This is a genomic window from Pantoea pleuroti (assembly GCF_014156615.1).
Classification (GTDB): Bacteria; Pseudomonadota; Gammaproteobacteria; order Enterobacterales; family Enterobacteriaceae; genus Pantoea; species Pantoea agglomerans.
Genome location: NZ_SBFD01000003.1, coordinates 253,302 through 308,860, shown reverse-complemented (window position 1 = coordinate 308,860; position 55,559 = coordinate 253,302). Strand labels below are relative to the sequence as shown.

Here is a 55,559-nt window from a genome sequence, read left to right as displayed (position 1 = left end):
CAGGCAGCAGCACCATTTCGGTCAGTGTGACCAGCGCCGCAGGCACGGCGGCTGCCGCCAGCCTGGGTATCCAGGTGCAGGCACCTGACACCACCCCTGGCGTGCCAGCCCTGACGATCGCCCCGTTTACCGGCGACGACGTACTGAGCAACGCAGAGAAAACCAGCGATCAGATTCTTAGCGGCAGCACCACCAACGTTGAAGCAGGGCAGATCGTCACGGTTACACTGGGCGGCCAGAGCTACAGCGGCAGCGTGGCTGGCGATGGTAGCTGGAGCATTACCGTGCCTGCTGATGCGCTGACCGCACTGGCATCCGGCACTACCACGGTGACTGCCACCGTTGCTAACCAGGCAGGAACCGCCGCCAGCGGTAGCCTGACCGTAAACGTAGAGCCACCACTGACTCAGCCGGGTACGCCCGTTATCACCATCGATCAGTTTGCCGGTGATGACATTCTCAGCAATGCCGAAAAAAGCAGCGATCAGGTTCTTAGCGGCACCACCACCAATGTGGAAGCGGGCCAGATTGTCACCATCACGCTGGGCGATCAGACCTACAGCGCAGTAGTGGATGCGCAGGGCAACTGGAGCGTCACGCTCTCGCCTGCGGCACTGAATGCGCTGGCAGCCGGTTCGGTGGCGATTTCCGCGGTCGTCACCAGCCAGGCTGGCATTGAAGTCAGTGAAAACCGCGCGATCAGCATCGATACGCCGGTCGTTCCGGGTCCGCCATCCGTCACGCTGGATGACTTCGCCGGGGACAATGTGCTGAGTAACGTGGAGAAAACCACCGATCAGACACTCACCGGCAGCACCAGCAATGTTGAACCCGGTCAGCTGGTAACCGTCACCCTGGGCGGCCAGACTTACAGCGGCAGCGTTGATGCGCAGGGCAACTGGAGCGTTACTTTGCCATCGGCGGCCCTGAGCGCCCTGGCGGCAGGTGAAACGACGCTGACGGTTTCAGTCAGCAATGTGGCCGGAGATAACGTAACCGGCACGCTGCCCATCACCGTGGAAGCCCCTGTCACACTGCCGGGTGAACCCACAGTCACTATTGGTCAGTTTGCCGGGGATGACATCCTCAGCAACGATGAAAAAGGGACGGCCCAGACGCTCTCCGGCTCCACCACCAACATCGAAGCGGGCCAGACGGTCACCGTCACCTTTGGAGGCCAGACTTACCTTGGCACCGTCGATGGCAGTGGTAACTGGAGTGTAATTGTTCCGGCAGCCGCGCTGGGTAATCTGCCAGCGGGAGCCAATGCCATCAGCGTCACCGTCAGCAATGCCGATGGCGTGAGCACTACCGAAATCCGCGATATCGCAGTTGAGACGCCAGTAACGGAACCGGGCGTGCCGGCTCTGACCCTGAATGATTTCGCCGGCGATAACCTTCTGAGCAACGACGAAAAAGCGGTCGATCAGCTTGTCAGCGGTAGCACCAGTAATATCGAAACCGGGCGGATCGTGACGGTCACCCTGGGCGGTCAGACCTATAGTGCCAGCGTGCAGGGTGATGGCAGCTGGAGTGTCGCCGTGCCGTCAGCTGCGCTGAACGCGCTGGCAGCAGGCATCACCACACTGACCGTCTCGGTCAGTAATGCGGCAGGCGACACAGTCACTTCAACGCAGCCAGTCACTGTCGAAGCCCCGGTAACGCAGCCGGGTGAAGCCACCGTAACCATCGACGCCTTTGCCGGGGATGACATCCTCAGCAACAGCGAGAAAGCCAGCGATCAGTTGCTGAGTGGCACCACCACCAATATCGGTGAAGGCCAGCAGGTCACTGTCACCCTGAACGGAGAGACTTTTACCGCCACGGTCGGCGCGGATGGCAGCTGGAGCGTGACGATTCCTGCCAGTTCGCTGGCGGCGCTGACAGCCGGTAGCGCAGCCCTGAATGTGACGGTGACAGATCAGTCTGGTACACAGATCACTGAAACCCGCGACTTCCTGGTGGAGTCAGCGGGCACTTCACCGAATGCCCCGACGCTAACCCTCAATGCCTTTGCTGACGACAATATCCTGAGCAACGATGAGAAGCTGGAAGCGCAGGCGGTCTCCGGCAGCACCACCAACGTCGAGGCGGGCCAGATTGTCACAGTGACGCTGGGCGGCCAGAGCTACAGCGGAACGGTTGGCGCCGACGGCAGCTGGAACATTGCCATTCCGGCCGATGCACTCGGTGCGCTGGCAGCAGGTTCTGCCTCGCTGGTGGTCACGGTCAGCAACGCGGCAGGTACTACCCTCAGCGACACCCTGCCGATCACGGTTGAGCCGCCGGTTACCGAGCCGGGCCAGCCCACTATCACGCTCGATCAGTTCGCCGTGGATGACGTCCTGAGCAACGATGAGAAAACCAGCGATCAGCTGCTGAGCGGCAGCTCAACCAATGTCGAGGCGGGTCAGGTCGTGACCGTTACGCTGGGCGACCAGACTTACAGCGCCACGGTCGGCGCGGATGGCAGCTGGAGCCTGAGCGTCCCGGCCAGCGCGCTGGCGGCACTGACGGCGGGCAACGCGACTATCGCGGCCACAGTCACCAGTCAGGCGGGCGTAACAGTCAGCGAAGATCGGGTGATTGCGGTGGAAGCGCCAGCGGAACCGGGTACACCGACAGTGACGATCGCCCTGTTTGCCGGTGACGATCTGCTGGATAACAGCGAAAAAGCGCTGGACCAGACGCTGTCCGGCAGCACCAGCAATGTGGAGGCGGGCCAGACGGTCACCATTACCCTGGGCGGCCAAAATTACAATGCGCTGGTCAACGCGGATGGCAGCTGGAGCACGCAGATCCCCTCTGCGGCGCTCAGCGCACTGGCGGCGGGCAGCAGCACCATCGCGGTCAGCGTCACAACGGCGGCAGGCGCCTCAGCCACCGACACCCGCGATATTAACGTCGCCCCGGCGGCAGGCGAACCTGGCGTGGTTTCCATTAGTGAACCTGTCAGCCTTGATGGTTTCCTGAACCAGCAGGAGCTGAGCAGCGATCTGATCATCAGCGGCTCTGCCGTGGGCGTTAACCCGGGCCAGGCGGTGCAGGTTAACTTTAACGGCAGTAATTACAGCGCGGTGGTGAACAGCAATGGCTTCTGGAGCGTCACCGTTCCGGCAGGCGATCTCACCACTATCACCGACGGCGTAAAACTGATTTCGGTCACCACCACCGACGCCACCGGCGCACTGCTGACCGACTCCGCTCAACTGAATGTAGTCGCGGCCACGCTGCCGCAAATCACACTGGAGGAGAGCGCGATTACCGATGGCCTTCTCAATCGGGTGGAAGCGGGCAGCGATCTGCTGATCGGCGGCAGCACCGGCAAAGCCGTGCCGGGCCAGCAGGTTGAACTGGAACTTAACGGTAAAACCTACAGCACCACGGTCAATGCAGACGGCAACTGGAGCCTGGCGCTGCCGGCCGCTGATCTCGCCTTACTGCCGCAGGGCGCTAACAGCCTGATCATTACCGCGATTGATGAAGCAGGCAACCGCGTGGACGAGACGCTCAATTTCAGCGTCGACACGCTGCCACCGAATCTGATTGTGGCAGAGGTCGCAGGCGGCGATGGCATTCTCAACAGCAGTGAAGTGGCTGCCGGTCTGCCGGTCAGCGGTTCAGGTGCGTTGCCGGGCGAAGTGGTGTCTGTCTCGCTGAATAACGAGAGTTACAGCGCCACCGTAGATGGGCAGGGCAACTGGACGGTGGATCTGCCGCCAGCGGCGCTGCAGGCACTGTCAGATGGCAGCAGCTATACGCTGGTAGTTACGCTGACCGATGCCAGCGGTAACACCACCACGCAGACGCAGCCCCTGGCGGTCAGCACGCAGCCTCCGGTTGCGACCGTTACCGCACCGGGCGGTGATGGCGTCCTGACCAACAACGAACTCACTACGCCGCTGCAAATCAGCGGAACCGGCACACCGGGCGACAGCGTGACGGTGGAGTTAAACGGTAAGTCCTACACCGCCATTGTTGACGAAAACAGTAACTGGAGTGCATCCGTCCCGGTGGCCGATCTCGGTACGCTGACCAGTCAGACCTATCCGGTGACCGTCACCGTGACCGATCCGGCCGGTAACATCAGCACTCAGAATACGGAACTGCGGGTGGCTACCGCGGTGCCCGCTCTGACGCTCAACGATCTCAGCGATGATGGCGTGATCAACGTCAGCGACGCGCAGCAGCCGCTGATCGTTAGCGGAACCGGCGACGAAGGCGACATCATCCGCGTCACGCTGAATAACGTGGCCTACAGCGCCGTGGTGGCGCAGGGTGGCAGCTGGAGTGTCACCGTTCCGGCATCCGACCTGGCAAATGTGCCCAACGGTACCCAACCGGTATCGGTAGTGGCGACAGACGCCGATGGCAATACCACACCAGCCAGCAGTTCACTGATTTTCGCCACCACACCGCCGCTGCTGGAAGTCTCCACGCCGGGCAGTGATGGTTATATCAATATCGCTGAACATACTCAGGATCTTACACTCGACGGGCGCGGTGGGGCTCAGGGCGACACCGTCACGGTGAGTTTCAATGGCGAGACCTACACCGCCACCGTGGATACCGATGGTGCGTGGAGTGTTACGGTGCCCGCCGCGATTATCAGCCAGCTGGGTGACGCAATCTATCCGGTGGATGTGGTACTCAGCGATGCTTATGGCAACAGCAGCACCGTACCGGCCAGCGTCACTGTGCTGGCGGCAACGTCGCCGGCGCTGACGATTAATCCCGTGACCGGCGATAATCAGGTCGACAGCGCTGAACAGCTCACCGACATTCTGGTCACCGGTAACGTCACCGGCGTACCGGCAGGTCAGCCGGTATTGCTGACCATCAATGGCCAGTCTTACGATGGCGTAGTACAGGCGAACGGTAGCTGGAGTGTGTCGCTGCCAGCCGGATCGCTGGGCGGCGCAGGCGATAAAACCTTCACCGTGGCGATTACCGATGTGGCCGGTAACCCGGCGCTGCCTGCTGAAGGGCAGTTCAGCGTGGTTACTTCACCCGTACCGTCGCTGTCGATTGCCCCAATCAGTGACGACAATGCGCTGAATGCCCTGGAGGCGCAGAGCGATCTTATCCTCAGCGGCGGCTCAGCGAACCTGCCGGCTAACAGCCCGATCAGCGTAACGCTGGTGACTGGCGGCACCGTCTACACCACCACAACCGATGAAACCGGCGCGTGGACCCTGACCGTGCCGGCTGCCGATCTGGCAACGCTGCCGCAGGGCACGACCACCGTTACCGTCTCTTCGGGTGATGTGCAGAACAGCCTGCCGCTGCTGGTGGCGACCACGCCGCTGGCAGACCCGCAAATCAACACGCCATTCACTGACGGCATACTCAATACCGATGAAGCCAGCGCAGCGCAGACGCTGACCGGCACAGTGCTGCCAGGCCAGGCCGTCAGCGTGACCCTGGGCGGTATCAGCTATCCGGCCACTGTAGACGCGAATGGTGAATGGAGCGTGACGATACCCGCAGACAGGCTGCAGGCACTTGCGCAGGGCAGCAATCCGATTACTGTGACGGTGAGTGATGAAGCGGGTAACAGCACCAGCATCAGCGAGCCGCTGACTGTTGATACCGGCATACCGGTGCTGACCGTTAACCCGATTGCTACCGATGGCACGATTAATGAGGCTGAAACCGCCACCGATCTGACCCTCAGCGGCACCGTTACGCCGGGTAGTAGCGTCAGCCTTGCGCTGAATGGCCAGACCTATGACGCAGTGGTTGCCGCCGATGGCAGCTGGACCGCCACCGTGCCTGCTGCGAATCTGCAACAGTTGCCAGATGGCCGTTACGATCTCAACGTGACCGTCACCACCGTCAGCGGCAACGTCGCCACTACGCCAGTGTCGGTTACCGTGGATACCACGGCACCAGACTTCAGTATCGCTGCGCCCGCGGGTGATGGCGTGCTGAATATTGCTGAGCAGGCGGCAGGGTTCAGTTTCAGCGGCGCAGGCAGTGAAGGCGATCGCGTCAGTGTGACGCTGAATGGCGTGACCTACACCGGCACCGTTGATGGTGACGGAAACTGGGCGCTGGCTGTTCCGCCAGCGGCGCTTGCCGGTCTGACCAATGGCAGCAGCTATCCGGTGGTGGTTACCGTCACCGATGCGGCCGGTAACAGCAGCAGCCAGAATAGTGCCCTGACGGTTGCCACCACGCCGCCTCCGCTGGTCGTCGCCCCGGTCAGCGGTGATAACGCGCTGAACGTCGGGGAAGTGGCAGAGCCGCTGGTGGTGAGTGGCAGTGGTCAGAATGGCGACGTGGTCACGGTCCAGCTCAACGACCAGCTCTACAGCACCACCGTTGGCGTTAACGGCCAGTGGACGCTGCAGATCGCCCCTGAAGCGCTGGCGGCACTGCCTCCTGGCAGTAATCTGGTGACGGTGACGGAAACCAGTGCTAACGGGAATCAGAGCAGCCAGGTGGTTGATCTGAATGTGGCAACCGCGCCGGACGTGCAGCCTGTACTGACCATCGACAGCAGCACCTTCGCCGGTGACGGCATCGTCACGGCAGCGGAGCAGCTGCAGCCGATAACGGTGCGCGGCAGCAGCACGAATGTCGAACCGGGCCAGCAGGTGATCATCTCCCTGAATGGCAACGAATACAGCGGTGTGGTCGAGGCCAGCGGCAACTGGAGCATTATTCTGCCTGCGGGCGCCCTGGCTGAGCTGGGAGAAGGCAACCAGACGCTGAACGTCAGCGTCATCAACGCCGTGGGTAACACCGCCAGCAGCACGCTTGACTTCAGTGTGGACAACAGCCTGCCGTCGATCGCGCTGGCACCCGTCAGTGACGACAACTACCTCAATGCGCAGGAATTGGGTGGCGCCGTTGTAGTCAGCGGCAGCACCAGCGGTCTGCCTGACGGCAGCATTGTCACCGTTCTGGTCAACGGCACAACTGTCAGCACCACCGTGACGGCAGATGGAAGCTGGAGCCTGACCTTACCGGCAGGCACCTTTACCGGAACGGCAGACGGCCCGCAAACCATCACCGCCACCGCCAGCGACGCTAACGGACAGCCGCTGGCGACCAGCGACGCTACCCTGACGGTGATCGCCAGCGCATTGCCGGTGGCGACACCGGGCGTGGCCTTTGATGATGGCATTCTGAACGGTGAGGAAGCCGCCGCCGGTGGCACGATCACCGGTAACACGGGCGTGACCGGCGACGGCCAGACCGTCGTCGTGACGCTGGGCGGCAACAACTACAGCGGCACGGTCGATGCCGCAGGCAACTGGCAGGTCGCCGTTCCGGCCGATGTCTTGTCTGCGCTGCCGCAGGGCAATAGTGGCTACACCGTGGTCGTCAGTGATGTGGCGGGCAACAGCAGCCAGGCTGATGGCAACCTGGTGGTGGATACACTGCCTCCGGTGCTGAACTTCATTACGCCATCCGATGGCATCATTAACGCCGCTGAAAGTCAGCAGCCGCTGACGCTGACCGGCAGCAGCGAAGCTAACGCCCTGATTGTGGCCAGCTTTAACGGCACTACCCTGAGCACCACCGCTGACGTCAACGGCGTCTGGTCGCTGGAACTGCCCGCCACGGTTTATACCGGGCTGGGCAACGGCAGCTATCCGCTGACCGTAACCGCCAGCGATGCGGCCGGAAATGCCACCACCACCAGCCGCGACCTGGCGCTGAAAGTGGAGCCAGGCACACTGCCGACCCTGACGCTGGATACCTTTGCCGGTAACAACGTGGTCGATGGCGCGGAGCGCCTCACCGATCAACGTCTCTCCGGCACCACCACCAACGTCGAAGCGGGTCAGCTGGTTACCGTCACCGTTGACGGTACAGTCTACAGCGCCGCCGTACAGGCGAGCGGGGCATGGAGCCTGATCGTGCCAGCCGGTGCGCTGGCCGCGATTAATGATGGCAGCGCCAGTTTTACCGTGGCGGTCAGCGATGTGGCGGGCAACACCTCCACCAGCAATCTCACCTTTGACGTCAACAGCAACGCCTCTGGCCTGGCGATGGATGCCATCAGCGAAGACAACTACCTGAATGCGCAGGAGCTGGGTCAGGCCCTGGTCGTCACCGGTACGTCGGTGAATGTGACAGAGGGCAGCACGGTCACGTTGCTGTTTAATAACATCAGCTACACCGCGCAGGTCTCGGCCAGCGGCCGCTGGACAGTGATCGTTCCGGCTGAGGCACTGACGGCGCTCGCCGATGGGCCTTACACCCTGACGGTCACCGCAACGGACAGCGGCGGGGCGACCCTCAGCAGCGAGGCAGCGCTCAGCGTGCTGGCGACGCTGCCAGCACTGCAGATCGTCTCGGCCTTTGGCGATGGCCTGCTCAACAGCAGCGAGATCGCCACAGCACAAACCCTGAGCGGCACCACCGGCATAACCGGTGACGGCCAGACGGTGAGCGTGCTGCTGAATGGCGCAACCTACAACGGCACCGTCGACGGCAATGGCAACTGGCAGATCAGCGTGCCGGCTTCCGCGCTGGCTGGCCTGCCGGAAGATCTCCTGAACTATACCGTCACAGTCCAGGATGCAGCGGGTAATACCGGCAGCAGCCAGGGCAGCGTGACGGTGGATCTGACGCCACCGACCCTGACACTGAATACGGTTGCGGGCGATAACAGTATCAATATTGCCGAAAGCACCGCGCCGATTGTTCTCAGCGGCAACAGTAATGCCGAAGCCGGACAGCAGATTACCATTACCCTGAACAATCAGACCTGGACCACCACGGTTGACCAGAACGGTGAGTGGAATCTGACGCTGCCTGCGGGTTCGCTGGCCGGTATTCCGGCCGGGGCGTACATTCTGACCGTGACGGTTAGCGATGCGGCGGGTAACCCGGTAACCGAAACCCGTGAAATCACGGTGGCGACGGCGTCGCTGGCCGTCAGCATAGACACCCCGTTTGGTGATGGTTATCTGAACCTGGCGGAACAGGGGGTCGGTCAGACGCTGACCGGCAGCACCGGTGTAGCGGGCAACGGCCAGACCGTCAGCGTGACGCTGGGCGGGAATGATTATTCCGCCACGGTGGATGCGCAGGGTAACTGGACGCTGACCTTAACAGCGGATCAGGTACAGACGCTGGGTGAGGGGGTCACTACGCTGGTGGTCAATGCCAGCGATGCCGCCGGTAACAGTGGTTCGCTGACCAGCGCCGTCACGGTCGATCTCACGCCGCCTGTGCTGACCGTCAATGCCATCGGCGGCGACAACATCATCAATTCGGTAGAGGTGCTGGAAGCGGTCGCCATCAGCGGCAGTGCGTCGATAGCGGATGCCGGACAGACGGTCACCGTCAGCTTCCAGAACGTCGATTACACCACTCAGGTGCTTTCTGACGGCACCTGGGAGGTGACACTGCCAGCCAGCGTCGTGCAGGGGCTGGCAGACGGCAGTTACACCGTTGCTGTCTCGATGACCGATGCCGCGGGCAACCCGGCCACGGCCACCCAGACCCTGACGCGTGATGCTGACACTCTGAACCTGCCAACCCTGACCATCGGGCCCATCAGTGACGATAACTTCCTTAACCAGGCGGAGTCGCTACAGGATCTGAGCATCGGCGGCACCAGTAACAACCTGGTGGAAGGCCAGCTGGTGACGGTGACGCTGAATAACATTCAGTACAGCGGCACGGTGGCAGCCGATGGCAGCTGGACGGTGACCGTTCCGGCCGCCGATCTGGGTAATCTGCCGGATGGCGATCAGCTGCTGGTCGTGGTCTCAGCGGATACGTCTGGCAATCCGGCCAGCGCCAGCACCAGCCTGGTCGTGCTGGCCAGTGCGCAGGCTCAGCCTACGCTGACCATGAACGTGGTAGCCGGCGACGATGTGATTAACGCCACCGAGGCCACAGCGGATGTTGCGGTCAGCGGCAGCAGCACCCTGCTGGCAGCGGGTACCCTGGTGACGGTGTCGTTTAACGGCACTGACTACAGCACCACGCTCGACGCTGACGGCAACTGGACGGTGAATGTCCCGTCTGCTGCCTTTACCAGCGTGGATCCGGGCAGCACGCAAATATTTACCGTGATCGCCACTGATGTCGCAGGCAATCCGGCGACTGCCACTCAGGAGGTCAGTTTCATTACCACACCGCCTGCGCTGACGAATATCACGGTCGACGCGGGTGATACCCTTAACCTGGCGGAGTCGCTGCAGGATCTCACCATCAGCGGCAACACCACGGGCGCATTGCCGGTGACGGTGACGCTGAATAACGTCAGCTATACCTCCACGGCAGATGCCGACGGTAACTGGTCACTTACCATTCCGACCGCCGACCTGCAGCAGCTGGCGGACGGTCCCAATGCGATTACCGTTTCGGTCACCGACGCGGCGGGCAATATCACCACAGACAGCACCACGTCACTGGACGTAGCATTTAATACCCTGCCAGCCCTGACGCTGAATACGCCGTTTGGCGATGCGCTGATCAGTGCGGCAGATGCGGAAGGGGCGTTAACGCTGAGTGGTGACAGTACCAATCTGCCGGAAGGCAGCGTGGTGAACATCTCTGTAGGCGGGCAGAACTTCAGCACCACCACGGATGCCAGCGGCAACTGGACGCTGAACCTGGCTCCGGGTGCGCTGACAGGCCTGGCCGATGGACTGACACAGGTGGTGGTCAGCGCCGCGGATGGTGCCGGTAATCCGGCGCAGGTTACCGCAGGCGTTGAGATCCTGCAGAGTGATCCTGTTTCAGCCGCCTTCGACACGACACTGTTCGGCGATAACATTATTAATATCAGCGAAGCCGGTTCCGTTCAGCTGGTCACCGGCACCTCCACCGTCGTGCCGGGCCAGACCCTGAGCGTCACGGTAGGCGATGACAATATCCCGCTGTCGGTGACGGTCGATGCCAATGGCAACTGGACTGCCAGCCTGCCCCCAGAGTTCATCGCCAGCCTGGGAACCGGTGAACACACGCTGACCCTGATTACCACCGATCGGGCCGGTAACAGCATTGAAACGACCAAAACGTTCGTCGCCGCGATTACGCCGATTGCTAATCCAACGCTGGATACGCCATTTATTGATGGCCGTATCAATGCTGAAGAGGCCGCCGCAGGCGGAACCCTGACCGGTGCGGTAAATATTAATAACGCCGCGTCGGTCACGGTGACCGTTAATGGCACCCTCTATTCTGCGACGCTGACTGAGGGTGGTTCACGCTGGTCACTGGATCTGCCGGCTGATGTATTGCAGTCACTGCCGGATGGCAACCTGCCAGTCAGCGTGACGGTTACCGATGCGAACGGCAACATCGGCAGCACCAGCGGCACGATACTGGTCGCCGTTAACGCGCTGCCGGATGTCACCCTGAACCTGCCGTTTGGCGACGGTGCGCTGAACGCAGCAGAGGCGGCCGGTGAACAGATCCTCAGTGGCACAACCGGCATTACCGGTGCCGGACAGACGGTAACGGTGCTGATCTCCGGCTTTAACAACGGTCAGCCGCTGGCAGCCACGGTGCAGACCGATGGCAGCTGGTCTCTGGCCCTGTCGCCAGCGCAGTTAGCCACTTTCACCAGCGGCACCCACACCATTACCGTGACGGCGACCGATATCGCGGGTAACAGCGACGCGACGGCGCAGAACGTGGTGACAGAGGTGGCGCTGCCTGTGCCGACCTTCAACCCAGGCGCATTTGGCGGCGACAACCTGTTGAACATCAGTGAAGCCGCGGCAGGGGTGACCCTGACCGGCACCACCGGCAGTGTGGGGGCGAACCAGGCGGTCAGCATTACCGTGGATGTCAACGGCAGCCTCTATTCTGGCACCGTGGCGAGCAACGGTAACTGGACTGTTAACATTCCTGCCAACGCCCTGAGTTCACTGGGTGACGGTGCGCAATCGCTGACGGTTAACGTCGTGGATGCGGCGGGCAACAGCGCGTCGGCGCAGCTGCCTTTCACCGCGGATCTCAGCGCGCCGCAGCCTGCGGTCAATCCGGAATTCCTTGGCAGCTATGTGAACGGCGGCGATGTGGCCGCGGGAGTGACGCTGAGCGGAACCACCGGTGAGGCGAGCGCGAATCAGACTGTGCAGCTTACGCTTGGCGGCACAACTTATTCCGCAACCGTCGATGCCAATGGTAACTGGACGGTGCCACTGACAACGGCGGAGCTTTCACAGCTGCCGGATGATACCTATCCGGTTACCGTGACAGCAACCGATGCGGCGGGCAACAGCACCACCATTAACAGCTCGCTGGTGCTCGACACCACACCACCGGTGCTTAATGTTGCCGCCTTTACCGGTGACAATGCGCTGAACTACGCCGAGAGCATTCAGCCGCAGAGTCTCAGCGGCACCGCAGCGGGAGCCGAGCCGGGATCAGTGGTCTCAATCTCGCTGAATGACACGCTACTTGGCACCGCGATAGTGACAGCCAACGGCAGCTGGAGTGTAACGCTGACGCCAGAACAGATGGCCACCTTTACACCATCAACTACGCTGACGCTGGCAGTGACCGATCTGGCTGGCAATACCGCAACCGTACCGGTCGCGCTGACCGTGGATCTGACGCCACCGCCAGGGCCGCTGGTCACGCTGGGCACGGTCTCGGGCGACAACATCATCAGCACTCAGGATGTAGCGGGCGGTGTGGTAGTGAGTGGCACCTCCGCTAACCTCGGCGCGGGTGGGGTAGTGACGGTGTCGATCGGTGGTCAGGAGTACGCGACTACGCTGGATGGGTCGGGTAACTGGTCAACGGCGGCATTGCCGGTCAGCGCCTTTGGCAATGCGGACGGCAGCGTCGCCATCACGGTGAATGCTACCGACGGCACTGACTCTGTAACTACCAGCGGTAACGTGCTGATCGACCTTACGCCACCGGCACTGACTCTCAATCCGTTTACCGGTGATAACCAGGTCAATGGCAATGAAAGTGCCACCGGTCAGGCCATCAGTGGCACCGCCGATCTCAGCGAAGTGGGTCGCACGGTGGTGGTGACCTTCAATAATCAGACCTACAACGCCGTGGTGCAGAGCAACGGCACCTGGTCCACTACCGTTCCTGCCAGCGCGATGCAGGCTCTTCCCGATGGCAGCTCGCCGGTGATCACCGCGCTGCTGGCGGATGTGGCCGGTAACGTGACGACGACCACCCAGACGGTGACGGTGGATACCGCTGCGCCGCTGGTCCAGGTCGACGCGTTCCTCGGCGACAACGTGATCAACGCAGCTGACCTGCTGCTAAGCCAGGTGCTGACCGGCAGCGCACAGGGAGCAGAAGGCCAGACCATCGGTCTCTATCTGGGCGATGCCGCGCCGATCGCCACTGCGACGGTGGGTGCTGACGGACGCTGGAGCATCGATCTCGCGCCGGATGTCCTGGCGAGCCTCACTGACGGTGCGCTGGTGTTTGGCGTGCGGGTCAATGATGTAGCCGGAAACCAGACCGACGCCACGCTGACGGTCAACAAAGTGGTCAACAGTGCGCTGACGCTGGTGGTCGATTCGGTGTTCGGCGACGGCACGCTCAGCGCACTGGATACCACGGTGGCACAGACCATTTCCGGGGTTGCGACCTCGGCGGGTGTGGGCGCTACGGTATCGGTGGTGCTGGGCGGCACAACGCTCTCTGCGTCAGTGGGCCAGGATGGTAAATGGGCCATCGTGGTGCCGCCTTCGGTGCTGGGCCTGTTAAGCGATGGCAATCTTGCGCTTGACGTCACCCTGACCGATGCCGCGGGCAACACCCGCACCGTTGGTGAAACCGTCACCGCGATTGTCGATGCCGTGCCGGTGGTCGGTGCGCTCACCGGGCTGTTTGGCGGTGATAACCTGCTGAACATTGCGGAAGCCGCTGCCGGACAGCTGGTCAGTGGCGTGATAGAAAATGCGGCTGTGGGTTCCCAGGTGACGGTCACCTTTGGCAGCAAGAGTTACAGCACGACAGTGCAGGCGGGTGGAGTGTGGAGCGTTAGCCTGCCGGGCAGCGATCTGACCTCTCTGCTGGATGGCAATCTGACGCTGGGCGTCAGCGTCAGAGACGTGGCGGGTAACGTCGCCTCCAGCAGCGCATCCATCGGCATCTTTACTCAGACGCCATCTATCTCGCTGACCTCACTGTTTGGTGATGGGGTGCTGAACCTGGCCGATATCGCCACCGGACAGGTGATCAGCGGGGTGGTAAATAACGTTGCGCAGGGCAGTGTGGTGACGCTCTCGGTTGGCAACAGCCAGGTGACCGCCACCGTGGGTGCGGGCGGGGCGTTCAGCGCCACGGTGACACCAGATATTCTGGGCACGCTGGCACAGGGCAACCTGACGGTGGGCGCGTCGGTAACGGATGCAGCGGGCAATACCGCCAGCACCAGCGCCGGTATCCGGGTCGATACGCTGCTGCCGACCATCACCGTGAATCCGCTGTTTGGCGACGGTCTGCTGAACGTGGCGGATTCGCTGGTTACCCAGGTGATCGGTGGGGTGATTGGCGGCGCGGAAGCGGGATCGCGTGTGGTAGTGTCGGTAGGCTCACAGCAGTTGGTGACGGCGACCGATGCCAATGGCAACTTTAACGTCTCGCTGACGCCAGCGCTGTTGCAGGGGATTGCAGATGGCAATCTGACCGTGGGCATCAGCGTCACCGACAGCGCGGGTAACACTAACAGCACTACGGCCGGGGCACTGGTTGGTATTCACAACCTGCCGAAAGTTACCCTCAATCCGCTGTTTGGCGACGGCGTGCTGAACCTGGCGGAGTCGCTGGTCACTCAGACCATCAGCGGCACGGTCTCCGGGCTGGCTGCGGGCAGCAGCGTCAGGCTGGCGATTGGTAACACCACCGTCAACGCGCAGGTCAACGCGGATGGCAGTTTCTCAACCGCCGTCTCGCCAGCGATTCTGTCAACGCTGCTGAACGGTAACTTCACCGTCAGCGCGGCCGTCACCGATCCGGTCGGAAACGTCAGCAGCACCAGCGCGGGCGTGTCACTGGGACTGTTCCAGCCGACCCTGTCGTTGAATACGGTGTTTGGCGATGGTGTGCTGAGCGCCGCGGATCTGGCCTCTAACCAGACCCTGAGCGGGACGTCCAGCCTCTCTGCCGGTTCAACCGTCAGCGCCACGCTGAATGGCCTGACCTACACCACCAAAGTGGTCAGCGGCGGCAACTGGAGTATTACCGTCCCGAAAGCGGATCTTGTTGCTATCACTGACGGCAGTAAAACCGTCACGGTCACCGGCACCGATGCCTACGGTAACGTGGCAAACAGCAGCGGAACGCTGAGCGTCATCAGTCAGTCGACGCCGGTGGTCGCCATTACCTCGCTGTTTGGTGACAGTGCGCTGAGCGCGGTGGATGTGAAAACGGCGCAGACCATCAGCGGCACCGCCAGCAACGCCGAGGGATCGGTTGTGCGCGTCACGCTGGGTGGTCAGACTTACAGCACCACGGTGAGCAGCAACGGCAACTGGAGTCTCTCTGTTCCGGCGGCTAACCTTGCTGCCATTACTGACGGTCTGCAGACTGTCACCGCCAGCGTAACCAACGGTGCGGGCAGCATTGGCAACACCTCGGCGTCGCTGGGTGTGGTCAGTCACACCACGCCAACGGTCAGCGTCAACAGCTTCTTTGGCGGCGATGGCTACCTCAATATTGCGGAAGCCAACAGTACTGAAACCATCAGAGGAACCAGCACCAACGCGGCGGGCGGCACGGTGACGGTGAACGTGGCGGGTAATATCCTTACCACTACTATTGGTGCGAATGGCGCCTGGAGCATCAGCGTGCCGTCAGCGACGCTGAAAGGGATCGCCGATGGTAGCCATCCTCTCACCGTCACGGTGGCGGATATTGGCGGCAACACCGCAACCAGCACCAGCAGCTTTACCGCGCTGTCGCACAATCAGCCGCTGGTCGGGGTCGATCCGGTGCTGAGCATCGTCGGTTCTTTACTGGCGGGTCTGGTGGTGCAGGGGGGATCGCTGAATGCCGCGCAGGGCTCGAAAGTGAACGTTACGCTGCTGCTCTCCAACGGCAACAACGGCCCGACGCTGAACACCACGACCGATGCGCTGGGGCGTTACGCGGTTAACTTCTCACCTTCACTGCTGTCGGTGGGTGGCCTGCTGCTGTCGCTGGGAACGCTGGCGAAAGTCACGATTACCGACGCGGCCGGTAACAGCTACTCGACCACCAATACCCTGTTACTGGGTGCCGTGCTACCGGTGACGCTGGCGGCAAACGAATCGGTTGCGCTGTTCTCGGTGGCGGATGACAGCGCTACTGTCGCCAGCGCGGAGACGCAGCATAACAGCAGCACCAGCAGCGACGAGAGCAGCGCCCATGTGGCGGTGGCTTCCACGCTGATTACTGAAGCGGATACGGTGACACCAGTCGGCAGCAGTGAAAACGCGGCGGCAAATGACGCCGCGGTGGCAGCGGCACCGGCAGAGGAGGTGGGTTACACCATCGGCGGCGTCGTGATTACGCTGGCCGATGGCAGCACCATTGAGGGGGCGACAGTGACCGGCAGCAGCGGGGCGGATATCGTGACGGTCAGTGACCTTAACTTTACCCATATTGATGGCGGAGCAGGCACCGATACCCTGATGCTGAATGGTGAGCATCTCAGTCTGGATCTCACTGCGCTGGGCCTGAAGGTCGAACACATTGAGGTGCTCGATTTGGGTAAAACCGGAACCAACTCCGTGAAGCTCGATCTCAATGAGGCACTCAATATCACGGATAAACAGAGTGACGATTTGCTGATCAAAGGCGCAGATGGCAGCCAGGTGACACTGGCTAACAGCAACGGCGGAATCTGGGAAGTGACCGGCGAGCGTACCGTTGAGGGCAGAGTCTTTGAGATCTACCACAACTCGGCGCTGACCAGTGATAACACCCTGGGCGATGTGCTGGTGCAGCAGAACCTGCAGGTCCATGTTGTGTAGTGACTGAAAGGTCTGTTCAGAAGATGAATAGAGCGGGTGCGAAAGCACCCGCTTTTTTTGTTTCAGTCACGTGATAATTCCACTTTCCAGATTATCGCCACTATTCATTAGCAGAATGAAAGATTAGGGTAGGCGCAACAAACGGCGTCACGCCGTAAAATCAGCATTCTGACTCTATTTGGCGCTTTTATTAGCGTCCTGTTTATAAATCCTTGTTACCTGCGGGTAATCAGTTCCGACCAGCGGAAACGGGCAGTTTTAGCTGTCCCACTACCATATCGTCAGAGTAAGCGATCGGTTTATCCGATGGTTTTTGTCTGCGTTTCTGTTCTGAACTGAGGTTACCTATGTCATCACGCGATACGCTTCGTACCATCCGGCTCGAATCCATTTTCCAGACGGCGGTAAGCGACTTTGCCGTTGCCGATAGCGCTGTGCCCGCCATTGCGCCAGCCGCCACGCAAAGTCTGAGCCTTCCTTTCGCCACGCCGGGCCAGAGCCTGCCTGTCACCACGCTCTCCACCGAGTCACTGCATAGCAGCCCGCTCAATGGCAACACTCTGGCCACGGTGAAGAATTCGCCACCCGCCTGGCTGCAGCCCTATGAAGCGATCGCCAGTGATGGCGTGATCGCCGGCTGGGAAGCGGAAAAGCCGGTGCATCTGCGCGGCCGTGCGGAAGGAGAAGCGGGCTCCACCGTCACGCTGACCTTCAACGATCAAAGCTGGCACAGCACCGTTAATCAGTGGGGCTACTGGAATGCTTCTATGCCGGCCGACGCGCTGAAAGGCGTACCGGATGGCAATCACACGCTCACGCTGACCATTACCGATAAAGCAGGGCAAAGCACGGCAACCACCGTTGACTTTGGTCTCTATGTCGACCGCACGATCAAACCTACCCTGAGCGTGGACACGGTCAGTGGCGATAACGCGGTGAGTATTGCTGAGAGCATTTATGGCGTTGAGATCAGCGGCAGCGCAACGCACTTGCCGGTGGGGTCGAAGCTGACACTGACGCTGGGGACGCAAACCACCACCGCCAGCATGGGAAACGACGGTAAGTGGTATGGCACATTTCATGAAAGCGATATGCAGGCGCTGAAAGATGGGGTCTACAGCCTTAAAGTCACGGCGACCGATCCCAATGGAAACAGCGCCACCGAATATCACGATCTGACGCTGATCACCCATCTGAGTAGCCTGCCAAAAATTACCTTCGACAAGGTCACTGCGGACGATGTGATAAACCTGGCAGAAAGCCAGCAGGATCTGCTAATTAGCGGCACGCTCTCCACCGTGATGCCGGGCCATCGGCTGGTGATCAACGGTGCCAACCAGAAAGATTATGCCACCACGATAGCCGAAGATGGACACTGGCAGGTGGTGATCCCGGCAGCGGATGTGCACGCTTTTATCAACGTTGGGGAAATCCGCGCCTGGTCGATCGACGGGGCCAACAACTACACCAACGTCACGCATGACCTGAATATCCACACCGGTTTTATTCCGATCTACACCGAAATGGATATCGGCGGTGACATGACGCTCAACTATCAGGAGGCGCAGCACGATCTGAGCTTCTACGTTGAAGGCACCAACACCCTGGAGATCAACGGTAAAACCTACCAGCCCGATGCCAAAGGTATGGTAACACTGACCTCCAGCGAGCTGCTGGCACTGCCGGATGGCCCGGTCGCCGCCACCTTTCACCGCTGGGATGAATATGGCAACAGCGACACCCAGACCAGTGATCAACTGTTTACCGTAGCCGTGCATCAGCGACCGACGCTGACCCTGGACACGGCTTTTGGTGATAACAAAATTGATGCTGCCGATGTCAACAGCTGGCATCTGATTCAGGGCAGCTCCAGTCATCTGCAACCGGGCAGCCTGGTGGAATTAACGCTGGGCGATCAGCACTACAGCGCCAGTGTAAAAGCCGATGGCGGCTGGGCGCTGACCATTCTGGCCGGGCAACTGGCACCGCTGGACGATGGTGAGTACCAGATGACAGTCAGCGGCAAAGACAGCGCCGGTAATCTGGCCAGTGCCAGCCAGACGGTGCAGGTGGCATCACATACTGAAAGCGCCAACCCGCTGGAGGGTCAGACGGTGGACCAGTTGCTGGAGACCGTCAGCCTGACCCAGCAGGCAGAAACCGCGCACGTGGCGCAGGCATCCACTGCCGCCGCACCGCAGGAAAACCATCTGTTCTCCGATATTCCTTATACACTTGCCGATCACCTGCTGCAGCATCCTGCGGCACACCCGCTGGTCTGACGCGAAAACATTAGCAAACGCACTGCCTTCCGGACAGGTCTGTTAAGCCTGTCTGGATTGGCGTGGATGCGTTTAGTGATTGTTTTTTGTCCTCTCAGGAGAAATATTAACGATTTCATCTGTTTTTAGCAGGAATAAGCCCGGGATATGATCTAATAATGTTAAAGGTCGTTTAGCGTCTCGCTTGCGAACCATAAATAAAATAATGCAATAAATGCGTCAGACGCTGAGTGGCACCCCTTTTTGCTCGCTTTGTTCACCAGGAAAAACACCATGATGATAAGAACCCCTGTTGGTATGGATAATGAACAAAGCGCGATTAACTTTTTTGTTGTGCGCCCTGAGTGGCGTTGCAGTGCACGCGGCCTTTGCCGCACCTTTACCTAAAGCCGAATTTAACTGGCGCGCCGCGCCCACCGAAGAGCAGATTGCCAGCTTAACGCTGCGCGACGCCATTCTTCGGGCCTTCGCCCGCAATCCGAAAATCTCGGAAGCGGCGGCACAGATCCATATCGGTGAGGGGGATCTTGATGCCGCCCGCAGCGCCTGGTATCCGCAGATCTCACTGCAGGGCGCGGCGGGACGCTCTCATCAGACTGACTCCGCCGGAAGCCTCAACAATAACGGCTCCGGTGGCATCACGCTCAGCCAGCTGCTCTACGACTTTGGCCGCACCGGCAGCGCCATCGATGAGCAGCACGCGCTGTCGGATGCTTATCGTTACAGCCTGTTCGATTCGATGACCACCGTGGCGGAAGATACGCTGCAGGCCTACCTTGAAGTCAAACGTTACCAGGCGCTGGCAGAAACGGCACATACCAATATCGCCTCGCTGAAGCGCGTGCGGGATATCGCGAAGCTGCGCGCCGATGCTGGCCTCAATTCTCAGTCCGACGTGCTGCAGGCGGAAACCCGCATCGCCGCGATGCAGGCTACGCTGGAGCAATATCGTGCCCAGCACCGTTCCGCCACCGCGCAGCTGACCGTGCTGACCGGTGTGGTCCCCGCCACTCTGCCTGAACTGCCACAGGCGCTGCTTAAACAGCAGATCACCCTCGACAAAATCGCCTATGAAAGCAGCGCGGCGGTGCGCAGCGCGCAGTCGAAACAGGAAGCCGCTCGTGAACGGGTGCGCCAGGCAGAGTCCGGTCACTGGCCGACGATTAAAGTGCAGGCGGGCCGGACCCGCTATGAAAATGACCGTCAATCTTACTGGGATGATGAAGTGCAGCTGCAGGTGGAAGCGCCACTTTATCAGGGCGGCCTGGTGAATGCGAAAACCCAGTCAGCCGAGGGCGATCGTGAAGCGGCGCAGGCCGCTATTCAGCAGGCTAAGCTCGCCATCAATCAAAACGCCTCTACCGCCTATGCCGACATGATTGGCGCGCAGCAGCGGCAGGCTGCCGGGGAAGTGCAGCTGGCCAGCGCCGACCATACCCGTAATGTCTACGCCGATGAATATCGCCTGAGTAAGCGCAGCCTGAACGATCTGCTTAGCGTGGAACAGGATGTATTTCAGGCTGACAGCTCACGCATCACCGCGCTTTACGATGGCTGGGACGCCACCGTCCGTTATGCCGCCGCAGTAGACAATCTGCTCGATATCATGGGTATCGATCGCCAGCAAAGCAGCGGCGATCTCCTTCCTTCGCTGCAATAGCGATAAGGCATTAATAATGAGTACATCAACCCTGAATACCGATAACTGGATTGCCGCCATGCTGCGCGTAGCCGCGCGATTCGGTAAACCTGCCGATGGCAAAACCCTGCGTCAGCAGATGCGCTGGTTTGAACATCTGCCGGTGTCACAGCAGCTGGAACGACTCTCCGGCCTGCTGGGACTGCATCTGACCATGGTGCCGCAGAACAAACTGCGCTGGCGTCAGGAGATCACCCCGGTGGTGCTGGTGCTGGAGAATGCCAGCGTGGCGGTGCTGGAGAGCATCGATTCAGAAAACAGCGCGCGCTACTGGCTCAGTGAAGGCGGCGATGTGGTGCGTGAAAGCGCGTTATCAGAACTGCTGGCACGCGCCCAGGGCGATGTCGGCGTGATTGGCGTAGCGGCGCGTGGCCGTGATGCGCGCATCGACGAATTCGTTCAGCCTTATGAGCCACACTGGTTCTGGAAAAATTTTCGCGGTATGGGCCGCCGTATCACGGAAATTTCGCTGGCCTCGGTGATCAGTAATGTGCTGGCGCTGGCCGGTATTCTCTTTTCGATGCAGGTCTACGATCGGGTCATTCCGGCCCAGTCGCAGTCCACGCTGTGGGTACTGTTTGTCGGCGTGCTGATCGCTGCGGCCATTGAGTATCTGATCCGGCTGATGCGGACCCAGGTGTCAGACTTAATGGGCAAACGCATCGACCTGAAAGTCTCGGCCATGCTGTTTGCCCGGGCGATGAGCATACGTAATGAGGCGCGTCCGAAATCGACCGGTTCGTTTATCTCGCAGCTGCGTGAGATCGACCAGGTGCGTGAGCTGCTCACCTCGACCACGGTAGGCGCAGCGGCCGATCTGCCGTTTGTCATCCTGTTCCTGTTTATCATGTCGTTTGTTGGCGGCTGGCTGGTGCTGATTCCGCTGGCGGCGATCCCGCTGATCGTCATTCCCGGTCTGCTGGTGCAGATCCCGATGGCACGCCTGGCCAAAGAGGGGCTGCGCGAGGGCGCGCTGCGCAATGCAGTGCTGGTGGAGACCATTGAAGGGATTGAGGATATCAAGGCGCTGCAGGCAGAACCCTATTTTCAGCGTCAGTGGGAGCAGACGCACGAAGTCAGCGCCTCAATCAGTAATCAGCAGCGGTTGTGGGGCGCGCGTCTCACCGGCTGGGCCGCGACTGTGCAGCAGCTCACCTATGCGGGCATGCTGGTATTTGGTGTCTATCTGGTGCTCGATTCGCAAATCACCACCGGTACGCTGGTCGCCTGCAGCCTGCTCTCATCACGCACCATCGCCCCGCTGATGCAACTGACCATGGTCTTCTCGCGCTGGCAGCATGCCAAAATGGCGATGAAAGGGCTGGATGAGTTGCTGAAGAAGCCGCTTGATCAGCCTGAGGCGACCACGCTGGCACACTGCCCGACGCTCACCGGCCAGTACGATCTGCGCAATGTGCATTACAGCTATGACGAAGAGAATGAAAAGAATGTGCTCAACGTTCAGCAACTGCAGATTAAGCCCGGTGAGAAGATTGCCATTCTGGGCAAAGTCGGCGCAGGGAAATCGACGCTGCTGAAGATCCTCGCCGGTCAGGCGCTGGCGAATCAGGGCAAAGTGATTGTCGATGGCGTCGATATTGAGCGTATCGATCCCACCGATTTACGTCGTCAGCTCGGCTGGCTGTCGCACGACTCTCGTCTCTTTTTTGGCACGCTGCGGCAGAATCTGATGCTGGGCAATCCCCATGCCAGCGAACAGGAGATGCTGCAGGCGCTGCGCATCAGCGGTGCGCTGTCGCTGGTCCAGCAGGATGCCGCCAGCCTGGACCGCATTATCAATGAAGGCGGGCGCGGGCTGTCGGGCGGCCAGCGTCAGATGGTGATGCTGAGCCGGTTGATCCTGCGTCAGCCGCAGGTGGTGTTGCTGGATGAACCCACCGCGGCGATGGATGAACAGCTGGAGGAGCATGTGATCCGTCAGCTACAGGGCTGGATCAGCGGCCGGACGCTGGTGCTGGTGACACACCGTCCGGCGCTGCTGAAGATGGTCGATCGTATTGTGGTGATGGATAACGGCCGGATCGTGGCCGACGGCCCGCGCGACGAGATCCTGCGCCGCGCGACGACACCCGCGCCATCGCCAGCTAAGGGAGACACCGCATGAGTCTGGTTATTGTTGATAAAGATCTTGCCCTTCATGAACGCCGGACATCGGCGATTATCTGGCTCTGCACCGCCGCGCTGGCGATATTTCTCATCTGGGCGCACTTTGCCATTCTGGATGAGGTCACGGTCGGCACCGGTAAAGTCACCCCTTCCAGCCGCGCGCAGGTGATCGACAGCCTGGATGGCGGCATCGTCAAACAGCTTAACGTGCATGAGGGCGACATTGTCGAAAAAGGTCAGGTGCTGGCGACCCTCGATCCGACGCGCTTCCAGTCGAACTTCGGCGAGGCGCAGGCCAAAGTGCGCACCCTGCGCGCCTCGTCCGAACGGCTGGAGGCGGAGCTGTCGGGCACACCGCTGACATTCAGCGCCGAAACGCTGAAGGAGCCGAACCTGGTGACGCGCGAACGGCAGCTCTACGAGTCGCGACGCCGTAATCTCACCGAAACTATCAGTAATCTGCAGCAGTCGCTGCGACTGGTGCAGGATGAACTGCGGCTGACGGAACCGCTGGTTGCCAAAGGCGCAGCAGGGCAGGTCGAGGTGATTCGACTGCGTCGTCAGGTCAGCGATCTGCGCGGCAAAATCGATGAGGCGCGCAATGACTATCTGGTGCGCGCCCACGAAGAGCAGGTGAAAAACAATGCCGAACTGGATGCGCAACTGCAGGTTGCCGCAGGCAAAGAGGATCAGCTGACGCGTGCCACGCTCTATTCACCGGTGCGCGGCATCGTTAAAGATATTCAGGTTACTACGGTCGGTGGCGTACTGGAGCCTGGCGGCAAACTGATGGAAATCGTCCCGCTGGAGGATCAGCTGCTGATTGAGACGCGCATCAATCCACGCGATATCGCCTATATCCGGCCCGGTCTGGCGGCTACCGTCAAAGTGACTGCCTATGACTCCTCAATCTATGGCGATCTGCACGGCGAAGTTGAAACTGTCTCGCCAGATACCCTGCAGGATGAGGTAAAACGTGATCAATATTACTATCGTGTTTATGTTCGTACCCAGAAAGCCGAGCTGACTAACCGTGCCGGACGAAAATTCCCGATCGTGCCCGGTATGGTGGCCAATGTGGAGATTAAAACCGGTCAGAAATCGGTCATGGATTATCTGATTAAACCCCTGAATAAAGTCAAAGAATCGATGCGCGAGCGCTGAAAATCCGCACCAGCTAAAATATCTGTCTGCTTAATTACGGTGATAAATTAACATGGCGGATATTTGGGCAATCAGGGCGCAAAGCGTGCGTATTTTAACAATATGTGCGGAAACAGACTGTAGTTAATTTAACCCGGTTAATAAAGTTTACGAAGATATAACGCAACGGCAAACAGCAGGCAAAAAAATGCCGGACAATTTGTCCGGCGGGAAATAATAAGTTGTACATCTCATTCGGGGAGAATGAAGGTAATAATGGAATAAATGATGATAGCGGGGTCTATTCTATTACCAGATGCCGTATAAGTTTTATCATTCAGTGCTTCGGAATACTCTGATGTAACCTGTTGATAACATGGATATCCAAATCGGTTTATCGATTTGTGCGCCATTTTTTATCGATCCGTGCTGGTTATTAGTTCCCCGTTATTTACATTATGAAATAACTGTTTCGACGTATGAAACACTTTTGGAAATTTAGTAGCATTTTCCTGGTGGATTATTGCCCGTTATAAAACAACAATGGCCTGCCGGCTGAATTTTTAATCATTCAGTTAGCAGTGGCAAATAATAAAGGCACATAACAGAGGGTAATAAAATGAAACGTCGCGTTCTCTCCCTGATGATCCCTGCATTGCTGGTTGCAGCAGGATCAGCAAACGCAGCTGAAATCTACAACAAAGACGGCAACAAATTAGATCTGTTTGGTAAAGTTGACGGTCTGCACTACTTCTCTGATAACGATGGTTCTGATGGCGATCAGTCTTACGTTCGCTTCGGCTTTAAGGGCGAAACCGAAATCAGCAATGAGCTGACCGGTTACGGCCAGTGGGAATACCAGGCGGCGCTGAACAACGCCGAGTCTGAAGGTACGGCTGACAGCTACACCCGTGTTGGTTTTGCCGGTGTGAAATTTGGTGATGCAGGTTCGTTCGACTACGGTCGTAACTACGGCGTAGCCTACGATATCGGCGCATGGACCGACGTGCTGCCAGAGTTCGGCGGCGATACCTACGGCGCAGATAACTTTATGTATCAGCGCGGTAACGGCATGGCGACCTACCGTAACAATAACTTCTTCGGTCTGGTGGATGGCTGGAACTTTGCAGTCCAGTATCAGGGCAAGAATGGCAACAGCACAGAGTCTCCGAATGGCCGTGACGTACTGGGTCAGAATGGCGACGGCTGGGGTCTGAGCACAACTTACGATCTGGGTTCAGGCTTCGGCATTGGTGCGTCTGCCTTCCAGTCTGATCGTACCAACGACCAGAATGGCGGAGCGCAGGGTATTCTGGGACGTGGTGATAAAGCGGAAGCTTACACCGGCGGTCTGAAATATGACGCGAACAACGTCTATCTGGCGGCTATGTATTCACGCGCCTATAACGCTACTCGCTTCGGCAGCAGCGACTCTGCAGCTTATGGCTATGCGGATAAAGCGGACAACTGGGAACTGGTTGCGCAGTATCAGTTCGACTTTGGCCTGCGTCCATCCCTGGCGTACGTCACCTCACGCGGCACCGATGTTCAGAACTGGGGTAAACAGAATCTGAAAAAATATATCGACGTTGGCGCGACCTACTACTTCAACAAAAACATGTCCACCTATGTTGATTACCAGATCAACCTGCTGGACGACAACGCTTTCACCGACGCAGCCGGTATCAATACCGACGACGTGGTGGCACTGGGTCTGGTTTACCAGTTCTGAGTTGTACGGGAGCGCAGTTACCGCTGCGCTCCTGCGTCACCTTTCGGGCTGAGCGCTTCAGCCTTTCGCCACTTGGTGGCTTCCGGCGCGGTTGTCACTGACGACACCACGCTGCCGAATCGCGCGCCTTCAAATGCCACGCCTGCCAGGGTGAAGGCTGAAAAGCTCAGCCAGTGATGCCATGCTGACTGCCACTTCTGTGAATTTTTCATTCTGCACCTCTCAGAGATAAACACTGTTTCAACAGTGCAGAATTCATGCCAGCTTTACCGCTCTCACAGCCACAGACCTCGCGCGCACTTTGGTACACTTGCCGCGCGCGTCAGGGCGATCTTGCCCCAATCAGGTGCAGTTAAGCCTGTTATTGGCGCGGGCGTGAGGGTGTCATGTGGCGATGACGACGCTGGTGCAAAACTTTATAGCTACTGAAGATAAACAGCCCCAGGGCAATGACGAGAATCAGATAGATCATCTGCCGCTCCTTACTTTGGTTAACGTTAGTCGCCTGATAAAAGGCGGATACAGGGTAGATGACCGGTGAATACTGATAGGTTTCAGAGAAATATTCAACTCTCTTTAAGCGTCTTTACCCGAAGTTTATGCTTTGTAGCAGAGCTGAATAAAGTGTTACAAGTGAGGAAAGATGCGTTCTCAGATTAATCTGCTGTTTATGGCGATGTTAACGTTAATGTTAACGGCCTGTGATAAGCCAGCGACCACATCCGCGCTGGTGCTGGAAGGAAAAACCATGGGAACCGTCTGGCGGGTGAGCCTGGCCGATGTGGCGAGTGAACGCAGAGCGGAACTGCAACAGCGTATTCAGCAGCAGCTGGATGCAGACGATGCGGAACTCTCTACCTGGAAGCCAGACTCCGCCTTATCGCGCTTCAACCAAAGCCGTGACCTGTCACCGCAGCCGGTGAGTGAAAACATGGCAGATATTGTCACGACCTCACTGCGGATTGGCCGTAAAACCGGCGGGGCGATGGATATTACCGTCGGGCCACTGGTCAACTTATGGGGCTTTGGCCCGACGAAGCAGCCCGGCCATATGCCGGATGCGGCACAAATCGCCGCCGCCCGGGCGCAGACCGGATTGCAGCATCTGCGGGTGGTGCAGGGCGCAGACGGACAGTGGCTGCAGAAAGATCTGCCGGATCTCTATGTCGATCTCTCGACGGTGGGCGAGGGCTTTGCCACCGATCATCTGGCGCGACTGATGGAGCAGCTCGGCATCAATAACTATCTGGTGTCAGTGGGGGGCGCCGTGCTGAGCCGCGGCCTTAATGCGCAGCAGCAGCCGTGGCGGGTGGCGATTCAGAAACCGACCGATCGTGAGAATGCGGTTCAGGCGCGCGTTAATCTGCAGGGACACGGCATCAGTACCTCCGGTAGCTATCGCAACTATTATGAACTGGACGGCAAACGCATTTCTCATGTGATCGATCCCGTTACCGGACGGCCAATTGAGCATAAACTGGTTTCCGCCACGGTGATCGCCACCACGGCGCTGGAAGCCGATGGCTGGGATACCGGACTGATGGTACTTGGCACGGAAAAAGCCCAGGCGCTGGCGATCGAACAGCATCTGGCGGTCTATCTGATCAGCAAGCAGGGCGATAAATTTGTCAGCTGGATGTCGCCGCAGTTCGCTGCTTTCCTGATCCCCGCTGAATCCGGAGAACCCTGATGTTAGATCTGTTTAGTGAAGAGCCACCCTGGCAGGAGACGCTGGCTGAGGGCGCGGTGATCCTGCGGCGTCGCGCACGTGAGGATGCAGAGGCGCTTTATCAGCAAATAATGGCAATTGCGGAGCAGAATCCGTTTGCCCATCGCATTACGCCCGGTGGCCATCGCATGTCGGTGGCGATGACCAACTGTGGCGATTTTGGCTGGTCGGTGGATTCACGCGGCTACCAGTATCAGCAGCAGGACAACCTGAACGGGCGCAAATGGCCGGCTATGCCGTCGCTGTTTCGTACCCTGGCGCAGCAGGCGGCATCTGAGGCGGGATTCCCTGGCTTTAATCCGGATGCCTGCCTGCTTAATCGCTATGAGCCGGGCGCGAAGCTGACACTGCATCAGGATAAAGATGAGAAAGATCTGCGTCAGCCTATCGTTTCGGTGTCGCTGGGTTTACCGGCAGTCTTTCAGTTTGGCGGCTTCGAGCGGGGTGACAGTACCCAGCGTGTGCTGCTGGAACATGGCGACATTGTGGTGTGGGGCGGGCCGTCGCGCCTGCGCTACCACGGCATCCTGCCACTTAAGCCAGGCGTTCATCCGCTGGTGGGTGCCTGGCGTTATAACCTGACGTTTCGACGCGCTTTCTGACCCACCACGCCGGTTACGGCGTGGTGCGAATAACTATTGCTATCATTTTGCATCCCATTACACTGCAGGCTGTTTTTTGACTGCTGGATTGCCTGCATGACGTTGCTAAGCGTTGTTTTTCGCCAGTTCCGCTGGCCTTTTATCGGGGTGATTGCGCTCACGTTGTTAAGCGCCGTGCTGGGTATCGGCATGATTGCCTTTATCAATCGCGAAATGATTGTCGCCATTAATACCTCATTTGCGGTACTGCCGCAGTTTCTGTTGCAGCTGGTGGTGCTGATGGCGGTAACGCTGGCCTCGCAGCTGGCGCTGACCATGCTTGGCCATCAGTTTGTCTGGCGACTGCGCGGCGAATTTATCAAGCGTATCCTCGATACCCGCATTGAACGCATCGAGCAACTCGGTAGTGCGCAACTGCTGGCGGGACTGACCAGCGACGTGCGGGCCATTACTCTGGCCTTTGTGCGTCTGCCGGAGCTCTTTCAGGGCGTTATTATTACGCTTGGCTCGGCGATCTATCTCGCGTGGCTGTCGCCTAAAATGCTGCTGGTAACCAGTGTCTGGCTGGGTGTCACGCTGATTGGCGGCTGGCTGCTGGTCTCACGGGTTTACCTGCACATGGCAAAGCTGCGGGAAATCGAAGATAACCTCTATCGCGATTATCAGACGGTGATTGAAGGGCGCAAAGAGCTACAGCTTAACCGCTCACGCGCTCAGCAGGTTTACGACACGGTTTATCAGGAAGATGCCCGCGCCTGGCGACACCACATTGTGCGCGCCGATACTTACCATCTCAGTGCGGTCAACTGGTCAAATATCATGACGTTAGGCGCTATCGGCATGGTCTTTTTTATGGCCAACAGCCTGGGCTGGGCCAATACCGCCGTCGCCGCTACCTTTTCCCTGACGCTGCTGTTTTTACGCACGCCACTGCTCTCCGCGGTGGGCGCGTTACCGACTCTGCTCAGCGCCCAGGTCGCATTCCGTAAGCTCAACGCCTTTGACCTCGCTCCTTATCAGTCAGGATTCCACTCCGCCTCCACGTCCTCAGACTGGCAAACGCTGGAGTTACGCGACGTCTCTTTTCACTATGGTGATAACGGCTTCCAGGTCGGGCCGGTTAACCTGACGCTGCGCCGGGGCGAACTGGTCTTTCTGATTGGCGGCAACGGCAGCGGGAAATCAACGCTGGCGATGCTGCTGACCGGGCTGTATCAGCCTCAGTCCGGCACGCTGCTGCTGGATGGCAAGCCGATAACGGCGGATGAGCTTGATGTGTGGCGCAGTCAGTTCTCGGCGGTCTTTACCGACTTACATCTGTTTGACCGGTTAATCGGGCGGGAAGGGGCTGCAGCCAACCCGGCGCTGGTTCAGCTCTGGCTTGAGAGGCTGAAGATGCAGGATAAGCTGAAGATTGAAGGCAACAAAGTGCTGAACCTGCAGCTTTCTAAAGGACAGAGTAAGCGACTGGCGCTGCTGCTGGCGGTGGCAGAAGAGCGCGATGTGCTGCTACTGGATGAGTGGGCGGCGGATCAGGACCCTCACTTCCGACGTATCTTCTATCGCGAGCTGCTGCCATGGCTGCAGCAGGCGGGTAAAACGGTGTTTGCTATCAGCCATGACGATCACTACTTCATTCATGCCGATCGGCTGCTGGAGATGCGTGAAGGCCAGTTAACAGAGCTGACCGGTAATGAGCGCGATCTTGCCACGCTCGACTCGGTGAAACGCACCGACACCGGGCTTTAACGGCAGCTGGCAAAGCTTAGCAAAAAAGCGTACTGGCGTGCTTCGCCTGAACCAGGCTACGTTAGCGATCAGCAGAAACTCCGGTTTCTGCCATTCTGAACCTTTTCTTTCGTCTGTGTTACCCCCGGCTAAACCGCATTGTTTTAACGCGTATTGTTTAGCCGGTTTTTTTAAGCCGATGTGTAATTAGCGTGATTACCTGAGTATCCCGCCACACAAAGCTCGCCTCCAGTAACGTCCCCATCGCAAAACACCCGCTAAAGTCCTGAGTCAGCCGCAACGTCGCGCGCTGCTGCGCGAAATCTACCGACACCAGTTCTGCATCCGGAAAGTCCATCGGCTGAAGCAGTTGCGGCCAGATGGCTTTGTAAACGCTCTCTTTGAGGGAGAAGAGCAGGGTAGCGGCAGCGCGGAAAGAGACGGGCAGCGTCCGTAACAGGTGCTGCTCCTGCTCGTTCATCAGCAACTCAGCCGTTTCATGCGCCGTCGTCTCCGACATAAACTGCTCGACATCCACCCCAACAGCGCAGGGCTGACGGGTTGCCGCTACCACAACGATGCCTGCACTGTGCGACAGTGACGCCTGAATGCAAGCAGGCCAGCAGGGGGATCGATCGGCTGCATTGGACAGAATGAAATCAGCAATACCCAGTTCTGCCATCACTGACCGGACCAGCAGACGGCTGGCGAGGTATTCAGCACGCCGTTTACTGACAGCCTGCTGCAGTCGGGCCGGCAGCGGAATATCCCATTCGACAGCCAGCCCGTCATGATACTTTTGCGGATCGAAGTAACTCACCGCCAGCAAGGGATCGCTGCGGTTAAGGTGCCGGGAAAGGATAAAGCCGCCTGCAACAGGCGGCAGTGGCAGGTCGGGATAGCGCATGCGGGACCATCATCAAAACCAAAAAGGCATTAAATCAGGCGCGATGGATCAGGGCAAGCAGCCCGCCGGAATCAGTCGTTGGGAGGAATGGCAAAACTCTTCAGAGAAACAACGAAATGGTGGTGACCCCTGCTGATGCGTGCACCTCGGTCGCACCAGTGGCTTGCCAGACGAAAGAAGTCGTCGCTGCCAATGTCATACGCCAGTTCCACTTTGCTAATGCCTGAGTGCAGCAACGCTTCTGCATCTTTCAGGCTTTTCGCTTTGATCGCCATAAAAATTATCCGTCAATTTCTGGGGATTTCAGGGTAGGCATTTTCTGTGACATTTTTGTTTCAGTTTGATGAATAAGCGCAGCCGGAAGCCAATTTTGTGAAGCAGATCAGATTATTATGCAGCTGTTAACCTGCTGATTGTTAGAGGAATGTTAACTGCCACACGGGACTATTCTGAATGTGAGACGGAGAGGTAAGCTGACATAGAAAGGCCGCGTCAGACGCGGCCCCGTGGGTTACTTCTGGTCTGGCGGGGAAGGTTGCTTATCGCCTGACTCGGGTGCTTCTGTTGGATCGTCTTTTTCAATATATGTCATGAACTCTCCTCTTGTTACCCACACGCAGTTAAGTATAGAACGGATTGCCGAAGGTGCGAGGAAAGTTAAGGTTTGATGACAGAAACGAAAAAAGCAGCCTTTAGGGCTGCTTTTCAGGGAATTTGGTCGGCACGAGAGGATTTGAACCTCCGACCCCGGACACCCCATGACCGTGCGCTACCAGGCTGCGCTACGTGCCGAACACTGGAGGATTAGTCTACTGGTTATCACCATTAATGCAAGATACCTGCAGACTATTTGCCTGATTATTAATCAGTTAGCGATAAAGCGCTTCTCTTCAGTTAATACCTGCAACAGCAGCGCCAGTTCTGGCTTGTGATCTTTCAGGGCGTTGCCCTGCGGATCATAAGCGCGATAGCTGCCGTTATTGTTGAGTACCAGCGTCACCTGCGGCGTGGTAATCACCAGCTTATTCTCTTCGCTGCTGACGACCCAGTCATGGCGACGGCGCGCAGCAAACAGATCTTCACCCTGAGAGTAGTTCACCGGATTGGTCCGCACATGCAGCAGTCGCTGCATCAGCGTCGACATCACATCCTGATGATCAGAAAGGCGATCAACGGTCTGTGCGGGCGTATCAGGCCAGTGAATCACTAACGGCACCTGCAGCGTCTGGCGGTTTCCGGCGCTGTCAGGATTGCCATCCAGTGCCAGTCCACGCTGCGCCGTAATCACCACCACCGTGTTCTTCAGTAAATCACGCGCCTGCAGGCTGCTGAGTACCGCGTGGATCTGCTCATCAACGGCAGGAGCCTGGCGCAGATAGCTGCGCTGACGCGCTTTTGCACTGTCGCCGGTGACGTCCGGGCCGTTCAGGGCAATCCATGAGAACCACGGCGCCTGTGAACCGTTCTGTTTCTCCAGCCAGTTCTGCCATTGCGCCACAGTACTGGCGTTGGGCTGGCTGGTGGTTGCTGGCAGTGAATAATCAGTCAGCAACGCCTGTCGGTAGAGCGGCGGATTAAAGCCTTCTGAGGAGAAGAGGCCAAACTGGTAACCCTGGGTGCTAAGCGCGCCCAGCAGTGCCGACGGCGTTCGGGACGCCAGAATACCGTTCATGTAGCTGGATGAGATCCCATAGAACAGGCCAAACAACCCTTTCTCCGGGGTATCACCCGCGCTGTAGTGCTGGGTAAAACGCACGTTCTCGCTGGCGAACTGATTAAGTTCCGGCAGCGCTTTGGCCAGCGTGGCGTTGTTCAGACCATCTACCGTCAGCACCAGCAGGTTGTTGCGTGTGCCGGCATCACGGAAAGTAATCTCGCTCAGCGGATACTCCACCGCCACTGCTTCCGGATCGCCCTGCTGAATCAGCCGACGCTGATACTCCTGCGCATCCAGCAGACCGTGACGCTCAAGGAAGCGGCGGGCGGTCATCGGGTAGGAGAGCGGCAGGTTGGCACGCTGCATGGTAATCGGGCGATAGAAATTCGCATCGGCCCAGATATACATCAGGTGACTGGCAAAGAAGGCGCTGATAAACAGGGCGGCGACAGGCTTACCAAACGAACGGCGATTCAGGCTGCGAAGCTTTTGCCAGCTCCAGGTCGCAAACAGCATCTCAACCAGGAAAATCAGTGGCACGCTGATAAACATCAGCTGCCAGTCGCGCGCCATCTCGCTCTGATCAGGGTTAATGACCAGCTCCCACACCACCGGATTCAGGTGCAGGTGGAAGCGGCTGAACACCGCACTGTCGACCATCACCAGCGTCAGCCCGGCGGTAGCGACCACCGCGGACAACACCCGCATCAGCCGTTGCGACATCACCACAAAGGTCAGCGGGAAGATAATCAGCAGATAGGCGGCAAAAACAACAAAACTGAAGTGGCCAACCCAGCTGGTATAGGCGTAGATGCGCCCCGCCAGCGAAGAAGGCCAGTCGGCGACCAACAGGTAGCGACTGCCTAAAATCAGCGCGAATAAGATGTTAAACAGAGCAAACCAGTGACCCCAACTGATCATCTGGGAAACTTTTTCGCGGTAGCGCTGCCGGTTGGTTACCATATTATGAAGTCAAATCAGCCAATTAATGGGCGTTATCGTCACGCACAGACGCCTGAAGGGCATCGGCGAAGGATCGTGCCAGTGAACGACGTTGCGCCGGAGCGACATCGCTGTTAATTAAGTTGGTCACCATATTTCCCAGAACCATCAGGGAGAGATCGGTGGGGGCTTTGTCCTTGTGCAGGATTTGGGCCATTTCCGCGAGGAGTTGTTCCACGCGTTCGTCACTGTAACGGGATGATTGTGCCATATCGTCGTCTAAGCTCATTTCAAAAGGCGATATATTACCGGAACAGCGCACTTTTTACCGCAATTTTATCGAAAGCAGCACGTTCGCTATACGCATGGAGTTGAAAGCCGATGCTGGCGGTGTTTGAATACGCGCCTGTGCTAAAAGGAGAGTCTACCATGAGTCTGGATATCGACCAGATTGCCCTGCATCAGTTAATTAAACGCGATGAAAACCAGCTTGAACTGGCGCTGCGCGATTCGCTGCTGCCTGCCACCAACACGGTCAACGCGATGGTGGAGGAGTTACACCGGGTTTATAGCGCAAAAAGCAAAGCCTATGGCCTGTTCAATGCAGAGAGTGAACTGGCAGAAGCGCTGCGTAATTGTCGTAAGGGCAACGATGATTTTCTCGCTTTTAGCCGTGCCGCGACCGGTCGTCTGCGCGATGAGCTTGCAAAATACCCCTTTGCTGAAGGCGGTGTGGTGCTGTTTATTCACTACCGCTATCTGGCGGTGGAATACCTGCTGATTGCGGTGCTGAACAGCCAGTCCAGCATGCGCGTCAACGAGCAGATGGATATCAGCAGCACCCACTATCTTGACATCAATCATGCCGACATCGTGGCACGCATCGATTTAACCGAGTGGGAAACTAACCCGGAATCGACCCGTTACCTGACCTTCCTGCGTGGACGCGTCGGACGTAAAGTGGCTGACTTCTTTATGGACTTCCTGGGTGCCGAAGTGGGATTAGACACTAAGGCGCAGAACCGCGGTCTGTTGCAGGCGGTAGATGACTACTGCAACGAATCGGAACTGGATAAGCAGGAGCGGCAGAACTATCGCCAGCAGGTCTACAGCTACTGCAACGAGCAGTTGCAGGCGGGCGAGGAGATTGCGCTGGAAGAGTTGTCGAGCGAACTGCCACCGCTGGGTGAAAAAACGTTCCAGGCCTTTACCCAGGAGCAGGGGTATGAGCTGGAAGAGAGCTTCCCGGCGGATCGCAGCACTCTGCGCCAGCTGACGAAGTTTGCCGGAAGCGGCGGGGGCCTGACCCTGAACTTCGATGCGATGTTGCTGGGCGAACGCATTTTCTGGGATCCGGCAACGGACACCCTGACGATTAAGGGCACACCACCCAATCTGCGCGATCAGCTGCAGCGCCGTACCAGCAGCAAATAAAAAAGCCGGGCTTAGCCCGGCTTTCATTCCCTGCACGCGGCGATCATTTTCACCGGGCTGCGCCAAAAGAAAAGGGCCGGTTTCGCAACCGGCCCTTCTGCTTTCAACGAAGTTCGCGATTAAGCGCGAACGAAGTCGATGTGAAACAGTTTTGGCTTGAACGGGTGACGCTGAACAGCCTGAACTTTCACTTTAGTTTCTTTACCGTCAACTGACAGGGTCAGCACTTCGTCGTAGAAACCTGGCTTAGATTGCAGGTTCATTACGGAGTCGTGATCCAGGTCGATGGCAACAGCCGCTTCAGAACCACCGTAGATGATGGCTGGGAAACGGTTTGCTGTACGCAGGCGGCGGCTCGCACCCTTACCCTGCTCTTTACGTTCTACTGCATTGATAGTGAGCATTAATATATCTCTTTATTTAATTCCTGCTACAGGCGACCCAGTAACAGGCAGGTTATTCAATACCGCTGATGCACATGCAAAAGCGGGCGGCAGTATAGCCGTTATGCCGGGTGGTAGCAAACGATATACCCGCCAGCCGGGTTCGGCATCCGGTTAGCCGGACCCGATAGCGCTCATTAGCGCAGCTCATTGGCACGGCGATAGCGACCCTGATAATCGAACATTTTTTCGCGGATCTGCCAGAACTGACCTTTGGCCCGCGCCACCACAAAGTCGGGATGACGCAGCAGCGGCTGCAGCGCCAGCACGTCAGCGGCGTTCTGCCAGCCCAGCGGCACGCCGGGCGCGCGCTGATGCGGGCGCATAAAGAGCTGTTCAAACGCTTTGCGCTGGGCCGGTGTCTGCAGACGAAACCGTTCGCTGACGCTGGTGCCTTCCTCGTCATAATAGGTCGCCTTGAGCCATTCACCTTTGGCGTCACGGCCCTGTTCCAGCGTCATGCCGCCACAGCGCAGCACCAGCGCATCTTTAAGTTTCAGCGCCGCTTTAAGCATATCGTCAGGATCGACCAGAATTTTGTCGCACTGGTGACAGCGCCGGGCGGCAATATCATTCTCTGCGCCGCAGTCGGGGCAGCTTTTAAAGCGGAAACGGAAGTCACACTGTTCGCGCGCGCCCTCATCATCTTCCAGCACGCCCTGACAGCGTCGGCCAAAATGCTCGATAACCATGCCATCTTCGGTCGCCTTGCCCCAGAAGGTGTTGGCGAACCCGCAGGCGGGACAAAAAACCTGTACTGGCTGATTGTCGCTGGCCCCTTTGGGCGCGCCGACTTCGGGCGTAAAGAGATCGTGCGGATTACCGGCATAATCAAGAATCAGACAGTCGGTTTTACCGGGCGAGAGCCGCAGGCCGCGTCCGACGATTTGCTGATAGAGGCTGACCGACTCGGTCGGGCGCAGAATCGCAATCAGATCAACGTGGGGGGCATCAAACCCGGTGGTCAGCACCGCCACGTTAACCAGGAATTTCAGCTGCTGCGCCTTAAAGGCCAGAATCAGGGCATCGCGCTCTCTGGCAGGCGTTTCCGCTGACACCAGCGCGCTGTTAGCGGGCAGCAGCCGCAAAATTTCATGCGCATGCTCCACCGTTGAGGCAAAAATCATCACCCCCAGCCGATCTTCAGCGAACTCCACGATCTGACGGATAATATGGGGCGTCACGCGCTGCTGTTGTTTCAGTTCACGATTAAGATCGGCTTCGCTGAACAAGCCGCTGCTTTGTGCCGTCAGGCGGCTGAAGTCATACTGCACCACCGGCATGTCCAGTCGCTCCGGCGGCACCAGAAACTGATGCTTAATCATGTAGCGCAGCGGCAGTTCATAGATACAGTCGCGAAACAGCGATTTTTCGTCGCCACGCACCATGCCGTGATAGTGGAACTGATAAATCCAGCCTTTACCCAGCCGGAAAGGGGTGGCGGTCAGGCCCAGTAAGCGCAGTTGCGGATTATGCTGACGCAGATGATTGAAGATCTGCTGATACTGACTCTCTTTATCATCACCGATACGGTGGCACTCATCGACAATCACCAGTGAAAAGGCGCTGTCGAACTGGTCGAGGTTACGCGCCACTGACTGCACGCTGCCAAACACCACTTTGCGCTGACTCTCTTTACGCTGAAGCCCGGCGGCAAAGATATCCGCCTCCAGCCCGTAAGCCTGATATTTACTGTGGTTCTGCGCTACCAGCTCTTTGACGTGCGCCAGCACCAGCACCCGGCCACGCGCCAGCCGTGCCAGCTCGGCAATGACCAGGCTCTTTCCGGCTCCGGTCGGCAGCACAATGACTGCAGGCTGTTGATGACGACGGAAATGCGCCACGGTGGCATTCACCGCATCCTGTTGATAGGGGCGTAAGGTAAAAGACATGATGCTCACTTTTGCAAAACTGGGGGTAATTATGCCATGAAAGTGCGGTAAACGCGCTGTCAGGCTGGCGCGGATCACGTTATACTTCCCGCACATTTTCAACGGTTAAACAGGCCGTTTCAGATTCCCTCCGCAGTAACAGGCAAAACGAATTCATGCGACTCGACAAATTCATCTCTCAGCAACTGGAAATCAGCCGCGCCATCGCCCATCGCGAGATCCGTGGCCAGCGTGTCACCGTTAACGGGGAAATCGTACGCGATACCGCGTTTAAACTGCTGCCCGACCACGAAGTCGTCTATGACGGCAACGTACTGCAGATGCAGACCGGTCCACGCTACTTTATGCTGAACAAACCGCAGGGTTACGTCTGCTCAACCGACGATCCCGATCATCCCACCATCATCTATTTCATTGAAGAACCGATGTCATTTAAACTGCACGCGGCGGGGCGTCTTGATATCGACACCACCGGACTGGTGCTGCTGACAGATGATGGCCAGTGGTCACACCGTATTACCTCGCCACGTCATCACTGCGAGAAAACCTATCGTGTCACCCTGGAATCGCCGGTCAGTGACGATACCGCCGCACAGTTTACGGCGGGCGTGCAGCTGCACAACGAGAAGAGCCTGACTAAACCGGCTCAGCTGGAGGTAATCACCCCGACAGACGTCCGGCTGACACTGAGCGAAGGCCGTTATCATCAGGTAAAACGGATGTTTGCGGCAGTAGGCAATCGGGTCCTTGAGCTGCATCGCGAGCGCATCGGCGACATCGTACTGGACGCCGATCTGGAACCGGGCGAATATCGTGCGCTGACAGAAGAAGAGATCGCCAGCATCGGTCTGCCGAAAGAGCTGCAGACAAAATAACCGGACGGGCCCGGCGGCCCGCATCACGACCATAAGGGCAGGAGAGGGTGTGCGTAAGGAAAAGAATTCGCCAACAGGACTGGTGGTCATCCTCGGTCTGTTAGCCATGCTGATGCCGTTGTCGATCGACATGTATCTGCCTGCCATGCCGCAGATTGCACGTGAGTTTGGCGTTTCAGCCGGTAGCGTGCAGATGTCGCTTAACCTCTACATTCTTGGCTTCGCGATTGGCCAGCTCATCTATGGGCCGCTGGCAGACAGCTATGGGCGAAAGCCGGTGATTGCGCTCGGCACCCTGATCTTTGCCTGCGCCGCCGCGGCCTGTGCGCTGTCGCAAACCATCGATCAGCTGATTACGATGCGCTTTCTGCATGGCCTGTCGGCTGCCGCAGCCAGTGTGGTGATCAACGCGTTAATGCGTGACAGTTACTCGAAAGAGGACTTCTCCCGCATGATGTCCTTTGTGATGCTGATTACCACCATTGCGCCGCTGCTGGCGCCGATCATCGGCGGCTGGCTGCTGGTGCTCTGGAGCTGGCACGCCATCTTCTGGGCGCTCGCGGGCGCGGCGTTAGTCACGACCGTGTTGGTGACCACGCAGATCCGTGAAACCCTGAAGCCGGAGCAGCGACAGCGGTTTCATCTGCGTACTACGCTCGGCAATTTCGTAACGCTGTTTCGCCACAAGCGCGCGTTCAGTTACATGCTGTCGAGCGGGTTCTCCTTTGCCGGGCTGTTTACCTTTCTCAATGCCGGTCCCTTTGTTTACATCGAACTGAATCACGTTTCACCGCAAAACTTTGGCTACTACTTTGGCCTCAATGTGGTGTTTCTGTTTGTCCTGACGCTGATTAACAGCCGCGCCGTGCGCCGCTTTGGCCCGGTGGCGATGTTCCGGATGGGACTGCTGATACAGTTCTGTATGGGGATCTGGCTGCTGCTGGTCAGCGCCTTCAGCCTCGGCTTTTTGCCGCTGGTGATGGGAATCGCGATGTTTATCGGTTGCGTATCGATGGTCTCATCGAATGCGATGGCGGTGATTCTGGATGAGTTTCCGCATATGGCGGGTACGGCATCGTCGCTGGCGGGCACTCTGCGTTTTGGCGTCGGGGCGTTTGTCGGCGCGCTGCTGTCGCTGGTGAGTTTCAACAGCTCCTGGCCAATGGTCGGCACGATTGCACTGTGCGCGACAATCTCTCTGCTGCTCTTTTTCTACGCTTCACGTCCCCGCACTGCGTCCCGGTAATCGGGCGCAGTGGTTTCCCTCTGCAATGACCTGCCGACTTGCACGCCTCCTGGTTTTGTTTCTATATTGTGAAAATATTTAGTTAAAAAAGTAATCACAATGCAGCTAAAATGATTGTTAACGGCGTGTGAACGCGGTACATATAGGCTGAAGTGCGATGTAAGTCGCAAAAAATGCGCTTCTGCAATCCACACGGACGGGCCATTAAACCCTGTCCGGACTCAGCGGTTATCAGGCCGCTTCCAGCTGGGCTGCTTTGTGTTGCGACATAAACTCATCCGGGGAGAGGAAACTATGCTGCAACTTTCGATTGTGCATCGTCTGCCACAGCATTTTCGCTGGGCCAGCGATCACCACAGTGCTATCGAATCCGATGACGCAACGCTGGACGAGCAGGATTTCGTTGCGCTGCGATTGATCAGCCATGACGGCATTCCGGCGTGGGAGATCCTTCAGCAGCTAAAAGAGGTTCTGGCGGATATTCAGGTCGATTGCAAAGTAGCCGAGTGCGAAGGACAGCCCTGCCTGTTCATTCAGCGTCGTGACGAAAGCGCCACCAACTGCTGCCTGAAAAATCAGGGCGTAGCGATTGCCGAGACTTTTATCGCAGGTTGAGTTGCGCCGACTGCAGCAACTCGCGGGTATATCCGGCCGCAGGTGAAGCAAACAACCTTTCACACTCTCCCTGTTCCACCACTTCTCCCTGACGCAGCACAATAAGCTGATGGCACAGGGCGCGCACCACATCCAGATCGTGACTGATAAACAGATAGCTGAGCTGCCGCTGCTGCTGTAAACGGCGCAACAGCGTCAGAATCTGCTTCTGCACCGTGCGATCCAGCGATGAGGTCGGTTCATCCAGCACCAGCAGCTCCGGCTCCAGAATGAGTGCCCGCGCAATGGCAATACGCTGTCGCTGACCGCCCGAAAATTCGGCCGGATAACGATGGCGACTTTCCGCTTCAAGCCCCACCTCCGCCATCACCGCGATGACCCGCTGCTCCTGTTGCGCACGGCTAAGTTCGGGCTGATGCACCGCCAGGCCTTCCGCAATGATCTGCTGCACTGTCATACGCGGATTCAGTGAAGAGTTGGGATCCTGAAACACCACCTGAATGCGCTGACGCAGCGGCAATAACTGACGACGTGACAGTTGATGCAGCGGCTGGCCGTCAAACCAGACTTCGCCGCGCGAGGCAATCAGCCGCAGCAGTGCCAGCCCGGTAGTGCTTTTACCTGATCCGGACTCGCCGACCAGCCCCAGACTTTCGCCGCGCCGCAGGCTAAAGCTCAGCCCCGAGAGCACCTGTTTCTCACCACTCTGCCGGAGGAACAGCCCGCGCCGCAGCGGAAAACTGACCTGAAGATTATCGACCCGAAGAATGACCGGCGCGTCTGCGGGCAGCGGCAGCGCTTTTCCTTCTGGTTCGGCGGCGAGCAACTGCTGGCTGTAAGGGTGCTGCGGCTGATTCAGCAGGGTCTGGCAGCGGTTCTGTTCGACGATGTGACCATTGCGCATCACGCTGACGTTATCCGCCAGCTGACGCACGATATTCAGGTTATGGGTGATAAACAGCATGCCCATATTCAGCTCTCGCTGCAGTTCACGAAGCAGCGTCAGGATCTGCGCCTGCACCGTCACATCCAGCGCGGTAGTCGGCTCATCGGCAATCAGCAACTGAGGCTCAGTCAGCAATGCCATAGCGATCATCACCCGCTGACGTTCCCCACCCGAGAGCTGGTGGGGGAAATCATTGAGCCGGGTGGCGGACTGTCGTATCCCGACCCGGTCAAGCACGCTGAGAATTTCACCGCGTGCCGCCGGACGACGCAGCCCGCGATGCAGCGACAGCACTTCATACAGCTGCTTCTCCACGGTGTGCAGCGGATTAAGCGATACCATCGGCTCCTGAAAAATCATCGCGATCTGGTTGCCGCGAATCCCGCGCAGGCGCTGCTCGCGCGCGCGCAGCAGATCTTCACCGTTAAACAGAATCTCCCCGCTGGGATAAACCACTGCAGCCTCATGCAGCAGTCGCATCACCGACAGTGCCGTGACGCTCTTACCGGAACCCGACTCGCCCACCAGCGCCAGCGTTTCGCCCGCGTCGATGCGCAGTGAAACGTCATTCACCACCTGGCGAAGCGTCTCGCCCTGACGAAAGGCGACCGAAAGATGATTGATGGCAAGCAATGACGTGTTCATTCAGGCTCCTTTGCCCGGATCAAAAGCGTCGCGTACCGCTTCGCCAATAAAAATCAGCAGCGAAAGCAGGATCGCCAGGGTGAAAAAGCCCGCCAGGCCTAACCAGGGTGCCTGCAGGTTATTTTTGCCCTGCAGCAGTAACTCGCCCAGCGAGGGCGAACCCAGCGGCAGGCCAAAGCCGAGAAAGTCGAGTGAGGTCAGCGTGGTAATCGATCCGCACAGAATAAACGGCAGAAAGGTCAGGGTGGCGACCATGGCGTTAGGCAGCATGTGGCGCAGCATAATCCGGCCGTCGCTGACCCCCAGCGCCTGCGCCGCACGGATGTAATCAAAGTTTCGGGTACGCAGAAACTCGGCCCGGACCACGCTGACCAGGCTCATCCAGCCGAAAGCCACGGTGACCAGCAGCAGCCACCAGAAACCCGGCTGGATCACGCTGGAGAGGAGAATCAGCAGAAACAGCGCAGGCATGCCGGACCAGACTTCAATCAGCCGCTGCCCAATCAGATCAATCCTGCCGCCGAAATAGCCCTGCAGCGCGCCGACCACAATTCCGATGATGCTGGAGAAGAGTGTCAGCATCAGTCCGAACAGCAGAGAAATGCGCGTGCCATAGAGCAGGCGTGCCATCACGTCGCCGCCGTTGGCATCCGTGCCGAGCCAGTTCTGCGCAGAGGGCGGAGAGGGGAAAGGCACCCCGGTGGCAAAATTGATGGTGCTGTCGCTGAAACGAATCGGTGCCCATATGGCCCAGCCATTCTGCTCAATGCGCTGCCGCAGCCAGGGATCCTGATAATCTGCCGCTGTCGCCAGTGCGCCGCCATAGTCGGTTTCGCTGTAGTCAAACAGCAGCGGCACTGTCCAGCGCTGCTGGTAATGCACCAGCAGTGGCTTGTCATTGGCAATCAGTTCGGCACCCATCGACAGCAGAAAGATGATCAGAAAGATCCACAGCGACCAGTAACCGCGTCGGTTATGACGAAAGCGCTGCCAGCGCTGTTGATTCAGCGGAGAGAGCGTCATGAGCGACTCCCGAAATCGATGCGCGGATCGACCAGCGTATAGGTTAGATCACTGAGAATATTCATCAGCAAACCTATCAGCGTAAAAATATAGAGCGTGCCAAACATCACCGGATAGTCACGTTGCAGAGTCGCATCATAGCCGAGCAGCCCGAGTCCGTTGAGCGAGAACATAACCTCGATCAGCACTGAACTGGTAAAGAACATGCTGATAAAGGTGGCGGGGAAGCTGGCGATCACCAGCAGCATCGCATTGCGAAACACATGGTGATAGAGAATACGGCGCTCCGGCACCCCTTTGGCGCGCGCAGTCACCACATAGAGCTTGCGGATCTCATCCAGAAACGCATTTTTCGTCAGCATGGTCAGCGTGGCGAAGCCACCGATCACCGTCGCCAGCACCGGCAGGGCGATATGCCAGAAGTAGTCCAGCACTTTGCCATACCAGGGCAGTGTGTCGTGCTGCGCAGAGGTGAGCCCGCGCAGCGGAAACCAGTCCAGATAGCTGCCACCCGCAAACAGCACGATTAACATGATGCCGAACAGAAAAGCCGGGATGGAGTAGCCAATGATAATAAAAGCGCTGCTCCAGACATCAAAAGCGCTGCCATTGCGCACCGCTTTGCGGATCCCCAGCGGGATCGACACCAGGTAGATGATCAGTGTGCTCCATAATCCCAGACTGATCGAAACCGGCAGGCTCTCTTTGATCAGACCGATCACCGAGGCACTGCGAAACAGGCTGTCGCCAAAATCCAGACGCAGGTAATTCCACAGCATCTCGCCGTAACGCTGCCAGAGAGGTTTATCGAAACCATAACGCTGTTTAATCTCAGCAATCACTTCGGGATCCAGCCCGCGCGCGCCACGATACTGATTATCGGCAGGATTGAGATGACTGACGCTGGCGCGTGAACCGGCGCTGTCTGCACCGCTGCCGGGCAGACCCGTTGTCTGACCAAACTGAATGTTAGCCAGCGCCTGATCGACCGGTCCGCCGGGCGCGATTTGCACGATAAAAAAATTAAGCGTGATGATCGCCCATAACGTCGGGATGATCAGCAGCAATCTGCGCAGAAAGTAAGCGGCCAACGGTGATCTCCTTAGCGTTTGCTGGCCGGCAGGCGTCCGGCTTTGTTTGTGTCATACCACCAGTTTTCCAGTCCGACGCTGTAGGCTGGCTTGCGGGCAGGGTGAGAAAACTTATCCCGGTACGCCAGCCGCTGCTCTGCGTTGTACCACATCGGGATCATATACGCATTCCACAGCAGCACCCGGTCCAGCGCCTGGGCCAGCGGCCGCAGCGCGGCGGGATCACCCTGATGCGCCACAATCTGTTTCACGAAATGATCGACTACAGGCTCTTTGACCCGCGCGGTATTCCACGACGAGGCGATGAAGTCAGACTGCCAGAGGATCTGCAGACTGGAGGTTGGGACCGGCATCGCACCATAGACCGTGGCAATCATGTCATAGTCGCCTTCGCGCCAGCGCCGCAGATACTGCGAGTTATCGATCTGCCGCAGGTTCAGCGTAATGCCAAGTCGGGAAAGATTGTGCTGGAACGGTAACGCCCAGTCGGTATTGGTGCCACCGCGCAGCAGGAGTTCTATGGTAAACGGCTGACCGGTTTTATCATTGACCAGACGGCGATTTTTAATCTGCCAGCCCGCCTGTTTCAGCAGGTCAGACGCTTTTAACAGGCTGGCGCGGTCATAGCCGCTGCCGTCGGTTTTGTGTGGCTGATAAGGCTGGCTGAACAGCTCAGGTGGCAGTTGCCCGCGCCAGGGTTCAAGCAGGGCCTGCTGCTGTGGATCCGGCACGCCGCTGGCTGCATACGCCGTGTTCTGGAAATAGCTGCTGGCGCGCTGCCAGGCACCGTAATAGAGCGCCTTGTTCATCCACTCGAAATCGAACATCAGTGACAGCGCCTGACGCACGCGGCGATCCTGGAACAGCGGTTTTTCATTATTGAATGCCAGCCAGCGGGTATCGATAGCGGCATCATTGGGCGTGGTCTCTTTGACGATGCTGCCATCGTCAAAATTGCGGCCGCGATACTGAGTGGCCCATTTCTTTGCCGATGTCTCTTCGCGCAGATCGTAAGCACCCGCCTTGAAGGCTTCAAATGCCACATTGTCATCCAGATAGTAGTCATAGCGCATTCGATCAAAATTAAAGCGTCCGCGATTGACCGGCAGGTCAGCGGCCCAGTAATCTTTTACCCGGCTGAACTCAATAAACTGTCCCAGCTTCCAGCGGGCGATGCGATAGGGTCCGCTCGACAAGGGTGGCTCGCTTAACGGCTCATTAAACTTCTTATCGCGCCAGAACGACTCTGCGATAACCGGCAGCGTCAGTAAGCCAAGCAGCAGATCTTTATCCGGCTTCTGTGCTTCAATGCGCACAGTGAGATCGTTCAGCGCTTTAACGGTCACGCCACGATAGGCGACGCGAAATTGGGGCACGCCCTCGGTCATGAATTTCTGATAGGTGAACGCCACGTCGCGGGCGGTGATGGGTGTGCCATTCTGAAAACGGGCGCGGGGATTAAGGCGGATCTCAATCCACGTAAAATCGCTTGCGTAGCGCGCTGACTCGGCAATCAGCGGATAATAACTGCCAGGCTCATCGTCTGAGCTGGTGTAAAGCCTATCATAAAGCGTACCGGTGTTAATGCCCGGATTACCGCGTGAAGCGTAGCGGTTGAAGTTGTCGTAAGTGCCCACCACCGCCATGGTGATACTGCCGCCTTTGGGGGCGCGGGGATCGGCGTAGTCGTAATGGCTGAAGCCAGGCGGATATTTCGCTTCACCGGCCTGGGTGAACGCGTAGCTTTGCTGGACAGAGGCCGCCAGCAGCGGGGCGCTGAGCAGGCCGCACAGCAGCAGAAATCCGGAACGAAACAGCATGCACTCTCCTGTCAGATGTCTGGCGCAATTCGGGCCAGGTAGTGTCAGGCGTTATGACGCCGGAAATAGTCTATCAGCGTTTCCGGCCGCAGCGGACGGCTAAAGATGTAACCCTGCAGATGGGTCACACCGCGATTAATCAGCCAGGCAGCCTGCTCGCCGGTTTCTACCCCTTCGGCGACACTTTTCAGGTTCAGCTTCTTCGCCAGCTGCAGCACGGTATCGAGCACCGGCGAGGCCAGGCTATCCGTACCGATGCTCTGAACAAAGCCGCGATCGATTTTCAGATAATCAAAGTCATAACGTTCCAGATAGATCAGCGCGCTGTGACCGGTACCGAAATCATCAATGGCGATATGGATCTGCTGCTGATGCAGCCAGTCAAACAGTTCTCCGACATTTTCGTCGCGCACCATGGCTCGCTCGGTGATCTCAAACACGTAAGTAAAGTGGTCCGCAGGCATGGTATCAAGCCAGCGCAGCACATCCTGACGGAAACCGCTGTCAGCCAGATGCAGGGGCGAAATGTTGAGGCTGAGGCAGGCATGACGGGGAATGGTATGACACAGCAGGTGGGCATCACGGGAAACCAGCTGAAACAGATGTCGGGTCAGAGGAATAATCAGGTTCTGCGCCTCGGCATAGTGAATAAAAACATCGGGCGGGATCGGGCCTTTCGTCGGGTGGGTCCAGCGCAGTAACGCTTCCATCCCATACGGCTGACCATCATGGGAGGTGACCAGCGGCTGATATTCAACGTGAAATTCACCGCGCTTCATGCCCCGAATCAGCTCTTTACCGGGGCGCTGATAAACCGACAACAGCAGCCAGCAAGCGCCTGAAACCAGCAGCGACAGTAGCAGGCCGCTCAGCAGGATATTCTGATAATCGCTGAACGCCAGAGTGGAACCGTACAATACAAACTGCAGCGGATAGCCTGTCAGCGCCTGCCGGTGCAGCGGCATCGGCAGGTTTTTATTCTGTAAGACGACGGACTGCCAGCTGGTTAAGGCGCTGCGTTGTGCCACCAGTGCCATACCGGTAATTTCCGGATGCCCGGACGCCAGCAGCTGATAGGGTGCCAGGGTAATATTCAGCGTCGCGAAAACGCCTGACTGCAGACTGCCGGGATTTTTGATCCACAATGCCAGCGCCGGTTTATTGGGCTGCAACGGCGTGCCCGGCATCAGTTGCAGATCGATATCACGTGACATATCACTCAGGGGCGCAATCACATTGAGCGGCAGATTAAAACTGCCGGTGGCCGAGGAGCAAAAGGCATTACCTTCGTTAACCAGCAGGATGGCGCGAAGATTTCCGGCAAAGGCGGCGCGTGAGGTGAGTTCACGATTGATGGTACTGCAGGCAGTGTGGGTAAACGGAAGCAGGGGACTGAGGGTACTGTTAATCAGGCTGGAGAGCGTTTGCTGTAATGCCGTGCGGCTGTTCTCCAGCAGTTGCTGATGCTGTCGTTCTCGCTTCTGCCAGGTCTGGTGAAGCGAGAGTGCCGCAAATAACAGAAAGAATAAGCCGCCAGCTATCGCACTACTCCATGCGATACGGCGAGGATAGGTGGCATGGCGCCGTAGCGCCCCCGACAGTGGCATGAGGAGCTTCCCCTAATCAAATTATTATTATGTTATTGCGCACGACGGCTTCGGTTTAAGCGACCGAGAATATAACGAGACGGCGGGAAATGTCTTGTTATTAATCTGAATCAGAATGCTTTTGTCTTATATATCTGCTGGTAAAAATGATTAAAGGCGAAAAAAAACGCTGCATAAGCAGCGTTTCATGTTCTCTGGCTGAGAGAAGATCGAAAGTGGTTATCAGGTCGGGTTACGACTTAATACACGGCGTCCTTCACGGTAGCGTTTTTTCCAGTAATCATCGTTCAGACTGGAGATCATCACGCCACTGCTGGTCGAGGCATGAACGAAGTTATCGTTGCCAAGATAAATGCCAACGTGACGGCCAGTAGAGCCTGCACGGAACATCACCAGATCGCCGGGACGCAGTTTACTGCGGGTAATCTCTTTACCGGTGTCCTGCTGCTGCGAGGTAGAACGCGGTAATTCTAAGCCAAACTGATCGCGGAAGGTGCGTTGTACAAAGGCGGAACAATCGATCCCGCGTTTAGTATCGCCACCGAGGCGATAGCGCACACCTTTCCAGACGGCGTATTGTTCCATGATGCGCGACTTAACGTCGACATTACGCACCATTTCTTCAAACTCATCCTGAGACGCCTGAAGTAAAAAACCATTGTGGTTGTTAACTTCATGATTCTCGTTATTCGCGTTTTGACTGCTATGGGTACTGCTACAAGCTGAGAGGAGTGCTGCCAGCGCCACTGCGGGCACGATCCGCAAGATATATCTCAGTATTGGTTGAGACTTGACCATTATTCGGGTTTTCCTTCGATTTCCTTACGACAAGATTGTCGCCAGCCAGATGACAAAACAGGGAGATTAATAAGCGAAACAGACTAAGACAAATCCTTAATTACTAAAATGTGTTAATGGACACATTTTAACGGTAAAAAATCCGAATTTTCCGCCGCTGTTGCCTCACTGCGACTGAGGTTAACTGATTACAGACGCCGTGGCGAGTGCTTTTAATCAATTTCATATAGGTTTTTTTGATGTGAAATCAAACCGTAACACACTGACTACTTTAGCTACAATTGTGGTCAAATGATGGTGAGAACAGGGAGTTAAAGGGGGGCTAATTCGGGGCATAGACGCTGTTTTTAGAGTTTTCTTTATTGACAGAGAATATTGGTGACTAATTAACCTGCCAGCAGGGTCATAACCTTTTCTTTTCGTACATTTAATTAGCAGGCTAATAGTGATGGGATGTTTTTTATAAGCGCGGGCGGTTCAAACCAGGGGATTAAATCGTCCGCGCTTAACATTTACGTCACGGGCTTATATTTTCCCGGCAATTTGCGATAAAACCAGTTAACCAGGACGTCACTGGCGGGCGTTAATAGCCACCAGCTCAGACCGACTAATACCACCGACATTGAACCGACGGCAACATCGGTAAACCAGTGCGCACCGGCCATGATGCGTGGCAGTGAAAATATCACCACAATAGCTGTGGCAATTAAAAAGCGGCTGAAACCAAAATAACGCCAGATAAAGCAGGCGAAAATGATCAGCATCATACCGTGGTCGCCGGGGAAGCTATCTTTCGAAGCATCTTTTGCAGGAATACCGGTCAGTTCACTGACGCGATGCACGTTCTCGAAGAACAGTGTCGGACTGGAGTGTTTAACCGGCAACAGATGGCCCAGCTGATTGAGAACGACGGCGGTCAGCAGCATGGTGATGCCGATTGCCAGCATCCGGCGCTGCGCCTGAGGCGTTTCGCGCCGCCAGATCGACAGGTAAAGCAGACCCATCGCCAGCAATGACACCGCATCAAAACCACGGTAATTCGTGATAGCGACGATCAGCGCGAACAGCGGATGGGTCACCATCTGGCTATTGAAGCCAAAGAAAATAGATTTATCGACGCCGAACCAGAAGCCATGTTCCGGGGGCAGATACCATGACAGAAATAGCACCACGCCCAGTGCATTAAGCAGCAGGATAGTAATAAGGCGAGTTACGCGCATAATTAAACTCATTATTATTAAAAATAACCGCCGACAATACCTCTGTCAGCGTAAACGGCACTTCAACAATGCCGATTGTAGACGATTCCAGTCAGCCTGTTGAGAATGAATGATCTCAATGCGGCTATCGGATGGCGGTGAGGGGAGTGTTTCACTCTGCAGCTCATTTGCCTGGCGATTGATACGCAGTGCGCCTTCTGTCGTGCGCATCACCCCTTTAACGCGATCTACCGGCGCCTGCCGAACCCATTCAAGCAGCGCGACGCTGTCGAACAGCGTATCAGCATCAAACAGCCAGCCGCAGGCGCTATAGCTCTGGCCGTGGTTCAGCGCCCGACGCCAGCGCGTATCGCCATTCAGTCGCAACGCCGCCAGACCGCTGGTGGGAACCGACGAATGATGATGCTGCGGCACGGGAAGCTCGCGCGGCTGCCGGGGTGTATCCAGCAGAGAAAGGGGGATCTGACCAAATTCTGTCTCGATCAGAGGGCGCGGAGGCTGCATCTGCTGCTGCCAGTCAGCCAGGCGCTGACGATCCGCCTGATCCCAGCAATCGCGCTTATTAGCGATAATAAGGTCGGCGGCAGCCAGCTGATCGCGGAAGTTTTCATTGGCAACGATACGAGGATCGGCCAGCTGACGCGCATCCAGCAGGGTCAGTGTGGCATTCAGTTGCAGCCACGACTGATAGACGGGCGAAATCAACATCTCCAGCACCTGACGAGGATGGCCCAGGCCGGTTGGCTCGATCAGCAGCCGGTCGGGTTTACTCTTCAGCAGCATATTCAGCCCGACCTGCATCGGCAGGCCATTAACACAGCACAGGCAGCCGCCGGGGATCTCTTTCAGCGTGGCACCGCGATCGGCCAGCAGGGCGCCGTCGATCCCGATCTCGCCAAATTCATTAACCAGCACCGCCCAGTTTTCCCCGGACGGCCTGGCAGCCAGCAGATGGCAGAGCAGCGTGGTTTTGCCGCTGCCCAAAAAACCGGTAATCAGATTAACGCGTGTCATGGGAGTGACTCCTGCCGGGGGATAACGTGATAATGTAATAATATAACACTATCACGATCGGCAGCAGGCTTCTGATTTAGTCTGCACGGCCCATATAGCGGCGTTCAGCAATGTGGATGCGGATGCGGTCACCGTTGCTGAGATATTCCGGTACCTGGATCGAGAGGCCTGTACTCATACCGGCGGGTTTGGTGCGGGCGCTGGCGGAAGCACCTTTAATGCCTGGTGAAGTATCCACGATCTCCATATCCACGGTTTGTGGCAGTTCCAGCGCCAGCACCTGACCTTCCATCGTCAGCACGTGAATGCCAGGGATGCCGCCTTCGGGGATAAACAGCAGCTCTTCTTCAATCTGCTCCTGTTTAAAGGAGTAGGGGGTGTAATCCTCATCATCCATAAAAATATATTCGTCACCATCTATATAAGAGAAGGTCACGCTGCGACGGCTGAGCGAAATCGCATCAATAATCTCGTCGCCTTTGAAGCGCTCTTCCACTTTTAAACCGGTGCGGACATCGGTAAAGCGCATTTTATACAGGGTGGCGGCACCGCGTGCGCTGGGGCTCTGGACATCAATATCTTTAACCAGCAGCAGTTTACCGTTGTGCGTGACGGCCATCCCTTTTTTGATTTCATTGGCTTTTGGCATTGCTGTTCTCGCTATCTTGAGAGTGAAGTGCGCGCAACGTTACTCGCGCCGGTGAAAACTGGCAATATCACCGGCGTGAAATTTTGTCTCAGGCCGCGGCTTTCATGGCAATTGCCGCCCCGGACTGCTATTGTCGCCGCGACTTTCTCTGCCGGATCACAGCATGCAATGCCGTAGCCAGGGCGTTGCCTGTTGCACATCGCCCTCTATCTCTTCACCGATTTCTGACATGGGTGACAGTGAACGATTTAAGCATGAAGTTAAGAGCTGAAGGGTGTGGTGTCGCTCCCTCTGAGGTTCTGTTACCGTCTGTTGTATTCTGAAGGTCGCGTGAGAGGTGTTAATGCAGTGTCGTATTGATTGTGGAGCCTGCTGCATCGCACCGTCAATCTCCAGCCCCATCCCCGGGATGCCGCAGGGTAAACCCGCGAATGTCCGATGCATTCAGTTATCGGATGAAAATTTGTGCATGATTTTCGGTTCAGATTTAAGGCCGAAAGTATGCGGAAGTCTGCAACCTTCAGTTGATATGTGTCTTACAGACCGTACCTCAGCCATGACCTACCTGATTGAGCTTGAAGCCAGCACACGTGCCTGAGAACCCTCCCACCGCTTAGATTCAATCCAGCGTCAGCGGTTAGCTGACCCACTCTTCCAGCTGCAATCCGGGTACCCGTTCAAACTCGCGTGTGTTATTGGTCACCAGAATAGCTCTGGCCGCAATGGCATGCCCGGCAATCGCAGTGTCGCTGGGATCCATGGGTGTTCCGGCAGCAGCCAGCGCCGCTTTGATTTCAGTGGTTGCATCTGCCGCTGCGCGATCCCATGAAAGCACAGCATCAGGACGTGCGCAGAATGCATCCACCAATTGCAAACGTATCTGCTGTAACCTGAAGCGGATACCGCGCCCTGAGGCGCTGACGCTGCTGAAGTTTTTCGGTCCACCCATTCTCACTTTACAGCAGCAGCGTCAGCCTGTTCGTCCGTTAATTCGCTAAACCTGCCCGAAATGTGCGTAACGTCAAAAATCTGCTACGCCGTTTGCGCATTTTCTTGCCTGGTGAAAGCGGCTGTACCACAATCCCTGAAACGTTTCAGCGGTGACTGCGCCACCTGTTTTCCACAGCATGGCGTAAAAACTTTCCCACTGGCTGAAACGATTCAATCTCAGCAAGCGAGGAGAATTATGTTCCAGCTCGAATTGCAGGCCATCCATACCGGAGCCAGCGCCCAGAATAAAGAAGAGGCCATTCGTCAGGTTGCTGCCGCGTTAACCGCGGCGGGCAATGTGACTGAAGGGTACGTCAACGGGATGCTGGCGCGCGAACAGCAGACCTCAACCTTTCTTGGCAACGGCATCGCAATCCCTCATGGCACCACCGATACCCGCGATCTGGTGCTGAAAACCGGCGTTCAGGTATTCCAGTTTCCGCAGGGCATCGCCTGGGGTGACGATCAGACAGCCTATGTTGCCATCGGGATTGCCGCTAAGTCGGATGAACATCTGGCGCTGCTGCGTCAGCTGACCCATGTGCTGAGCGATGACACCATTGCAGAACAGCTAAAAACCGCCTCTGCTGAAGATCTTCGTGCGTTGCTGATGGGCGAGAAACAAGCCGCTGAATTCAGCTTCGACACCTCATTAATCACGCTCAACGTGGCTGCCAGCGATCTGATCACCCTCCAGGCGATGAACGCTGGTCGGCTGCAGTCCGCTGGTGTGGTGGATGCCAGCTACGTCGCAGACGTGGTTTCAACGACTCCGCTGAATCTGGGTCAGGGCATCTGGCTCAGCGACAGCAGCCTCGGCAACCTGCGCAGCGGCGTGGCTATCAGCCGCGCTGAACATGCCTTCGACCATCAGGGCGAATCGGCTGCGATGTTAATCAGCGTTTCGGCGACCGATGAACGTCCGCTGGAAGTACTGGGTTACCTCAGCGCCTTGCTGCAGCAGGGCAAAGCGGATCGTCTGTTGAAAGCGGATGCTGCAGGCGTTTACGCACTGCTCACCAGCGAAGTCGATGAGCAGGCTGACGTGCTGACGGCTGAATTTACCATTCGCAACGAACACGGCCTGCATGCCCGTCCGGGCACGGCGCTGGTCAGCGTGATCAAGCAGTTCAACAGCGACATCACCGTGACCAATCTCGACGGCAGCGGCAAACCCGCTAATGGCCGCAGCCTGATGAAAGTGGTTGCGCTGGGCGTGAAGAAAGGCCATCGCCTGCGCTTCACCGCCAGCGGTGAAGATGCACAGCAGGCACTGAACGCGATTGAAGAAGCGATCACCAGTGGTCTGGGTGAGGGGGCATCATGAGCAGACGCGTCGCCACCATTACGCTGAACCCGGCGTATGACCTGGTGGGATATACCCCTGAAATTGAACGTGGCGAAGTTAACCTGGTGAAAACCACCGGGCTGCATGCTGCGGGCAAGGGCATCAACGTAGCCAAAGTACTTAAAGATCTGGGTATCGATGTCACCGTCGGTGGCTTCATGGGGAAAGAGAATCAGGACGGTTTCCAGCAGTTGTTCAGTGAGCTGGGCATAGCCAACCGTTTCCATGTGGTGCCAGGCCGTACCCGTATCAACGTCAAACTCACTGAACAGACCGGTGACGTCACCGATCTGAATTTCTCCGGTTTTCAGGTGACAGCGCAGGACTGGGATCGTTTTACTACCGATTCTCTGACCTGGCTGGGCCAGTTCGATATGGTCTGCGTCAGCGGTAGTCTGCCAGAGGGCGTTGACCACGATGCCTTTACCCGCTGGATGACCGAACTTCGCACCCACTGCCCATGCATCATCTTTGACAGCAGCCGCGAGGCGCTGGTGGCAGGACTGAAGGCCGCACCGTGGCTGGTTAAACCTAACCGCCGTGAGCTGGAAATCTGGGCCGGTCGCAAACTGCCAACCCTGCAGGATGTGATTGGCGCTGCGCACGAACTGCGCGAGCAGGGCATCGCCCATGTGGTGATTTCGCTGGGCGCAGAAGGCGCTCTGTGGGTCAACGCTTCTGGCGAATGGATCGCTAAACCGCCGGTGTGCGAAGTGGTCAGCACCGTGGGTGCAGGCGACTCAATGGTTGGTGGCCTGATTTATGGCCTGCTAATGCGTGAATCCAGCGAACACACGCTGCGTCTTGCAACTGCCGTGGCGGCGATGGCCGTCAGCCAGAGCAATGTTGGCGTTTCCGATCGTACTCAGTTGGCCGCAATGATGGCGCGCGTCGACTTACAACCCGTTAACTGACAGCAGGAGAGCGATAATGAAAACGCTGCTGATTAAAGACCCTACACTGGGACTGGCTTCCGCATATATGGCGCAACAACGTCTGGCGGCTGCTGCCGCTGCGGCGGGCCTGACCCTGACTGATAATCCTGCCGACGCTGAACTGGCGATTGTGCTGGGTAAAAACGTGCCGGACGATGCGGCGCTGAACGGCAAAGCGGTCTGGCTGGGCGATATCCAGCTGGCAGTACGCGAGCCAGAAACCTTCCTGAACCGCGCGAAAGCAGAAGCGAAAACCTGGCAGGCTCCGGCTGCGGTAGCAACACCTGCAGCAGGTGCACCTGCCGCACCGGCTCAGGCTGGCGCGCAGAAACGCGTCGTCGCGGTGACCGCCTGTCCGACCGGCGTGGCGCACACCTTTATGGCTGCCGAGGCGATTCAGGCTGAAGCGACCCGTCGCGGCTGGTGGGTGAAAGTTGAAACCCGTGGTTCAGTGGGTGCCGGTAACGCGATCACTCCGGAAGAAGTCGCTGCCGCCGATCTGGTGATCGTCGCAGCTGATATTGAAGTCGATCTGGCGAAATTTGCCGGTAAGCCGATGTATCGTACCTCAACCGGTCTGGCGCTGAAGAAAACCGCGCAGGAACTGGATAAAGCAGTCGCAGAAGCCAGGCCTTACAAAGCGGCGGCTGGTGGACAGAGCAATAGCAGTGAAGAAGAGAAGAAAGGCGGAGCAGGGGCTTATCGTCACCTGCTGACCGGTGTTTCTTACATGCTGCCGATGGTGGTCGCAGGTGGTCTGAGCATCGCGCTGTCGTTTGCCTTTGGTATCACGGCGTTTAAAGAGCAGGGCACGCTGGCTGCGGCGCTGATGCAAATTGGTGGTGGCAGCGCCTTTGCCCTGATGGTGCCGGTGCTGGCGGGCTTTATTGCCTTCTCCATCGCTGACCGTCCGGGTCTGACCCCGGGTCTGATTGGCGGTATGATCGCCACCAGCATCAACGCAGGTTTCTTAGGCGGGATTATCGCGGGCTTTATTGCCGGTTATGCGGCGAAGCTGATCAGCGGCAAAGTTAAACTGCCGCAGAGTATGGAAGCGCTGAAACCGATACTGATTATTCCCCTGTTCGCCAGTCTGATCACCGGTCTGCTGATGATCTACGTAGTGGGTAAACCGGTTGCTGGCATCATGAACGGCCTGACGCACTGGCTGGCCAACATGGGTACGGCGAATGCGGTCCTGCTGGGCGCCATTCTGGGCGGCATGATGTGTACCGATATGGGCGGTCCGGTAAACAAAGTGGCTTACGCGTTTGGCGTCGGCTTACTGAGTTCGCAGACCTATGCGCCAATGGCAGCCATCATGGCAGCCGGTATGGTGCCACCGCTGGCGATGGGGCTGGCGACGCTGGTTGCCCGTCGTAAATTCAATAAAGGTCAGCAGGAAGGCGGTAAAGCGGCACTGGTTCTGGGTCTCTGCTTTATCTCTGAAGGCGCGATTCCGTTTGCCGCCCGTGACCCGATGCGCGTCCTGCCTTGC

General features: G+C 57.7%; 34 protein-coding genes, 1 tRNA gene and 1 pseudogene (1 of these 36 only partly in view). 17 read left to right on the top strand and 19 right to left on the bottom strand.

Features of this window, described 5'->3' with window-relative positions; all coding sequences use genetic code 11:
* The 6 genes from EPG66_RS09045 to ompC all read left to right on the top strand — a co-directional run.
* Positions 1–16,922 (top strand): Ig-like domain-containing protein (locus tag EPG66_RS09045; protein WP_246379236.1); only part of this gene is annotated, 16,922 nt, incomplete at its 5' end.
* A 347-nt stretch (positions 16,923–17,269) separates the two neighbouring features.
* Positions 17,270–19,204 (top strand): Ig-like domain-containing protein, encoded by a 1,935-nt coding sequence (locus tag EPG66_RS09040; protein ID WP_182686587.1) that lies wholly within the window; start codon positions 17,270–17,272, stop codon positions 19,202–19,204.
* Positions 19,205–19,508: 304 nt separating this feature from the next.
* Positions 19,509–20,864 (top strand): TolC family outer membrane protein, encoded by a 1,356-nt coding sequence (locus EPG66_RS09035; RefSeq protein WP_010248373.1) that lies wholly within the window; start codon positions 19,509–19,511, stop codon positions 20,862–20,864.
* Positions 20,865–20,880: 16 nt separating this feature from the next.
* Positions 20,881–23,028: a type I secretion system permease/ATPase gene (locus EPG66_RS09030; protein ID WP_182686585.1), complete on the top strand. Its 2,148-nt coding sequence runs from the start codon at positions 20,881–20,883 to the stop codon at positions 23,026–23,028.
* Positions 23,025–24,194 carry a beta-barrel domain-containing protein gene (locus tag EPG66_RS09025; RefSeq protein WP_182686583.1) on the top strand — a complete coding sequence of 390 codons (1,170 nt, stop codon included), beginning with the start codon at positions 23,025–23,027 and terminating at the stop codon, positions 24,192–24,194. Before EPG66_RS09030 ends, EPG66_RS09025 begins: the two co-directional genes overlap by 4 nt.
* A 598-nt stretch (positions 24,195–24,792) precedes the next feature.
* Positions 24,793–25,905 (top strand): porin OmpC, encoded by a 1,113-nt coding sequence (gene ompC, locus EPG66_RS09020; RefSeq protein ID WP_069025211.1) that lies wholly within the window; start codon positions 24,793–24,795, stop codon positions 25,903–25,905.
* A 17-nt stretch (positions 25,906–25,922) separates the two neighbouring features.
* Here the strand turns inward: ompC and EPG66_RS09015 are convergent, their stop codons facing one another.
* Both EPG66_RS09015 and EPG66_RS22860 read right to left on the bottom strand, forming a co-directional pair.
* Positions 25,923–26,117, bottom strand: coding sequence for a hypothetical protein (locus EPG66_RS09015; RefSeq protein ID WP_010248364.1), 195 nt, complete (start codon positions 26,115–26,117; stop codon positions 25,923–25,925).
* Between the two features lie 149 nt (positions 26,118–26,266).
* Complete coding sequence (locus EPG66_RS22860) at positions 26,267–26,377, bottom strand: hypothetical protein (protein WP_010248361.1); 111 nt, start codon at positions 26,375–26,377, stop codon at positions 26,267–26,269.
* A gap of 171 nt (positions 26,378–26,548) precedes the next feature.
* Between EPG66_RS22860 and apbE the strand changes: the two genes are divergently transcribed.
* The 3 genes from apbE (at position 26,549) to EPG66_RS09000 (ending at position 29,985) form a co-directional block, all read left to right on the top strand.
* A complete protein-coding gene (apbE, locus tag EPG66_RS09010; RefSeq protein ID WP_069025210.1) occupies positions 26,549–27,595 on the top strand; it encodes an FAD:protein FMN transferase ApbE in 1,047 nt (348 codons plus the stop codon).
* Positions 27,595–28,236 carry a DNA oxidative demethylase AlkB gene (alkB, locus tag EPG66_RS09005; RefSeq protein ID WP_182686582.1) on the top strand — a complete coding sequence of 214 codons (642 nt, stop codon included), beginning with the start codon at positions 27,595–27,597 and terminating at the stop codon, positions 28,234–28,236. Before apbE ends, alkB begins: the two co-directional genes overlap by 1 nt.
* A gap of 96 nt (positions 28,237–28,332) precedes the next feature.
* Positions 28,333–29,985, top strand: a complete 1,653-nt coding sequence (locus EPG66_RS09000; protein WP_115758287.1) for a multidrug ABC transporter permease/ATP-binding protein — start codon at positions 28,333–28,335, stop codon at positions 29,983–29,985.
* 157 nt (positions 29,986–30,142) lie between these two features.
* On the opposite strand, the gene EPG66_RS08995 is transcribed toward EPG66_RS09000, so the two are convergent.
* From EPG66_RS08995 to EPG66_RS08975, 5 genes are all read right to left on the bottom strand, one after another.
* Positions 30,143–30,871: a 4'-phosphopantetheinyl transferase family protein gene (locus EPG66_RS08995; protein ID WP_163842505.1), complete on the bottom strand. Its 729-nt coding sequence runs from the start codon at positions 30,869–30,871 to the stop codon at positions 30,143–30,145.
* A gap of 71 nt (positions 30,872–30,942) precedes the next feature.
* Positions 30,943–31,146 (bottom strand): hypothetical protein, encoded by a 204-nt coding sequence (locus EPG66_RS08990; RefSeq protein WP_003854174.1) that lies wholly within the window; start codon positions 31,144–31,146, stop codon positions 30,943–30,945.
* Positions 31,147–31,586: 440 nt separating this feature from the next.
* Positions 31,587–31,663, bottom strand: a tRNA-Pro gene (locus EPG66_RS08985).
* A 73-nt stretch (positions 31,664–31,736) separates the two neighbouring features.
* Positions 31,737–33,491, bottom strand: coding sequence for an LPS biosynthesis-modulating metalloenzyme YejM (yejM, locus tag EPG66_RS08980; RefSeq protein WP_083069106.1), 1,755 nt, complete (start codon positions 33,489–33,491; stop codon positions 31,737–31,739).
* A gap of 22 nt (positions 33,492–33,513) precedes the next feature.
* Complete coding sequence (locus tag EPG66_RS08975) at positions 33,514–33,741, bottom strand: YejL family protein (RefSeq protein WP_010248348.1); 228 nt, start codon at positions 33,739–33,741, stop codon at positions 33,514–33,516.
* A gap of 158 nt (positions 33,742–33,899) precedes the next feature.
* Between EPG66_RS08975 and yejK the strand changes: the two genes are divergently transcribed.
* Complete coding sequence (gene yejK / locus EPG66_RS08970) at positions 33,900–34,904, top strand: nucleoid-associated protein YejK (RefSeq protein WP_010248346.1); 1,005 nt, start codon at positions 33,900–33,902, stop codon at positions 34,902–34,904.
* Between the two features lie 119 nt (positions 34,905–35,023).
* On the opposite strand, the gene rplY is transcribed toward yejK, so the two are convergent.
* Both rplY and radD read right to left on the bottom strand, forming a co-directional pair.
* Positions 35,024–35,308, bottom strand: coding sequence for a 50S ribosomal protein L25 (rplY, locus tag EPG66_RS08965; protein WP_003854168.1), 285 nt, complete (start codon positions 35,306–35,308; stop codon positions 35,024–35,026).
* Between the two features lie 176 nt (positions 35,309–35,484).
* Positions 35,485–37,239, bottom strand: a complete 1,755-nt coding sequence (radD, locus tag EPG66_RS08960; RefSeq protein ID WP_031593357.1) for a DNA repair helicase RadD — start codon at positions 37,237–37,239, stop codon at positions 35,485–35,487.
* A gap of 155 nt (positions 37,240–37,394) precedes the next feature.
* Between radD and rsuA the strand changes: the two genes are divergently transcribed.
* From rsuA to EPG66_RS08945, 3 genes are all read left to right on the top strand, one after another.
* Positions 37,395–38,114: a 16S rRNA pseudouridine(516) synthase RsuA gene (gene rsuA / locus EPG66_RS08955; protein WP_010248342.1), complete on the top strand. Its 720-nt coding sequence runs from the start codon at positions 37,395–37,397 to the stop codon at positions 38,112–38,114.
* 49 nt (positions 38,115–38,163) lie between these two features.
* Positions 38,164–39,360: a Bcr/CflA family multidrug efflux MFS transporter gene (locus tag EPG66_RS08950; protein ID WP_182686580.1), complete on the top strand. Its 1,197-nt coding sequence runs from the start codon at positions 38,164–38,166 to the stop codon at positions 39,358–39,360.
* Between the two features lie 294 nt (positions 39,361–39,654).
* Positions 39,655–39,975 carry a YejG family protein gene (locus EPG66_RS08945; protein ID WP_033788223.1) on the top strand — a complete coding sequence of 107 codons (321 nt, stop codon included), beginning with the start codon at positions 39,655–39,657 and terminating at the stop codon, positions 39,973–39,975.
* Here EPG66_RS08945 and yejF read toward each other — a convergent pair.
* From yejF to yeiP, 9 genes are all read right to left on the bottom strand, one after another.
* Positions 39,962–41,566, bottom strand: a complete 1,605-nt coding sequence (gene yejF / locus EPG66_RS08940; RefSeq protein WP_182686578.1) for a microcin C ABC transporter ATP-binding protein YejF — start codon at positions 41,564–41,566, stop codon at positions 39,962–39,964. The genes EPG66_RS08945 and yejF overlap by 14 nt on opposite strands.
* Positions 41,567–42,589 carry an ABC transporter permease gene (locus EPG66_RS08935; RefSeq protein WP_182686576.1) on the bottom strand — a complete coding sequence of 341 codons (1,023 nt, stop codon included), beginning with the start codon at positions 42,587–42,589 and terminating at the stop codon, positions 41,567–41,569.
* A complete protein-coding gene (locus EPG66_RS08930; RefSeq protein ID WP_010248326.1) occupies positions 42,586–43,680 on the bottom strand; it encodes a microcin C ABC transporter permease YejB in 1,095 nt (364 codons plus the stop codon). The genes EPG66_RS08935 and EPG66_RS08930 overlap by 4 nt, the downstream gene beginning before the upstream one ends.
* An 11-nt stretch (positions 43,681–43,691) precedes the next feature.
* Positions 43,692–45,500 (bottom strand): extracellular solute-binding protein, encoded by a 1,809-nt coding sequence (locus tag EPG66_RS08925; protein ID WP_182686573.1) that lies wholly within the window; start codon positions 45,498–45,500, stop codon positions 43,692–43,694.
* 44 nt (positions 45,501–45,544) lie between these two features.
* A complete protein-coding gene (locus EPG66_RS08920; RefSeq protein ID WP_182686571.1) occupies positions 45,545–47,107 on the bottom strand; it encodes a cyclic di-GMP phosphodiesterase in 1,563 nt (520 codons plus the stop codon).
* Positions 47,108–47,329: 222 nt separating this feature from the next.
* Complete coding sequence (mepS, locus tag EPG66_RS08915) at positions 47,330–47,905, bottom strand: bifunctional murein DD-endopeptidase/murein LD-carboxypeptidase (RefSeq protein ID WP_031593348.1); 576 nt, start codon at positions 47,903–47,905, stop codon at positions 47,330–47,332.
* A 512-nt stretch (positions 47,906–48,417) separates the two neighbouring features.
* On the bottom strand, positions 48,418–49,125 hold the full coding sequence (locus tag EPG66_RS08910) for a phosphatase PAP2 family protein (RefSeq protein ID WP_010671014.1): 708 nt from the start codon (positions 49,123–49,125) through the stop codon (positions 48,418–48,420).
* 45 nt (positions 49,126–49,170) lie between these two features.
* Complete coding sequence (locus tag EPG66_RS08905; RefSeq protein WP_069025202.1) at positions 49,171–50,139, bottom strand: CobW family GTP-binding protein; 969 nt, start codon at positions 50,137–50,139, stop codon at positions 49,171–49,173.
* 76 nt (positions 50,140–50,215) lie between these two features.
* Positions 50,216–50,788: an elongation factor P-like protein YeiP gene (gene yeiP / locus EPG66_RS08900; RefSeq protein ID WP_003854146.1), complete on the bottom strand. Its 573-nt coding sequence runs from the start codon at positions 50,786–50,788 to the stop codon at positions 50,216–50,218.
* Between the two features lie 343 nt (positions 50,789–51,131).
* Here yeiP and EPG66_RS08895 point away from each other — a divergent pair, with 343 nt between their 5' ends.
* A complete protein-coding gene (locus tag EPG66_RS08895) occupies positions 51,132–51,386 on the top strand; it encodes a YkgJ family cysteine cluster protein (protein WP_031292689.1) in 255 nt (84 codons plus the stop codon).
* A 39-nt stretch (positions 51,387–51,425) separates the two neighbouring features.
* Here EPG66_RS08895 and EPG66_RS08890 read toward each other — a convergent pair.
* A pseudogene (locus tag EPG66_RS08890) lies at positions 51,426–51,662 on the bottom strand (PIN domain-containing protein); the annotation flags it as partial.
* A 312-nt stretch (positions 51,663–51,974) separates the two neighbouring features.
* Here EPG66_RS08890 and fruB point away from each other — a divergent pair.
* The 3 genes in view from fruB to fruA are tightly spaced (at most 16 nt apart) and all read left to right on the top strand, a layout consistent with a single transcriptional unit that may run on beyond the window.
* Positions 51,975–53,105, top strand: coding sequence for a fused PTS fructose transporter subunit IIA/HPr protein (gene fruB / locus EPG66_RS08885; protein WP_033758445.1), 1,131 nt, complete (start codon positions 51,975–51,977; stop codon positions 53,103–53,105).
* On the top strand, positions 53,102–54,040 hold the full coding sequence (gene fruK / locus EPG66_RS08880) for a 1-phosphofructokinase (RefSeq protein ID WP_010248301.1): 939 nt from the start codon (positions 53,102–53,104) through the stop codon (positions 54,038–54,040). The genes fruB and fruK overlap by 4 nt, the downstream gene beginning before the upstream one ends.
* A gap of 16 nt (positions 54,041–54,056) precedes the next feature.
* Positions 54,057–55,559: the 5' portion of a PTS fructose transporter subunit IIBC gene (fruA, locus tag EPG66_RS08875; protein ID WP_182686569.1), read on the top strand. Its footprint extends 210 nt past the window's final position; the window shows 1,503 of its 1,713 coding nt (coding positions 1–1,503); its start codon is at positions 54,057–54,059; its stop codon lies beyond the right edge, outside the window.

Coding starts and splice junctions, on each gene's coding strand:
- EPG66_RS22860 (WP_010248361.1), bottom strand. CDS start 26,377: ATGATCTATCTGATTCTCGTCATTGCCCTGGGGCTGTTTATCTTCAGT.
- EPG66_RS08945 (WP_033788223.1), top strand. CDS start 39,655: ATGCTGCAACTTTCGATTGTGCATCGTCTGCCACAGCATTTTCGCTGG.
- EPG66_RS08910 (WP_010671014.1), bottom strand. CDS start 49,125: ATGCGCGTAACTCGCCTTATTACTATCCTGCTGCTTAATGCACTGGGC.
- EPG66_RS09000 (WP_115758287.1), top strand. CDS start 28,333: ATGACGTTGCTAAGCGTTGTTTTTCGCCAGTTCCGCTGGCCTTTTATC.
- EPG66_RS09025 (WP_182686583.1), top strand. CDS start 23,025: ATGAGTCTGGTTATTGTTGATAAAGATCTTGCCCTTCATGAACGCCGG.
- yejM (WP_083069106.1), bottom strand. CDS start 33,491: ATGGTAACCAACCGGCAGCGCTACCGCGAAAAAGTTTCCCAGATGATC.
- EPG66_RS09030 (WP_182686585.1), top strand. CDS start 20,881: ATGAGTACATCAACCCTGAATACCGATAACTGGATTGCCGCCATGCTG.
- EPG66_RS08895 (WP_031292689.1), top strand. CDS start 51,132: ATGCAGTGTCGTATTGATTGTGGAGCCTGCTGCATCGCACCGTCAATC.
- EPG66_RS08905 (WP_069025202.1), bottom strand. CDS start 50,139: ATGACACGCGTTAATCTGATTACCGGTTTTTTGGGCAGCGGCAAAACC.
- EPG66_RS08995 (WP_163842505.1), bottom strand. CDS start 30,871: ATGCGCTATCCCGACCTGCCACTGCCGCCTGTTGCAGGCGGCTTTATC.
- yejF (WP_182686578.1), bottom strand. CDS start 41,566: ATGAACACGTCATTGCTTGCCATCAATCATCTTTCGGTCGCCTTTCGT.
- rsuA (WP_010248342.1), top strand. CDS start 37,395: ATGCGACTCGACAAATTCATCTCTCAGCAACTGGAAATCAGCCGCGCC.
- EPG66_RS08925 (WP_182686573.1), bottom strand. CDS start 45,500: ATGCTGTTTCGTTCCGGATTTCTGCTGCTGTGCGGCCTGCTCAGCGCC.
- yeiP (WP_003854146.1), bottom strand. CDS start 50,788: ATGCCAAAAGCCAATGAAATCAAAAAAGGGATGGCCGTCACGCACAAC.
- radD (WP_031593357.1), bottom strand. CDS start 37,239: ATGTCTTTTACCTTACGCCCCTATCAACAGGATGCGGTGAATGCCACC.
- EPG66_RS08990 (WP_003854174.1), bottom strand. CDS start 31,146: ATGGCGATCAAAGCGAAAAGCCTGAAAGATGCAGAAGCGTTGCTGCAC.
- EPG66_RS08935 (WP_182686576.1), bottom strand. CDS start 42,589: ATGACGCTCTCTCCGCTGAATCAACAGCGCTGGCAGCGCTTTCGTCAT.
- EPG66_RS09035 (WP_010248373.1), top strand. CDS start 19,509: ATGAACAAAGCGCGATTAACTTTTTTGTTGTGCGCCCTGAGTGGCGTT.
- rplY (WP_003854168.1), bottom strand. CDS start 35,308: ATGCTCACTATCAATGCAGTAGAACGTAAAGAGCAGGGTAAGGGTGCG.
- EPG66_RS08975 (WP_010248348.1), bottom strand. CDS start 33,741: ATGGCACAATCATCCCGTTACAGTGACGAACGCGTGGAACAACTCCTC.
- fruK (WP_010248301.1), top strand. CDS start 53,102: ATGAGCAGACGCGTCGCCACCATTACGCTGAACCCGGCGTATGACCTG.
- EPG66_RS09040 (WP_182686587.1), top strand. CDS start 17,270: ATGTCATCACGCGATACGCTTCGTACCATCCGGCTCGAATCCATTTTC.
- EPG66_RS09015 (WP_010248364.1), bottom strand. CDS start 26,117: ATGAAAAATTCACAGAAGTGGCAGTCAGCATGGCATCACTGGCTGAGC.
- EPG66_RS08920 (WP_182686571.1), bottom strand. CDS start 47,107: ATGCCACTGTCGGGGGCGCTACGGCGCCATGCCACCTATCCTCGCCGT.
- mepS (WP_031593348.1), bottom strand. CDS start 47,905: ATGGTCAAGTCTCAACCAATACTGAGATATATCTTGCGGATCGTGCCC.
- alkB (WP_182686582.1), top strand. CDS start 27,595: ATGTTAGATCTGTTTAGTGAAGAGCCACCCTGGCAGGAGACGCTGGCT.
- ompC (WP_069025211.1), top strand. CDS start 24,793: ATGAAACGTCGCGTTCTCTCCCTGATGATCCCTGCATTGCTGGTTGCA.
- apbE (WP_069025210.1), top strand. CDS start 26,549: ATGCGTTCTCAGATTAATCTGCTGTTTATGGCGATGTTAACGTTAATG.
- yejK (WP_010248346.1), top strand. CDS start 33,900: ATGAGTCTGGATATCGACCAGATTGCCCTGCATCAGTTAATTAAACGC.
- fruB (WP_033758445.1), top strand. CDS start 51,975: ATGTTCCAGCTCGAATTGCAGGCCATCCATACCGGAGCCAGCGCCCAG.